The organism is Pseudoroseomonas cervicalis, from assembly GCF_030818485.1.
Taxonomy (GTDB): Bacteria; Pseudomonadota; Alphaproteobacteria; order Acetobacterales; family Acetobacteraceae; genus Pseudoroseomonas; species Pseudoroseomonas cervicalis_A.
Map to the genome: position 1 here is coordinate 2,692,487 of NZ_JAUTAJ010000004.1, position 54,144 is coordinate 2,746,630.

Annotated in this window: 52 protein-coding genes, 1 tRNA gene and 1 pseudogene (2 of these 54 only partly in view); 18 read left to right on the plus strand and 36 right to left on the minus strand. The window is 71.9% G+C overall.

The features are described 5' to 3' along the window. Positions 1–1,012: the 5' portion of a cobalt-precorrin-5B (C(1))-methyltransferase gene (locus QE401_RS16430; protein WP_307140264.1), read on the minus strand. 101 nt of this gene lie to the left of the window's left edge; the window shows 1,012 of its 1,113 coding nt (coding positions 1–1,012); it begins with the start codon at positions 1,010–1,012; its stop codon lies off the left edge, out of view. A 14-nt stretch (positions 1,013–1,026) separates the two neighbouring features. On the opposite strand from QE401_RS16430, the gene cobA reads away from it, so the two are divergent. After that, positions 1,027–1,824, plus strand: a complete 798-nt coding sequence (gene cobA / locus QE401_RS16435; RefSeq protein WP_307139222.1) for a uroporphyrinogen-III C-methyltransferase — start codon at positions 1,027–1,029, stop codon at positions 1,822–1,824. Positions 1,825–1,886: 62 nt separating this feature from the next. Here cobA and QE401_RS16440 read toward each other — a convergent pair whose 3' ends face one another. Continuing rightward, a complete protein-coding gene (locus QE401_RS16440; RefSeq protein WP_307139223.1) occupies positions 1,887–2,471 on the minus strand; it encodes a hypothetical protein in 585 nt (194 codons plus the stop codon). Beyond that, a complete protein-coding gene (locus QE401_RS16445) occupies positions 2,471–2,971 on the minus strand; it encodes a hypothetical protein (RefSeq protein WP_307139224.1) in 501 nt (166 codons plus the stop codon). The genes QE401_RS16440 and QE401_RS16445 overlap by 1 nt, the downstream gene beginning before the upstream one ends. Positions 2,972–3,419: 448 nt before the next feature. On the opposite strand from QE401_RS16445, the gene QE401_RS16450 reads away from it, so the two are divergent. The 3 genes from QE401_RS16450 to QE401_RS16460 are packed head-to-tail and all read left to right on the plus strand — an operon-like array spanning position 3,420 to position 6,543. Then, positions 3,420–4,742: a cobyrinic acid a,c-diamide synthase CobB gene (locus tag QE401_RS16450; protein ID WP_307139225.1), complete on the plus strand. Its 1,323-nt coding sequence runs from the start codon at positions 3,420–3,422 to the stop codon at positions 4,740–4,742. A 2-nt stretch (positions 4,743–4,744) separates the two neighbouring features. Beyond that, complete coding sequence (cobT, locus tag QE401_RS16455; protein ID WP_307140265.1) at positions 4,745–5,782, plus strand: nicotinate-nucleotide--dimethylbenzimidazole phosphoribosyltransferase; 1,038 nt, start codon at positions 4,745–4,747, stop codon at positions 5,780–5,782. Then, complete coding sequence (locus QE401_RS16460) at positions 5,782–6,543, plus strand: adenosylcobinamide-GDP ribazoletransferase (protein ID WP_307139226.1); 762 nt, start codon at positions 5,782–5,784, stop codon at positions 6,541–6,543. Before cobT ends, QE401_RS16460 begins: the two co-directional genes overlap by 1 nt. On the opposite strand, the gene QE401_RS16465 is transcribed toward QE401_RS16460, so the two are convergent. The 3 genes from QE401_RS16465 to QE401_RS16475 all read right to left on the minus strand — a co-directional run bounded on the left by QE401_RS16465 (position 6,494) and on the right by QE401_RS16475 (position 9,179). Beyond that, on the minus strand, positions 6,494–6,970 hold the full coding sequence (locus QE401_RS16465; protein WP_307139227.1) for a GNAT family N-acetyltransferase: 477 nt from the start codon (positions 6,968–6,970) through the stop codon (positions 6,494–6,496). The two genes, QE401_RS16460 and QE401_RS16465, sit on opposite strands and share 50 nt — an antisense overlap. Positions 6,971–7,043: 73 nt before the next feature. Further along, positions 7,044–8,387 (minus strand): glutamate--cysteine ligase, encoded by a 1,344-nt coding sequence (locus QE401_RS16470; protein ID WP_307139228.1) that lies wholly within the window; start codon positions 8,385–8,387, stop codon positions 7,044–7,046. 63 nt (positions 8,388–8,450) lie between these two features. Further along, positions 8,451–9,179: a 16S rRNA (uracil(1498)-N(3))-methyltransferase gene (locus QE401_RS16475; RefSeq protein ID WP_307139229.1), complete on the minus strand. Its 729-nt coding sequence runs from the start codon at positions 9,177–9,179 to the stop codon at positions 8,451–8,453. Here QE401_RS16475 and ubiA point away from each other — a divergent pair. Together ubiA and QE401_RS16485 are read left to right on the plus strand one after the other, a co-directional pair. Then, on the plus strand, positions 9,172–10,107 hold the full coding sequence (gene ubiA / locus QE401_RS16480) for a 4-hydroxybenzoate octaprenyltransferase (protein ID WP_307139230.1): 936 nt from the start codon (positions 9,172–9,174) through the stop codon (positions 10,105–10,107). The genes QE401_RS16475 and ubiA overlap by 8 nt on opposite strands. Next, a complete protein-coding gene (locus tag QE401_RS16485; RefSeq protein ID WP_307139231.1) occupies positions 10,104–10,751 on the plus strand; it encodes a class I SAM-dependent methyltransferase in 648 nt (215 codons plus the stop codon). The genes ubiA and QE401_RS16485 overlap by 4 nt, the downstream gene beginning before the upstream one ends. Positions 10,752–10,870: 119 nt before the next feature. Here the strand turns inward: QE401_RS16485 and QE401_RS16490 are convergent, their stop codons facing one another. The 6 genes from QE401_RS16490 to QE401_RS16515 all read right to left on the minus strand — a co-directional run bounded on the left by QE401_RS16490 (position 10,871) and on the right by QE401_RS16515 (position 19,157). Continuing rightward, positions 10,871–11,656: a hypothetical protein gene (locus QE401_RS16490; RefSeq protein WP_307139232.1), complete on the minus strand. Its 786-nt coding sequence runs from the start codon at positions 11,654–11,656 to the stop codon at positions 10,871–10,873. 163 nt (positions 11,657–11,819) lie between these two features. Beyond that, positions 11,820–12,974, minus strand: coding sequence for an acyl-CoA dehydrogenase family protein (locus QE401_RS16495; RefSeq protein ID WP_307139233.1), 1,155 nt, complete (start codon positions 12,972–12,974; stop codon positions 11,820–11,822). Continuing rightward, the gene (locus QE401_RS16500) at positions 12,959–14,209 is read right to left on the minus strand and encodes an acyl-CoA dehydrogenase family protein (protein WP_307139234.1); all 1,251 of its coding nucleotides are present in this window, start codon (positions 14,207–14,209) and stop codon (positions 12,959–12,961) included. Before QE401_RS16500 ends, QE401_RS16495 begins: the two co-directional genes overlap by 16 nt. A gap of 12 nt (positions 14,210–14,221) precedes the next feature. Further along, the gene (locus QE401_RS16505; RefSeq protein WP_307139235.1) at positions 14,222–15,400 is read right to left on the minus strand and encodes an acetyl-CoA C-acyltransferase; all 1,179 of its coding nucleotides are present in this window, start codon (positions 15,398–15,400) and stop codon (positions 14,222–14,224) included. Further along, positions 15,397–17,058: an AMP-binding protein gene (locus tag QE401_RS16510; protein WP_307139236.1), complete on the minus strand. Its 1,662-nt coding sequence runs from the start codon at positions 17,056–17,058 to the stop codon at positions 15,397–15,399. Before QE401_RS16510 ends, QE401_RS16505 begins: the two co-directional genes overlap by 4 nt. Positions 17,059–17,060: 2 nt before the next feature. Further along, positions 17,061–19,157, minus strand: a complete 2,097-nt coding sequence (locus QE401_RS16515; protein ID WP_307139237.1) for a 3-hydroxyacyl-CoA dehydrogenase NAD-binding domain-containing protein — start codon at positions 19,155–19,157, stop codon at positions 17,061–17,063. Positions 19,158–19,311: 154 nt separating this feature from the next. Here QE401_RS16515 and QE401_RS16520 point away from each other — a divergent pair, with 154 nt between their 5' ends. Continuing rightward, the gene (locus QE401_RS16520; protein WP_307139238.1) at positions 19,312–20,124 is read left to right on the plus strand and encodes an IclR family transcriptional regulator; all 813 of its coding nucleotides are present in this window, start codon (positions 19,312–19,314) and stop codon (positions 20,122–20,124) included. Further along, the gene (locus QE401_RS16525; protein WP_307139239.1) at positions 20,124–20,648 is read left to right on the plus strand and encodes a histidine phosphatase family protein; all 525 of its coding nucleotides are present in this window, start codon (positions 20,124–20,126) and stop codon (positions 20,646–20,648) included. Before QE401_RS16520 ends, QE401_RS16525 begins: the two co-directional genes overlap by 1 nt. 23 nt (positions 20,649–20,671) lie before the next feature. On the opposite strand, the gene QE401_RS16530 is transcribed toward QE401_RS16525, so the two are convergent. After that, a complete protein-coding gene (locus QE401_RS16530) occupies positions 20,672–20,986 on the minus strand; it encodes a hypothetical protein (RefSeq protein WP_307139240.1) in 315 nt (104 codons plus the stop codon). Between the two features lie 319 nt (positions 20,987–21,305). Here QE401_RS16530 and uvrB point away from each other — a divergent pair. Further along, positions 21,306–23,560: pseudogene (gene uvrB / locus QE401_RS16535) on the plus strand (excinuclease ABC subunit UvrB). Between the two features lie 89 nt (positions 23,561–23,649). Here the strand turns inward: uvrB and QE401_RS16540 are convergent. The 3 genes from QE401_RS16540 to QE401_RS16550 form a co-directional block, all read right to left on the minus strand. After that, positions 23,650–25,275: a polysaccharide pyruvyl transferase family protein gene (locus tag QE401_RS16540; protein WP_307139241.1), complete on the minus strand. Its 1,626-nt coding sequence runs from the start codon at positions 25,273–25,275 to the stop codon at positions 23,650–23,652. 109 nt (positions 25,276–25,384) lie between these two features. Then, entirely contained in the window at positions 25,385–26,134 is a 750-nt protein-coding gene (locus tag QE401_RS16545; RefSeq protein ID WP_307139242.1) for a TVP38/TMEM64 family protein, read from the minus strand. Beyond that, positions 26,131–26,928 (minus strand): glycosyltransferase family 2 protein, encoded by a 798-nt coding sequence (locus QE401_RS16550; protein ID WP_307139243.1) that lies wholly within the window; start codon positions 26,926–26,928, stop codon positions 26,131–26,133. Before QE401_RS16550 ends, QE401_RS16545 begins: the two co-directional genes overlap by 4 nt. A gap of 251 nt (positions 26,929–27,179) precedes the next feature. Between QE401_RS16550 and QE401_RS16555 the strand changes: the two genes are divergently transcribed. Genes QE401_RS16555 through QE401_RS16570 form a run of 4 tightly spaced genes read left to right on the plus strand, consistent with a single transcriptional unit; the run spans position 27,180 to position 32,603 of the window. After that, positions 27,180–28,379 (plus strand): COX15/CtaA family protein, encoded by a 1,200-nt coding sequence (locus tag QE401_RS16555; RefSeq protein WP_307139244.1) that lies wholly within the window; start codon positions 27,180–27,182, stop codon positions 28,377–28,379. Further along, positions 28,376–30,727 (plus strand): PAS-domain containing protein, encoded by a 2,352-nt coding sequence (locus QE401_RS16560; protein ID WP_307139245.1) that lies wholly within the window; start codon positions 28,376–28,378, stop codon positions 30,725–30,727. Before QE401_RS16555 ends, QE401_RS16560 begins: the two co-directional genes overlap by 4 nt. Then, the gene (gene tldD / locus QE401_RS16565; protein ID WP_307139246.1) at positions 30,724–32,151 is read left to right on the plus strand and encodes a metalloprotease TldD; all 1,428 of its coding nucleotides are present in this window, start codon (positions 30,724–30,726) and stop codon (positions 32,149–32,151) included. Before QE401_RS16560 ends, tldD begins: the two co-directional genes overlap by 4 nt. Further along, positions 32,148–32,603, plus strand: a complete 456-nt coding sequence (locus QE401_RS16570) for a GNAT family N-acetyltransferase (RefSeq protein WP_307139247.1) — start codon at positions 32,148–32,150, stop codon at positions 32,601–32,603. Before tldD ends, QE401_RS16570 begins: the two co-directional genes overlap by 4 nt. A 121-nt stretch (positions 32,604–32,724) precedes the next feature. Here the strand turns inward: QE401_RS16570 and QE401_RS16575 are convergent, their stop codons facing one another. The 3 genes from QE401_RS16575 to QE401_RS16585 form a co-directional block, all read right to left on the minus strand. Continuing rightward, the gene (locus tag QE401_RS16575; protein WP_307139248.1) at positions 32,725–33,240 is read right to left on the minus strand and encodes a hypothetical protein; all 516 of its coding nucleotides are present in this window, start codon (positions 33,238–33,240) and stop codon (positions 32,725–32,727) included. 93 nt (positions 33,241–33,333) lie between these two features. Further along, on the minus strand, positions 33,334–34,074 hold the full coding sequence (locus QE401_RS16580; protein WP_307139249.1) for a TerC family protein: 741 nt from the start codon (positions 34,072–34,074) through the stop codon (positions 33,334–33,336). Next, positions 34,074–34,979 carry a lipid kinase gene (locus QE401_RS16585; RefSeq protein WP_307139250.1) on the minus strand — a complete coding sequence of 302 codons (906 nt, stop codon included), beginning with the start codon at positions 34,977–34,979 and terminating at the stop codon, positions 34,074–34,076. The genes QE401_RS16580 and QE401_RS16585 overlap by 1 nt, the downstream gene beginning before the upstream one ends. A 195-nt stretch (positions 34,980–35,174) precedes the next feature. Here QE401_RS16585 and QE401_RS16590 point away from each other — a divergent pair, with 195 nt between their 5' ends. Next, a complete protein-coding gene (locus QE401_RS16590) occupies positions 35,175–35,903 on the plus strand; it encodes a phosphatase PAP2 family protein (RefSeq protein ID WP_307139251.1) in 729 nt (242 codons plus the stop codon). Further along, positions 35,893–36,423, plus strand: a complete 531-nt coding sequence (locus QE401_RS16595; RefSeq protein ID WP_307139252.1) for a metallophosphoesterase family protein — start codon at positions 35,893–35,895, stop codon at positions 36,421–36,423. Before QE401_RS16590 ends, QE401_RS16595 begins: the two co-directional genes overlap by 11 nt. Positions 36,424–36,522: 99 nt before the next feature. Here QE401_RS16595 and QE401_RS16600 read toward each other — a convergent pair whose 3' ends face one another. The 3 genes from QE401_RS16600 to QE401_RS16610 all read right to left on the minus strand — a co-directional run bounded on the left by QE401_RS16600 (position 36,523) and on the right by QE401_RS16610 (position 38,614). Further along, positions 36,523–37,440 (minus strand): Hint domain-containing protein, encoded by a 918-nt coding sequence (locus tag QE401_RS16600; protein WP_307139253.1) that lies wholly within the window; start codon positions 37,438–37,440, stop codon positions 36,523–36,525. 181 nt (positions 37,441–37,621) lie between these two features. Beyond that, positions 37,622–37,693, minus strand: a tRNA-Thr gene (locus tag QE401_RS16605). A gap of 198 nt (positions 37,694–37,891) precedes the next feature. Beyond that, a complete protein-coding gene (locus tag QE401_RS16610; protein WP_307139254.1) occupies positions 37,892–38,614 on the minus strand; it encodes a Crp/Fnr family transcriptional regulator in 723 nt (240 codons plus the stop codon). Positions 38,615–39,010: 396 nt separating this feature from the next. Between QE401_RS16610 and QE401_RS16615 the strand changes: the two genes are divergently transcribed. Beyond that, entirely contained in the window at positions 39,011–40,012 is a 1,002-nt protein-coding gene (locus QE401_RS16615) for an HWE histidine kinase domain-containing protein (RefSeq protein WP_307139255.1), read from the plus strand. Positions 40,013–40,154: 142 nt separating this feature from the next. On the opposite strand, the gene QE401_RS16620 is transcribed toward QE401_RS16615, so the two are convergent. Beyond that, positions 40,155–40,493, minus strand: coding sequence for a glycosyl transferase family 39 (locus QE401_RS16620; RefSeq protein ID WP_307139256.1), 339 nt, complete (start codon positions 40,491–40,493; stop codon positions 40,155–40,157). Positions 40,494–40,612: 119 nt separating this feature from the next. Between QE401_RS16620 and QE401_RS16625 the strand changes: the two genes are divergently transcribed. Further along, entirely contained in the window at positions 40,613–41,524 is a 912-nt protein-coding gene (locus tag QE401_RS16625; protein ID WP_307139257.1) for a LysR family transcriptional regulator, read from the plus strand. Between the two features lie 124 nt (positions 41,525–41,648). Here QE401_RS16625 and QE401_RS16630 read toward each other — a convergent pair whose 3' ends face one another. Beyond that, positions 41,649–41,975, minus strand: a complete 327-nt coding sequence (locus QE401_RS16630; RefSeq protein WP_307139258.1) for a glycosyl transferase family 39 — start codon at positions 41,973–41,975, stop codon at positions 41,649–41,651. Between the two features lie 142 nt (positions 41,976–42,117). Beyond that, positions 42,118–42,438 carry a heme-degrading protein HmuQ gene (gene hmuQ, locus QE401_RS16635; protein WP_307139259.1) on the minus strand — a complete coding sequence of 107 codons (321 nt, stop codon included), beginning with the start codon at positions 42,436–42,438 and terminating at the stop codon, positions 42,118–42,120. A 335-nt stretch (positions 42,439–42,773) separates the two neighbouring features. Here hmuQ and QE401_RS16640 point away from each other — a divergent pair, with 335 nt between their 5' ends. Then, positions 42,774–43,547, plus strand: coding sequence for a hypothetical protein (locus QE401_RS16640; protein ID WP_307139260.1), 774 nt, complete (start codon positions 42,774–42,776; stop codon positions 43,545–43,547). Between the two features lie 368 nt (positions 43,548–43,915). Here the strand turns inward: QE401_RS16640 and QE401_RS16645 are convergent, their stop codons facing one another. The 11 genes from QE401_RS16645 to QE401_RS16695 all read right to left on the minus strand — a co-directional run. Further along, the gene (locus QE401_RS16645; protein ID WP_307139261.1) at positions 43,916–45,172 is read right to left on the minus strand and encodes a molybdopterin molybdotransferase MoeA; all 1,257 of its coding nucleotides are present in this window, start codon (positions 45,170–45,172) and stop codon (positions 43,916–43,918) included. Next, positions 45,160–45,660 carry a molybdopterin-guanine dinucleotide biosynthesis protein B gene (gene mobB / locus QE401_RS16650; protein ID WP_307139262.1) on the minus strand — a complete coding sequence of 167 codons (501 nt, stop codon included), beginning with the start codon at positions 45,658–45,660 and terminating at the stop codon, positions 45,160–45,162. Before mobB ends, QE401_RS16645 begins: the two co-directional genes overlap by 13 nt. Before the next feature lie 106 nt (positions 45,661–45,766). After that, positions 45,767–46,999 carry a formate dehydrogenase subunit gamma gene (locus QE401_RS16655; protein ID WP_307139263.1) on the minus strand — a complete coding sequence of 411 codons (1,233 nt, stop codon included), beginning with the start codon at positions 46,997–46,999 and terminating at the stop codon, positions 45,767–45,769. Positions 47,000–47,001: 2 nt separating this feature from the next. After that, positions 47,002–47,598, minus strand: coding sequence for a formate dehydrogenase FDH3 subunit beta (gene fdh3B, locus QE401_RS16660; RefSeq protein WP_271136799.1), 597 nt, complete (start codon positions 47,596–47,598; stop codon positions 47,002–47,004). A 19-nt stretch (positions 47,599–47,617) separates the two neighbouring features. Next, positions 47,618–50,512 (minus strand): formate dehydrogenase subunit alpha, encoded by a 2,895-nt coding sequence (locus QE401_RS16665; protein WP_307139264.1) that lies wholly within the window; start codon positions 50,510–50,512, stop codon positions 47,618–47,620. A 25-nt stretch (positions 50,513–50,537) separates the two neighbouring features. Next, the gene (locus tag QE401_RS16670) at positions 50,538–50,765 is read right to left on the minus strand and encodes a twin-arginine translocation signal domain-containing protein (RefSeq protein WP_307139265.1); all 228 of its coding nucleotides are present in this window, start codon (positions 50,763–50,765) and stop codon (positions 50,538–50,540) included. 103 nt (positions 50,766–50,868) lie between these two features. Beyond that, on the minus strand, positions 50,869–51,474 hold the full coding sequence (locus QE401_RS16675; RefSeq protein WP_307139266.1) for a TorD/DmsD family molecular chaperone: 606 nt from the start codon (positions 51,472–51,474) through the stop codon (positions 50,869–50,871). Between the two features lie 158 nt (positions 51,475–51,632). Next, on the minus strand, positions 51,633–52,391 hold the full coding sequence (locus QE401_RS16680) for a DUF3306 domain-containing protein (RefSeq protein ID WP_307139267.1): 759 nt from the start codon (positions 52,389–52,391) through the stop codon (positions 51,633–51,635). Continuing rightward, on the minus strand, positions 52,388–52,918 hold the full coding sequence (locus QE401_RS16685) for a DUF3305 domain-containing protein (protein ID WP_307139268.1): 531 nt from the start codon (positions 52,916–52,918) through the stop codon (positions 52,388–52,390). The genes QE401_RS16680 and QE401_RS16685 overlap by 4 nt, the downstream gene beginning before the upstream one ends. A 9-nt stretch (positions 52,919–52,927) precedes the next feature. Then, entirely contained in the window at positions 52,928–53,938 is a 1,011-nt protein-coding gene (locus QE401_RS16690) for a DUF6352 family protein (protein ID WP_307139269.1), read from the minus strand. A 147-nt stretch (positions 53,939–54,085) separates the two neighbouring features. Next, positions 54,086–54,144 carry the final stretch of a DUF6505 family protein gene (locus tag QE401_RS16695; protein WP_307139270.1) on the minus strand. 496 nt of this gene lie beyond the right edge of the window, so 59 of the gene's 555 nt are visible here — the last part of the coding sequence; its start codon lies beyond the right edge, outside the window — the gene reads right to left on this strand; the stop codon is at positions 54,086–54,088.

Below are 54,144 nucleotides of genomic sequence, written 5' to 3' on the forward strand. Positions count from 1 at the left end.
GGTCCGCCACCGCCTGGGGCAGCGCCACCCCCTCGGCCTCGGCCAGGCGGAACGCCTCCAGCGCGGTGTTGGCGCCGGCGATGCGCGCTTCCAGCGCCGCGCTCCCACCTGCCTCCCGCGCCAGCGCCGCCAGCGCCGGCAGATCCACCCCGCCGCGGCGCGAATGCAAATCCAGCCGCCCCTGGGCCAGCTTGGTCAGCTTGGCGAGGCCCCCCGCCACCGTCACCCGCGCCACCGGATGGGCGCGCAGGTATTTCAGCATGCCGCCGACGAAATCGCCCATGTCGATCAGCGCCTGCTCCGGCAGGGCGTGCAGCCGGCGCACGGCGTCTTCCGAGGTGCTGCCGGTGGCGCCCGCCACATGGCGCAGCCCCGCCGCCCGCGCCACATCCACCCCGCGATGGATCGAATGGATCCAGGCGGCGCAGGAATAGGGCACCACCACCCCCGTCGTCCCCAGCACCGACAGCCCGCCCAGAATGCCCAGGCGCGGATTCATGGTCTTCTGCGCCAGCGCCTCGCCGCCGGGGATCGAGATCTCGACCTGCGCATCCGCCTCCGCCCCCGCCACCTCGGCCAAAGCGGCGCAGATCATGGCGCGCGGCACCGGGTTGATGGCGGGCTCGCCCGGCGGCAGCGGCAGGCCGGGGAGCGTCACGGTACCCACCCCCTCCCCGGCCGCGAACACCACGCCGGAGCCCGGCGGGAGCAAACGCACCGTGGCGCGGATCAGCGCGCCATGGGTGACATCCGGGTCGTCGCCGGCGTCCTTGACCACCCCCGCACGCGCCGCGCCGTCCAACTGAAAAAAAGATTCGGCCAGGGCGAAGGCCGGGCGCTCGCCGCGCGGCAAGGTGATGGTGACCGGGTCGGGGAAGGCGCCATCGCGCAGCGCGGCATAGGCGGCCTTGGCCGCCGCCGTGGCACAGGCGCCGGTGGTCCAGCCCCGGCGCAGCGGAGGGTCTTCCTGCGGCACGCCGCCAGCTTTATCCCCCACCCCCGCCCCTGTCATCCGGAGCACGCGGCATGACCCGATTAGAGCATCTCGCCGCCCTGCTGGGGGAGGCCCCGCCCGAACTCCGCCCCGGCCAGGTCTGGCTGGTCGGCGCCGGGCCGGGCGACCCGGCGAAGCTGACGCTGGAGGCGCTGGCCGGCCTCGCCCAGGCCGAGCTGCTGGTGCATGACGAGCTGGTGGACCCGCGCATCCTGGCCCTGGCGCCCGAGGGCGCGGAGCGGCGCTTCATGGGCAAGCGCGGTGGCCAGCCCTCGGCGAAGCAGGCCGATATCATCGCGGCGCTGGTGGCCGGCGCGCGGGAGGGGAAGCGCGTGGTGCGGCTGAAGGGCGGCGACCCTTACGTGTTCGGCCGCGGCGCGGAGGAGGCGATGGCGCTGGCCGAGGCCGGCATCCCCTGCCGCGTGGTGCCCGGGCTGACGGCGGGGCTGGCCGGGCTGGCGGCGGCCGGCATCCCGGCCACGCTGCGCGGCGCCGCCCAGGCGGTGACGCTGGCCACCGCCCATGCGCCCGATGGCGCCCCGGATGCGCTGGACTGGGCGGCGCTGGCGCGGCTCGGCCAGCCCCTGGTGCTCTACATGGCGATGCGGCGGCTGGAGGCGATCGCCGAGTCGCTGCTGGCGGCGGGCATGCCGCCCGGCACACCGGCCGCCGTGGTCCGCGCCGCGACGACGCCAGAGCAGCAGGTGCTGGAGACGACACTGGCAGACATGCCCGGCGCGGTGCGGGCGGCGGGGCTCGCCGGCCCGGCGGTGGTGGTGCTGGGCGCGGTGGTGCGCGCCCGCGCCCTGCTGGCCCCCGGCGCGGCGTGAGCGCATGAAAAAGGCCCGGGGGACAGGGTCCCCCGGGCCGGTCCGTGGCGTCGCCGCCAATCTCAGCGATTGGTGTTGCTGCGGCGGGTGTTGGTGTTGCCGCTGCTGCGCGGGCTGGTGTTCGAGGTCGCCGGCGGCGCGGTGACGCGCGGCGTCACCACCGGGGCGGCGGCGGCCGGGGCGGCGGCCGGCGTCGCGGCCGGCGCGGCCACCGCCTGCACCGTCACGTTCAGCTTCACCGAGGTGGAGCCGGGCAGCAGCCGCACCGTGAAGCTGTCGGTGCCCACGAAGCCCGGATCCGGGATGTAGTCGATGCGGGTGTAATCCCCCACGCTCTGCACCCGGGCCCGGCCATTGGCGGGGCGCGCCGTCAGCAGGCCGGCATCGAAGGGCTCCGGCCCCGGCTTGGCGACATTGGCGCCGCACCAGCCGCCATCATTGCCGATGGTCATGGCGATTTCGGTCTGCTGGCCGTCGGTCAGCCGCGGCTGGTCGTTCGGCACGGTGCAGAGCGCGGCCTTGCCCTGCAGGTCCACGGCGTAGACCGGCAGGCGGGAGGCCGTCACGGCCGCCGGACCAGGCGGCTTGGCGCAGGCGGCGAGCAGGGCAGGCAGGGCGAGCACCGCCCAGAGCGTAGCCGAACGCATCAACGGGCCGCCCGGCGGGTCGCGTTGGCGCGCGCCTGGGTGGTCGAGCGCGCCGGCGTCGCGGCGGCGGCCGAGGCGCTGGTCGTGCAATTGCCCAGCGTCGCCGGCAGCAGGTCCTTCGAGGCGGCGTAGGAGGCCAGCTCGGCGGCGGAGGGCAGCGCCATCACCTCGCGGAACAGCCGCGCATTGCGGGCGCAGAAATCGGCGCCGATGCGGTTGGCTTCCTGCGACCGGGCATTCGCCAGGTTGGTGATGAAGGCGTCATTGGCACGCCGGCCGGCGTTGCGGTCGCGGCCGGTGAAGTGCTGGATCACCGCCATGTCGTTGCGGCTGAGGTCGCTCCGGTAACGCTCGATGAAGGCGTTGTAGGCGTCCTCGGTGTCGCAATTGGTGGCGACGACCATCAGCTCCGTCTTCAGCGCCGACAGCTCGAACATCTTCTGCTGCTCTTCGCTGGCGCAGCGGAACGGCGCGGCCATGGCGGCAGAGGAGGCGAACACGGTGCTGAGCGCCAGCAGCCCGGCCAGGCCCTGGCGGCACAGGCGGCGGCCCCCGGCTGGACGTGGCGGCCTGATGCAGTTTCGAAAGCGGGTGGCGCTGGACCATGCCCCTTTCCTCTCCGTTCTTGATGCTGCGCGCGATTGCGGCGGCGGACTGGGACAATTGAAAGGCGAAGCGACGGGGCCGTGGCCACCACCCCCACGCCCTCGCGGGGCGGGGTCGGGGCCGGCCGGCCCAGCGTTCGCATACCGTGACAGGCCAGGGCTGGGCAAGGGCGAGAAACAGGAATCTGGCCGTTTACGCTTACAAGAAATCAACTTGTTACACCGAATAGCTACGGTGCCGTCTGCACTTCACCCCGGGGCGGGGGCCGGCCGCGCCCCACCGCCCTGGCGCGCGGCGCCCCCGGTGCTAAACCCTGGCCGCGAGGCGGCGGGAGAGGCAGGCATGCGGGGGCTGGTGATCGCAGCGCCGCGCTCGGGCGCGGGGAAGAGCACGCTGACCATGGCGCTGCTGGCCGGCTTCCGCCGGCGCGGCCTGGCGGTGGGCGGCGCCAAATCCGGCCCCGACTATATCGACCCCGCCTTCCACGAGGCCGCCTGCGGCCGCCCCAGCCCCAATCTCGACAGCTGGGCGATGCGCCCCGCCCTGCTCGACTCGGTCGCCGCCCGCGCCGCCGCGGGGCTCGACCTGCTGCTGGTCGAATCCGCCATGGGGCTGTTCGACGGCGCGGGCGAGGCGCCGGGCCGCCAGGGCAGCGCCGCCGACCTCGCCGCCCGCTTCGGCCTGCCGGTGCTGCTGCTGCTCGACGTCTCCGGCCAGTCGCAATCGGCCGGCGCGGTGGCGCGTGGCTTCGCCACCCACCATCCCGGGGTGCGGCTGGCGGGGGTGGTGCTGAACCGCGTCGCCAGCCCGCGCCACCGCGCCGGCGCCGCCGGCGCCATCGCCGCCGCCGGCCTGCCGGTCTGGGGCGCGCTGCCGCGCGAGCCCGGCATCGCCCTGCCGGAGCGGCATCTGGGCCTGGTGCAGGCGCGCGAGCAGGGCGACCTGCCGGCCCTGCTGGACCGCCTGGCCGCGCTGGCCGAGGCCGAGCTGGACCTCGACGCCATCGCCGCCGCCGCCGAGCCCCTGCCCGCGCTCGCCGCCGGCGCCGCCCCGCCGCTGCCGCCGCCGGGCCAGCGCATCGCCATCGCGCAGGACGATGCTTTTTCCTTCCTCTACCCGCATGTGGTGGCGGGCTGGCGGCAGGCGGGGGCCGAGCTGCTGCCCTTCTCGCCGCTGGCCGACCAGGCGCCGGACGACTCGGCCGATGCCTGCTGGCTGCCCGGCGGCTATCCCGAATTGCAGGCCGGCCGGCTGGCCGCCGCCACACGCTTCCTGGCCGGGCTGCGCCGCTTCGCCGAAACCCGGCCCGTGCATGGCGAATGCGGCGGCTACATGCTGCTGGGCCAGGGGCTGGAGGATGCCGGCGGCAGGCGCCACGCCATGGCCGGGCTGCTCGGCCACGCCACCAGCTTCGCCCGCCGCCGCATGACGCTCGGCTACCGCGCCGCGCGGCTGCTGGCGGACGGCCCGCTGGGGCGCGCCGGCAGCTTGCTGCGCGGCCATGAATTCCACTACGCGACCGTCACCGAGGCCGGGCAGGACGCCCCCTTCGCCAGCCTGGAGGACGCCGCCGGCCGGCCGATCGGCGAGGGCGGCGGGCGGCGCGGCCTGGTCTCCGGCAGCTTCTTCCACGCCATCGCCACCGAGGAGGAGGCGCGCCCGTGACCCTGCCCGCCCTGCCCCAGGATCTTTCCACGCCCTTCGCCAGCCTGGAAGCGCTGCGCGCCGCGGCGCTGGCCCCGCCGCCCGGCGATGCGGCGGCCGATGCCGCCATCGCCGCCCGCCAGGCCCGCCTGACCAAGCCGCCCGGCAGCCTCGGCCGGCTGGAGGCGCTGGCCGGCTGGCTCGGCCGCTGGCAGGGCCGCGCCATGCCGCGGCTGGAGCGGGTGCAGGTGCTGGTCTTCGCCGGCAATCACGGGGTGGCGTCGCGCGGCGTCTCGCCCTACCCGGCCGCGGTCACGGCGCAGATGGTGGCGAATTTCACCGCCGGCGGCGCCGCCATCAACCAGCTCTGCCGCGCCGCCGGCGCCGATCTGCGCGTGGTGCCGCTGCGGCTGGACCAGCCCACCGCCGATTTCACCGAAGCCCCGGCGCTGACCGGGGCCGAATTCCTCGCCGCCCTGCGCCAGGGCGCCGCCGCGCTGGCGCCGGACACCGACCTGCTGGCGCTGGGCGAGATGGGCATCGCCAACACCACCGCCGGCGCCGCCCTGGCCGCCGCCCTGTTCGGTGGTGGTGGCGACTGGGCCGGGCGCGGCACGGGCATCGATGATGCGGGGCTCGCCCGCAAGCAGGCGGTGATCGAGGCCGGCCTCGCCTGCCATCGCGCGGCGCTCTCAGACCCGCTGGAGGTGGCGCGCCGCCTGGGCGGGCATGAGCTGGCGGCGATGCTGGGCGCGGCGCTCGCCGCCCGGCTGCGCGGCGTGCCGGTGCTGCTGGACGGCTTCACCAGCTGCGCCGCCGTGGCGCCGCTGGCGCGCCTGGCCCCCGGCGGGCTGGACCATGCCGAGGTGGGCCATTGCTCGGCCGAGGCGGGGCACCGCCGGCTGCTGGCGGCTCTGGGCAAGGCGCCGCTGCTCGATCTCGGCATGCGGCTGGGCGAGGCCTCGGGCGCCGCGCTCGCCATCCCGCTGCTGCGGGCGGCGCTGGCCTGCCACAGCGGCATGGCGAGCTTCGAGGAAGCCGGCATCGCCGGCCCCGCCTGATGCTGCGCGCCCGGCTGGAGGAGCTCTGCGCCGCGCTCGGCCTGCTGACGCGCCTGCCGTTGGGCCGCCTGCCCTTCCCCGCCGAGCCCCAGGGTCATGCCCGCGCCGTCTGGGCCTATCCGCTGGTGGGCGGCGCGCTGGGCGCGTTCTGCGGCGCGGTGCAGTGGGCGCTGGTGGCGGCCGGGATGCCGCCGGCGCTGGCCGCGCCCTGGGCCATCGCCGTGCTGCTGCTGGCCTCCGGCGCGCTGCATGAGGACGGGCTGGCCGACACCGCCGACGGCTTCGGCGGCGGCCGCGGCGCGGAGCGCAAGCTGGCCATCATGCGCGACAGCCGCATCGGCAGCTTCGGCGCCCTGGCGCTGATGCTGGCGCTCGCCACGCGCGGCCTGGGCCTGGCCGGGGCGGAACATCCGGTGGCGCTGATGGCCGGCGCCGGCGCGCTGGGCCGCGCGGCGATGCTGCTGCCGCTCGGCCTGCTGCCGCCGGCGCGCACCGATGGGCTGGCGGCGGGGCTGGGCAAGCCGCCACGCGCGGCGCTGCTGGCGGGAACCGCCCTGGGCTTGGTCATCGGAGCCGCGCTGCTGCCGCCCGCAGCCATCCTGGCCGCCCTGGCCATGGGCGGCGGCATGAGCTGGCTGGCGCGGAAACAAATCGGCGGGCACACCGGGGATGTCCTGGGCGCCACCGCCCTGGTGGCCGAGTGCGCGGCGATCAGCCTCGGCCAGGGGGCGCTGCCCCCTGGACCCCCGCCGGGGGGATAGGATCCCCCCGGACCCCGCCTTCGGTGCGGAAACGCAGGACCAGAGCGTGGGGCTGCGGGGTCTCGGTGGCGCCAGAGGGCACGGTGGCGCGCCAGAACGGCAGGGCCGTGGGCAGGGCGGCCACCTCCCACTGGCCGGGCAGGGCAGCAAACAGCCAGCGCGCGGCCCAGCGCCCCAGCCCGGAGCGACGATGCGCGGGCGCCACGTAGAATTCGGCCATGGCGTGGTCGAGCGGCAGGCCGAGGCAGGACCAGCGATTGACCAGGGCGAAGCCCGCCACCGCCCTGCCCTCGCACAGCAGGAAGGGCAGCCGCCCCGCCTCCGCCCAGTAGCTGTCGAGCCAGGGATCATCGGGCGGCTCGCCCATTTCGGTTCTGTACCGCGCCAGCATGTCCTGCAGCAGCGCCCTGTCCGCAGGCGCGGCCACGGATGGCGGGGTCCGGGGGGACCCTGTCCCCCCGGCGGAGGGGTCTGGGGAGGCGGAGCCTCCCCAGAAGCCGTCAGACCGCCGCTTCGGCAAAGATCTTCGACACATCGCCGCCCCAGGCCTCGCGGTAGCGGCGCAGCCAGTGGTCCGCCTGGGTTTCGCCCGAGTCGAGGATGGCGTCGAGCGGGTCGAGATGGCGTTCCTCGCCCAGGCCGCGCGCCTTCAGCCCGTCGCGGGCGATGGCCACGACGTCGCGGCCGAGGTCCCGCAGGGTGCGGCCCTGGAAGTCGGTGGTCAGCCCGCCTTCGGGCGCGGCGATGCGCAGCGCCTGCAGGCTGGCCACCGGCCAGGGGCGGACCAGGGCGGCGGCGGCCTTCTGCGCCGAATCGTCATAGAGCAGCCCGGTCCAGAAGGCCGAGAGCGCGACCATCATCGCCGGGCTGCCGGCATCGGCGCCGCGCATCTCCAGGAAGCGCTTCAGGCGGACATCGGTGAAGACGGTGGTGACGTGGTCGGCCCAGTCGCCCATCGTCGCCTCGATGCCCGGATGGCCGGGCAGGCCGCGCGCCATGAACTGGCGGAAGGTCGAGCCGGTGGCGTCGATCCAGGCGCCGTCGCGCATGATGAAATACATCGGCACGTCGAGCACATGCTGGGCGAAGCGCTCGAAGCCGAAGCCCTCCTCGAAGGCGACGGGGGGGATGCCGGTGCGGTCCGGGTCGGTCTCGGTCCAGACGCGGCCGCGCAAGCTGCGCAGCCCGTTCGGCCGGCCCTCGCGGAAGGGGGAATTGGCGAAGAGGGCGGTGGCCAGCGGCTGCAGGGCGAGGGAGACGCGCAGCTTCTCGACCATGTCGGCCTCGTCGCCGAAATCGAGGTTCACCTGCACGGTGCAGGTGCGCAGCATCATGTCGAGGCCCATGGCGCCGACGCGCGGCATGTATTGCCGCATGATGGCGTAGCGGCCCTTCGGCATCCAGGGCATCGCCTCGCGCGTCGCCAGCGGGTGGAAGCCGAGCGGCGCGAAGCCGAGGCCCAGCGCGCCGGCGACCGCGCGGGTCTCCTCCAGATGCGCCGCCAGCTCGGCTTCGGTGCCGTGCAGATCGGGCAGCGGCGCGCCGGAGAGCTCGAACTGCCCGCCCGGCTCCAGGCTGATCGAGGCGCCGCCCTGCTTCAGCCCGATCGGGTTGCCGCGGTCCAGGATCGGCTCCCAGCCGCGCGCGGCCAGGCCCTCCAGCAGGGCGCGGATGCCGCCCGGCTCATAGGGTGGCGGCAGGAGGTCGGCGTGGCGGAAGCCGAATTTCTCGTGCTCGGTGCCGATACGCCAATCGGCGCGGGGCTTGCTGCCCTGCGCGAACCACTCGGCCAGTTGCCGCACGGAATGGATCGGCGTGAGATCGGCCTCGCCGGGATTCGACATGGTCACCTTCCGTGCGCCCGGGCCCGGGCAGGGCGCCCGGCGTGGCTGGGGGGAGAGTAAAGCTCAGGAGGGAGCGGCCCAGTCCCCCGCCAATGCCTGCAGCACGGCGAGTCCCGCGACCGCTGCCGTCTCCGCCCGCAGGATGCGCGGGCCGAGCGCAGCCGGTGAAACAAAGGGGCGCCGGCGCACCGCGTCAAGCTCCTGGTCCGTGAAACCCCCTTCGGGCCCGACCAGAAGCCCGAGCGGGGGTGCCTTGCCGGCCAGAACCACGCTCAGCGATGGTGCTTTGCCGCGCGCATCCCCCACCAGCAGCGGCGCGCCATCCCAGGCGTCGAGCGCCGCATGCAGGTCGAGCGGCGCGGCGATCTCGGGGATGTCCAGCCGCTCGCACTGCTCCGCCGCCTCGCGCGCGATGCTGGAGAGGCGCTCCAGATTGACCCGGCCGATGACGCAGCGGGCGGTGAAGACGGGGCGGATGCTGCGCACGCCGAGCTCGGTCGCCTTCTCGACGATCCAGTCCATGGCGTCGCGCTTCACCGGGGCCAGCAGCAGGCGGAGATCGGGGCCGGAGCGCTGCGGGCGCAGCCGCGATTCGGGGCGGAACTGCACGCGGTCCTTGCGCAGGGTGGCGATGGAGGCCTGCCATTCCCCGTCGCGGCCGTTGAACAGGTGGACCGGGTCGCCCTCCTTCCGGCGCATCACCTGGCCGAGGTAATGGCCCTGGCCGGGCTCGCCCGGGATCTCGGCCCCCTCGGCCAGATCGGCCGCGACATGCAGGCGTGGGATGGACATGGCACACTCCGGCGAGGCTAATGGGCGCGTGATTCCGCACACCGATATCCGCGCGCTCGGCTGGGTCGCGCAACTCCCCCCCGGCGCACGGCCCTATGCGCTGCTGATGCGGCTGGACCGGCCGATCGGCTCCTGGCTGCTCTTCCTGCCCGGGCTCTGGGCCTTCGCCATGGCCGCACCCAGCTGGGGCACCGGGCTGTGGCTGGCGCTGCTGTTCGCCATCGGCTCGGTGGTGATGCGCGGCGCGGGCTGCGTGGTGAACGACCTCTGGGACCGCGACCTGGACCGGCAGGTGACGCGCACGGCGGGGCGGCCGCTGGCCTCGGGCGCGGTGCGGCCGCGCCAGGCGCTGGCCTTCCTGGCGCTGCTGCTGGCGATCGGCCTAGCCATCCTGCTGCAGCTGAACCCGTTCTGCTGGCTGCTCGGCGTGGTGTCGCTGGTGCCCGTGGCGCTGTATCCGCTGGCCAAGCGGGTCACCGATTTCCCGCAGGCGGTGCTGGGGCTGACCTTCTCCTGGGCGGCGCCGATGGGCTATGCGGCGGCGACCGGCCGGCTGGATGCGCCGGGGCTGCTGCTCTACGCCGCGGCCTTCCTGTGGATCCTCGGCTACGACACGATCTACGCCCATCAGGACCGCGAGGATGACGCGCTGGTCGGCATCCGCAGCACGGCGCGCTTCTTCGCCGAGCGCACGCGGACCGCGCTGATCGTCTTCTATGGCGGCATGCTGGCGCTGCTGCTGGCGGCCGGCGCCATGGCCGGCATGGGCTGGCTGTTCTATCCCGCGCTGCTGCCGGCGGCGCTGCTGCTGCTGCGGCAGATCCGCGCCCTTGACATCCACGACCCCGCCCTTTGCCTGGCGCTGTTCCGCAGCAACCGCGAGGCCGGGCTGCTGGTCGCCCTCGCCTTCCTGGCGGGCCGGCTGTGAGGCCGGACGCCGCCGGCTTCATCACCGCCCATACCGCCCTGGCCCGCCCGGCCCTGGTGCCGGAGGTCGAGCTGTACCTGGCCACCGAGATCACGCCGATCTGGCAGGCCAGCGAGGAGTGGCTGACCGAGAAGAACATCGAGCCGCCCTTCTGGGCCTTCGCCTGGCCGGGCAGCCAGGTGCTGGCGCGCATGATCCTGGATGGCGGGATCGATGTCGCGGGGCGGCGGGTGCTGGATTTCGCCGCCGGCGGCGGGCTCGCCGCCATCGCCGCCGCGCGGGCCGGCGCGGCCCTGGTGGAGGCGGCCGAGATCGACCCGCTGGCCATCGCCGCCATCGCGCTGAATGCCGGCCACAATGGCGTCGCGGTGCAGGCGGCGGTGGGCGATGTGGTGGGCGCGCCACGGCGCTGGGACACGGTGCTGGCCGGCGATGTCTGCTACGAGGCGCCGATGACCGGCCATATCATGCCCTGGCTGCGCCGCCTGGCGGCCGACGGGGCGGAGGTGCTGCTGGCCGATCCCGGCCGCGCCTATCTGCCGAAGCAGGGGCTGCGGGAGATCGGCCGCCACAGCGTGCCGGTGACGCGCGAGCTGGAGGACCGCGAGGAGCGCGTCGTCACCATTTTCCGGGTCGGCGCCTGAAACGACAACATCCGGAAGGGGTCTCCCCCTTCCGGATGCTGTTGCGGCGATGCCGGGCCTGCGCCGCCCGGCGGGCGGCCCAGGGGGCGGCCCAGGGGGCGGCCAGGGGGCGGAAAGACTCAGGCCTGCAGCGCGGCGCGCTCCTCCGGCGTCAGGTCGACCCAGCGCAGCTTCTCGTCCAGCGGGAACAGCATCGGCACCTGGCCCGGGGGCGGCTCGGCCGGGGTGACGGCCAGCACATGCTCGCCATCCAGGAAGAAGGGGCGCGACTTGGCCGGCACCGCCCAGGCATGCGCCTGGCCGGCGGGGTCGGCCACGACCCATTTCACGCCGCCCGCCTCCAGCAGCCGCGCCGGCACCGGGCGCATGCGCTTATGCGCGAACTGGTCGTGGATGCGGCGGCGCAGCGCGGCATTGCTGAACCACTGCTTCACGCCGGCGAAGACACTGGCGACACCGAGCAGCAGCAGCGCCAGGGCGCAGATCACGCGGTTCCACAGCATGCGCATGCCGAGCTCGGTGGAGAGCAGCTCGGGGTTGCCCGGATCGTAGAGCACGCCGCTGCTGTAGTCGCCGCTGTGGACATCGAGGAACAGGTAATGCGCGCGGTTCTCGACCCGCGTCATGCCGTCCGGCCGCGCCGTGATGGTGACATCGCAGGTGACGAGGAACAGCTTGCTGCGGCAGCGGCCATCCTCGATCCGCCCGCTGGCGGCGGGCTGCCCGCTGCTGCGCAGGGCGAAATCCGTGGACAGGCTGGGGCCCAGCCACATCGCCACCAGCACCCAGATGCCGATGCCGATGACAATTCCCAGCACGAGGCCGAGCATGGAGCGCACAGCGGAGACCGGCGGATGGACCGTCAGCGGCCGCTCGGGGAAGGGGATCGAGGATGGGGTCGTCATGGCCCCTCACCTAGTCCCGCCGCCGAAGACGCGAAACGGCCCCGCCCGCGGCTTCACCGGGACGTGTAACGCTCTGTAAATCTCTCACGCGTTCGTGTCAGGCACAGCGGTGTTGCCGAACCGAACCGACCGGGCGCGGCACCGCCACGCCCGGTTCTATGGCTCAGGCCGCGCTGGGCAGGCCGCCGGCCTCGGCCACCAGCCGCACATGCTGGTCGGTCTCGCCGAACTGGCCGATCAGCATGGTCAGCCGCTTGAAATAGTGGCCGGCCTTGTACTCCATGGTCATGGCGATGCCGCCATGCAGCTGGATCGCCTCCTTGCCCACCAGCTCGGCCGAGCGGTTGACCAGCGCCTTGGCCGCCGCGATGGCCGGGCGGCGCACCGCCGGGTCCGGATGCTCGGCCATCATCGCCGCATACATCGCCATGGAGCGCGCCTGCTCCAGCGCCACCAGCATGTCGGCGGCGCGGTGCTGCACCGCCTGGAAGCTGCCGATGGTGGTGCCGAACTGTTTTCTCTGTTTCAGGTAGTCCAGCGTCAGCTCGTGCAGCGCCTCCATGGCGCCGACGGCCTCGGCGCAGAGGGCGGCCAGCGCGATGTCCACCACCCGCTCCATCAGCGCCAGACCCTGGCCCTCCGCGCCCAGCAGGGCCTCGGCCGGCAGGGTGGTGCCCTCCAGCAGGATCTCGGCGGCGCGCAGCCCGTCCTGGGTGGCGTAGCCGCGGCGGCTGATGCCCGGCGCATCGGCCGGCACCACGAACAAAGAGATGCCGTCGCGGTCGCGCCGGCCGCCGGCGCTGCGGGCGGAGACGATCAGATGCGTGGCGCTGTCGCCATGCAGCACCAGGCTCTTGGCGCCATCCAGCACCCAGCCCTCGGCGGTGCGGCGGGCGGTGGTGGCGACGTCGTGCAGGTCGTTGCGCGACTGGCGCTCGATCTGCGCGAAGGCCAGGGTGGCGCTGCCCTCGACCAGCGCCGGGATCAGCGCCTCGCGCTGCGCCTCGCTGCCACCCAGCCGCAGGAAGCCGCCGCCGAGCACGACGCTGGCCAGGTAGGGCTCGAGCGCCAGGCCGCGGCCCAGCGCCTCCATGACGATCATCGTCTCGACGGGGCCGCCGCCGAAGCCGCCCTGCTCCTCGGTGAAAGGCAGGCCGAGCAGGCCGAGCTCGGCATATTGCGACCAGAGCGCCGGGCTGTAGCCCTTCGCATCCTCCTGGTGGTGCTTGCGCTTCTCGAAATCGCCGTAGGAATCGGCGATCAGCCTGTCCACGCTGTCCTTGAGCAGGCGCTGTTCCTCGGTCAGGTCGAAATCCATGGCTGTCTCCTGTGACAGAAGGGTGGGAGGGGGCGGCGCCCCCTCACAGAGCCGAGGAAGGCCTTGGCGATGATGTTGCGCTGGATCTCGTTCGAGCCGCCGTAGATCGAGACCTTGCGGTAGTTGAAGAATTGCGGCGCGACGCCTTCCGCCCAGTCGGGGCCGACCGGCGGCTCGTTGTGCGAGTGCGACGGCATGGCGGCGGCATAGGGGCCGGCGACGGTCAGCATCAGCTCGGTCGCCATCTGCTGCAGCTCGGAACCCTTGATCTTCAGGATCGAGGAATTGGGGTCCGGCTTGTCCGAGGCTCGGTGCTTCTGCGCGGCGACGACGCGCATCTGGGTGATCTCCAGCGCCTTCATCTCGATCTCGGCGATGGCGACGCGGCGGCGGAAATCGGCGTCGTCCCACAGCGTGCCGTCGCCGGAGGGCGTCTCCTGCGCGCGGCTCTTGATCATCGCCAGCCGCTCCTTGGAGAAGCCGATACGGGCGATGTTGCTGCGCTCGTTGGAGAGCAGGAACTTGGCGTAGTCCCAGCCCTTGTTCTCCTCGCCGACCAGGTTCTCGGCCGGCACCTTCACCTCGTCGAAGAAGACCTCGTTCACCTCATGCGCGCCGTCGATGGTGATGATCGGGCGCACGGTGATGCCGGGCGTCTTCATGTCGACCAGCAGGAAGGAGATGCCCTGCTGCTTCTTGGCGGCCGGATCGGTACGAACCAGAAGAAAAATCCAGTCGGCATACTGGCCGAGGGTGGTCCAGGTCTTCTGGCCATTGACCACATAGTGGTCGCCCTCGCGCTTCGCGCTGGTCTTCAGGCTGGCGAGGTCCGAGCCGGCGCCGGGCTCGGAGAAGCCCTGCGCCCACCAGATGTCGAGGCTCGCCGTCTTCGGCAGGAATTTTTCTTTCTGTTCCTGGCTGCCAAAATTGGCGATCACCGGGCCGACCATGGCGACGTTGAAGGAGAGCGGCATCGGCACCGCGTTGGCCAGCACCTCCTCATTGTAGATGTAGCGCTGGACGGGCGACCAATCCTTGCCGCCCCATTCCACCGGCCAGTTCGGCGTGGCCAGCCCTTCCGCATGCAGGATGCGGTGCGACTGCGCGATCTCGTCGCGCGTCAGATGGTGGCCGTCGCTGATCTTCTTGCGAATTTCGGCCGGAATCTTCGAGCGGAAGATCGTCCGCAGCTCGTCGCGGAAGGCGATTTCCTCGGGCGTGTAGCGCAGATCCATGGCGATGCCTCCTCAGACGATCTCGAACAGCCCGGCGGCGCCCATGCCGGTGGCGACGCACATGGTGACGATGGCGCGCTTGGCGCCACGCCGCTTGCCCTCCAGCAGCGCGTGGCCGACCAGCCGCGCGCCGCTCATGCCGAAGGGATGGCCGATGGAGATGGCGCCGCCATTGACGTTCAGCTTCTCCTGCGGGATACCGAGCTGGTCGCGGCAATAGATCGACTGCGAGGCGAAGGCCTCGTTCAGCTCCCACAGATCGATGTCGGCGACCGTCAGGCCCTGGCGCTTGAGCAGGCGCGGCACGGCGAAGACCGGGCCGATGCCCATCTCCTCCGGCTCGCAGGCGGCGCTGGCGAAGCCGCGGAAGATGCCGAGCGGCTTGAGGCCGCGCCGCGCCGCTTCCTCGGCCGACATCACCACGCAGGCGCTGGCGCCGTCGGAGAGCTGGCTGGCATTGCCGGCGGTGATGAATTTTCCCTCGTGGACGGGCTTCAGCTTCGCCAGGCCCTCCAGCGTGGTGTCGGGGCGGTTGCCCTCGTCGCGGTCAAAGATCTTCTTCTGTTTGGTGACCTCGCCGGTCGCCTTGTCGGTGACGGCGTAGGTCACCTCCATCGGCGCGATCTCATTGTCGAACAGCCCGGCCTGCTGCGCGGCGGCGGTGCGCTGCTGGCTGAGCAGCGCGAACTCGTCCTGCGCCTCGCGCGAGATCTTGTAGCGCTCGGCCACCAGATCGGCGGTCTCGATCATGCTGTCATAGAGATGCGGGCGATGCTCGGCGAGCCAAGGGTTGCGCGAGGCGGCGCGGTCCACCTTCGGCACCGTCAGGCTGATCGATTCCAGCCCGCCGGCCACGGCGACATCCACGCCATCCACCATCACGCGGCGCGCCGCGCTGGCGATGGCATCGAGCCCCGAGGCGCAGAAGCGGCTGACCACCATGGCCGCCACCTCCACCGGCAGGCCGGCGCGCAGCAGCCCGGCGCGGGCGATGTTGCCGCCCGTGGCGCCCTCGGGGTAGCCGACGCCCATGGTCACTTCCTCGACCTCGCGCCCCTCCACCCCGGCGCGGGAGAGGGCGTGGGTGATGGCGTGCGCCGCCATCTCCGCGCCATGGGTGATGTTCAGGCTGCCCCGCGCGGCCCGGCCGATCGGCGTACGGGCGGTGGAGACGATGACGGCTTCCCTCATGCGGGCGTTCCCTCGGTGCTGGCGGAGCGGGCCGCCTGTTCTTCTTCCTCGTCGCGCAGCCGCGCGGCGAGCAGCTTGCCGGCGGCGGAGCGTGGCAGGGCGGCGCGCAGTTCCAGCGCCGCCGGCATTTCGTGGCGGCCGATGCGGTCGGCCAGGAAGCTGCGCAGCGCGTCCAGCGTCAGCACCTGGGCCTGGTCGCGCAGCTTGACGAAGGCCTTGGCCGCCTGGCCGCGATAGGCATCGGGCACGCCGATGACGAGGCATTCCTCGACATCCGGATGCTCGTAGATCGCCTGCTCGATCGCCGCCGGATAGACGTTGAAGCCGGAGGAGATGATCATGTTCTTCCGCCGGTCGACCAGGGTGAAATAGCCACCCTCATCCATCCAGCCGAGATCGCCGGTCAGGAACCAGCCATCGCGGAAGGCGGCGGCAGTTTCGGCCTCCTGCTTCCAGTAGCCCTGGAAGACATTCGGCCCGCGCACGGCGATCTCGCCATGCTCGCCCGGCGGCAGCACGCGGCCGGGATCGTCCAGCGCCACCACGCGCATCTCGACGCCGGGCAGCGGCAGTCCGATCAGCCCGGGGCGGCGCGGGCCATGCGCGGTCAGCCGCGCGCCGGCCGGCGCCGTCTCCGTCATGCCCCAGCCGCCGCCGATGCGGCAGCCGATCAGCGCCTCCAGCTTCTGCTGCACCTCGAAGGGCATCGGCGCGCCGCCCGAGGAACACTGCTTCAGCGAGGAGAGGTCGCGCGCCTCGACGCCCGGCAGGTTCAGCAGCGCGATCCACATGGTGGGCACGCCGGGGAAGTTGGTGATGCGGTGCCGCTCGATCTCGTCCACCGCCTGCGCCACCTCGAAGCGCGGATAGAGGTAGAGCGTGTTGCCATCGGCCAGGTGCCGCAGGAACACCGCCGAGAGCATGTAGATATGGAACAGCGGCAGCACGCCCAGCACGCGGTGCTCGCCCGGCGGCAGCGTCTCCTCGTCGCGCCAGGCGCGGTAGATGGAGACGGCGGCGGTCAAATTGCGATGCGTCAGCATCGCGCCCTTGGGCTTGCCGGTGGTGCCGCCGGTGTATTGCAGCAAAGCGATGTCGTCCGGCGACAATTCCGGCCAGGCGGCGGGCGGCGCCGCATCCAGCATCAGCGGCGTGAAATCCGGCGGCGCATCGCCGGCCGGGCCGCCCCAGGCGGCGTCGCCCGCCAGATAGGCGCGGCGCAGCCCGCCCTCCTTCAGCAGCCGCGCGGCATTCGGCAGCAGCGTCGGGAAATCGGTGGTGATCAGGCAGCGCGCGCCACTGTCAGCGATCTTGTGCAGCAGCTCGCGCGGCGCATCCAGCGGCGAGAGATGCACGACACGCCCGCCCGCCAGCAGCACGCCGAAGAAACAGGCCGGGTGCCAGGGCGTGTTCGGCAGGTAGAGCGCCACCGCCTCGCCCGGCTGCAGGCCGTCGGCCAGCAGCCCGGCGGCGACACGCTCCGCCATCTCCCGCAGCAGGGTGAAGGAGATGGCGCGGTCGCGATAGACCAGGGCCGGGCGATCGCCGCCGCGCGCCGCCGCATCCTGCAGCAGCGCGGTCAGCGTGCCCGTCGCGATCGGCGCATCCCAGCGGCATTGCGCGGGGTAGGAATCCTCCCAGGGATGCGGGCGCGCCATGCTCAGGCGGCCTTGGCCGGCTCGGTCTTCAGCGTGGCGAAGCCCTGGCCGGATTCGACGAGACGCGCCAGCAGCGGCGCCGGGCGCAGCGAGGCATCGCCGGTCGCCTCGGCGTAATGCGCCAGGCGCTGCGCGACATGGGCCAGGCCCACCGCATCGGCATGGTGCATCGGGCCGCCGCGCCAGGCAGGCCAGTTGTAGCCATAGAGCCAGACGATATCGATGTCGCCCGGCCGCGCGGCGATGCCTTCCTCCAGGATGCGCGCGCCCTCGTTGATCATCGGGAAGATCAGCCGCTCGGTGATCTCATCCTGGCCGATGGCGCGGCGGGTGATGCCGAGCCTTTCCGAGATGCCCTCGATGATGGCCTGCGCCTCGGGGTCCTCGACGCCGGCGCGGGCGCCCTCGGGGTAGGCGTAGTAGCCCTTGCCGGTCTTCTGGCCGAGGCGCCCGGCCTCGCACAGCGCATCGGCCACCGGCGATTTGGCGCCGGTCGCCTTGCGGATGCGCCAGCCGATATCCAGGCCGGCGAGGTCCGACATGGCGCAGGGCCCCATCCGGAAGCCGAAATCGGTCAGCGCCTTGTCGAGCTGCGCGGGCGTGGCCCCTTCCTGCAGCAGCGCCTCCACCTGGCGGGTGCGCTGCGCCAGCATGCGGTTGCCGACGAAGCCGTGGCAGACGCCGACCACGACCGGCACCTTGGCCAGCTTGCGGCCCACCTCCATGGCGGTGGCCAGCGCGTCCGGCGCCGTCGCCTCGGCCCGCACCACCTCCAGCAGCTTCATCACATTGGCCGGGCTGAAGAAATGCATGCCCAGCACATCGCCGGGCCGGCCGCTCGCCGCGCCCATGGCGTTGATGTCGAGATAGGAGGTGTTGCTGGCCAGCACCGTGCCCGGCGCGGTGATCTGCCCCAGCTTCGCGAAGATTTCCTTCTTCAGTTCCAGTTCTTCGAAGACGGCTTCGACCACCAGGTCGGTGCCGGCCGCGTTCTCCAGCCCGACGGCGCCCTCGATCAGGGAGAGGCGCTTGGCGCGCGCCTCCTCGGCCAGGCTGCCGCGCTTGACCGAGACGGCATAGGTGTCCGCCACCCGCTTCAGCGCGCGCTCCAGCGCCGCCGCATCGGTCTCGATCAGGCGCACGGGGATGCCGGCATTGGCGAAGCTCATGGCGATGCCGGTGCCCATGGTGCCGCCGCCCAGCACGGCGGCGCGGCTGACCGGGCGCGGCTTCACCTCGCGCGGCAGGCCGGGGATGCGCGCCGCCTCACGCTCGGCGAAGAAGACATGGCGCAGCGCCTTGCTGCGCGGATCGTCGCGCAGCGCCACGAAGAATTCGCGCTCCTTCGCCAGGCCCTGCTCCAGCTTCAGCTCGAAGGCGTTGCGCACCGACTGGACGATCGCCGCGACCTGCGGCTCCTCCCTGGCGCGCTTGGCCAGCGCCGTCGCCGCCTGCTCGAATTCCTCGCGCGCGCCGGCGGCGTCGAGCCGGTCGGTGCGGGTGTTCAGCCGTGGCTTGAGCGGCGCGGCGGCCAGCGCCTTCACCTTCGCCTTGGCCGCCGCCAGCAGGTCGCCCTCGACCAGCGCGTCGGCCAGGCCCAGCGCCACGGCCTTCTCGGCCGGCACCGGGTCGCCGGAGGCGATCATCGGCAGGGCGGCGGCGGCGCCGATCAGCCGCGGCGTGCGCTGCGTGCCGCCGGCGCCCGGCAGCAGGCCGAGCTTCACCTCCGGCAGGCCGAGCTGCGCCTTCGGCCCGACCAGCCGGGCGTCGCAGCCCAGCGCCAGCTCCAGCCCGCCGCCGAAGGCGACGCCCTGGATGGCGGCGACCGACGGCTTCGGGCTGGCCTCCAGCGCCGCCACCACCTCGCCCAGCGCCGGCGGGATGGGCGGCTTGCCGAATTCGGTGATGTCGGCACCGGCGATGAAGGCGCGGCCGGCGCCCAGCACCACCAGGCCCGCCACCGCCGGGTCCTCGGCGGCGCGGCGCACCGCCTCCATCACCCCGGCGCGCACCGGCGCGGACAGCGCATTGACCGGCGGGTTGTCGATGGTGGCGACGGCGACGCCGTCCTCGACGCGATAGGACACGGCTTCGGCCATGGCGTTCCCCTTCCCTTGCGGCCGGCGCCCGCGGGCACCGTCTGGCGGCATTAATTCTGCAATGCGGAATTGTATTCCGCAGCTTTGTGCTATTGGGTCGCGCAAACGGCGCCGCCCGTCAAGCGGGGCCGCCGCCGACCCCGAGGACACCGCCATGCCCCGCCGCCGCGCCACCCCGCCCGAGACCGACACGCCCGGCGCCGACCGCCATTTCGTCACCGCCCTGGCGCGCGGGCTGGAGGTGCTGGGCTGCTTCCGCCGCGGCGAGGCGCTGCTGGGCAACCAGGACATCGCCAGCCGCACCGGCCTGCCGAAATCCACCGTCTCCCGCCTGACCCACACGCTGACCGAGCTGGGCTATCTGCATTACGTGCCGGAGCTGGGGCGCTACCGGCTCGGCATGGCGGTGCTGTCGCTGGGCAGCGCCATGCTGACCGGGCTCGATATCCGCCGCCTGGCGCGGCCGCTGCTGCAGGCCCTGGCCACCGAGACGCGCAGCATCGTCGCACTCGGCGCGCGCGACCGGATGCGCATGATCTATCTGGAGCTGGCGCGCGGCGATGCGGCGGTGGCGGTGAATCTGGAGGCCGGCTCGCGCATCTCGCTGGCCACCAGCGCCATGGGCCGCGCTTGGCTGGCCGCCTGCCCGCCCGCCCAGCGGGAGGCGCTGCTGCGCGGCGCGGCGCCCGAGGCCCAGGCCCGGCTGCGCGCCACGCTGGAGCGCGCCCTGGCCGAGCAGGCCGAATATGGCTGCTGCTGCTCCTTCGGCGATTGGCAGGAGGATGTGAACGCCATCGCGCTCGGCTTCGACCCGGGCGGCGGGCTGCCGCCCATGGTGGTCAATTGCGGCGCCCCCTCCTTCCTGGTCAGCCCAGAATATCTGCTGCAGGAGGCGCGGCCGCGGCTGCAGGGGCTGGTGCGCAAGCTCTCCCACTGCATGGACCTGGCCGCGGCGCTGCCCGGCTGATGACGGCCCCGCGCCCAGGCCTGCCGCGCTACGCGCTGCTGCGCCATGCCCCGGCCCGGGTGGCGCCGGGCCTCTGCTATGGAAGGCTGGACCTTGAGCCCGGCCCGGCCGATCTGCCGGCGCTGCGGGCGGCGCTGGCCGGCTTCGCCGATGCGCCGCTGTTCAGCAGCCCCGCCCGCCGCTGCCATGTGCTGGCGGAGGCGCTGGCGCAGGGCCGCCCCATCGGCTTCGACGACCGCCTGCTGGAGCTGGATTTCGGCGCCTGGGAGGGCAGGCCCTGGGACGACATCCCGCGTGCGGCGCTGGATGCATGGGCCGCCGACCCTCTGGGCTTCGCCCCGCCGGGCGGCGAGAGCGGCGCGGCGCTGATCGCGCGGGTGCGGGATTTCGCCGCCGCGCTGCCGCCCCGCGCCCTGGTCATCGGCCATGGCGGGCCGCTGAAGCTGCTGGCCGATCTGCTGGCGGGCCGGCCCCCGGATCTGCTCGGCCCCGCCCCGGCGCTGGGCAGCATCACCCTGCGCTGACGCGCCCCCTCAGGCGGGCGGCGTCAGGCGGCGTGCTGCCGGTGCCGCCCGGTGGCGCGGGCCAGCAGGGCCAGCGCCGCCTCGGGCTCGGCCACGCAGCCGAGCCGGGTGATGTCATCCCCCTCGCTCAGCAGCACGGTGATGCCGGCCGCTTCCCGCTGCACCAGCAGGGCGGCATCGGTGCCCTCCCAGGCGGCGGGGGTGAGCAGCAGCGTCACCGCGCCCTCGGCATCGACATGGGGAAAGACCGACCACGCGCCGTCCATGGCACGCAGACCGGTGGTCAGGGCGGCGATCTCGGCTTCGCTGAGCCGGGCCACCAGGGCAGGTTCGCACATTCTGTGCTCCTTCTCGCAGGACCAACGCGTCCGGGGGGATACGCGGCAGCATGGGGCACAATCGTAAATAACTCTTAAAGGCGGTAAACACTTCACGAATAAGTCAACGATCTTGCCCCAAACCGGGGCGCGGGGCAGCATTGTTCCGGAGATGTTCACGGCCCGGCGCCACCCCCCTGGCGAGTCGGGCCCGGGCATCCCACATCCGCCACACCGCGTTCACTCCGGATCGACGCCGCCGCGCACCGGCTTTTGCCGCAGCCTCGCCGCCGGTGCCTCTCTGCCGAAGCTTTTCCGCTGCCTTGGGGGTTCCCCGCGCATGAACCACATCATCCCCGCCGCCAGCCCCTTCGTGCCGCCGAAGCGCCCCGCCCCGCCGGCGACGCGGCGGCTGCAGGTGGTCTCGCCCTATGAGCCGGCCGGCGACCAGCCCGCCGCCATCGGCCAGCTGACCGACGGGCTGGTGCAGGGCGAGCGTGACCAGGTGCTGCTCGGCGTCACCGGCTCGGGCAAGACCTTCACCATGGCCAAGGTGATCGAGCATGTGCAGCGGCCGACCCTGATCCTGGCGCCCAACAAGACGCTGGCGGCGCAGCTCTACGGGGAGATGAAGTCCTTCTTCCCCGAGAACGCGGTGGAGTATTTCGTCAGCTACTACGACTACTACCAGCCGGAAGCCTATGTCCCGCGCTCCGACACCTATATCGAGAAGGACGCGCAGATCAACGAGCAGATCGACCGCATGCGCCACTCGGCGACGCAGGCGCTGCTCGAGCGCAACGACGTCATCATCGTCGCCTCCGTCTCCTGCATCTACGGCATCGGCTCGGTCGAGCTCTATTCCAACATGGTCATCAAGCTGCAGCTCGGTGGCCGCATGGCGCGCGACCTGCTGCTGAAGGCGCTGGTCGAGCAGCAATATCGCCGCAACGACGCCGCCTTCCAGCGCGGCACCTTCCGGGTGCGCGGCGAGACGGTGGATGTCTGGCCCTCGCATCTCGAGGACCGCGCCTGGCGCATCTCGCTCTTCGGCGACGAGATCGACGGCTTGCGGGAGTTCGACCCGCTGACCGGCGAGATCGCCGGCGAGATGGAAAGCGTCGCCATCTACGCCAACAGCCACTATGTCACGCCGCGCCCGACCCTGCTGCAGGCGATCCGCGACATCCGCGTCGAGCTGAAGCAAAGGCTGGAGGAGCTGAACGCCGAGGGCAAGCTGCTGGAAGCCCAGCGGCTGGAGCAGCGCACCACCTTCGACCTGGAGATGATGGAGACCACCGGCTCCTGCAAAGGCATCGAGAACTATTCGCGCTATCTCTCCGGCCGCGGCCCCGGCCAGCCGCCGCCGACCCTGTTCGAATACCTGCCCGAGAACGCGCTGCTGATCGTCGATGAGAGCCATGTCACCGTGCCGCAGATCGGCGGCATGTATCGCGGCGACTATGCGCGCAAGACCATCCTGTCGGAGTTCGGCTTCCGCCTGCCCTCCTGCATGGACAACCGGCCGCTGAAATTCGAGGAATGGGACGGGTTCCGCCCCGACACGCTGTTCGTCAGCGCGACGCCCGGGGCCTGGGAGATGGAGCGCACCGGCGGCGTCTTCGCCGAGCAGGTGATCCGCCCCACCGGGCTGATCGACCCGGTCTGCGAGATCCGCCCGGTCGAGGGCCAGGTGGACGATCTGCTGGCCGAATGCCGCGCGGTGATGGAGAAGGGCGGCCGCGTGCTGGTCACGACGCTGACCAAGCGCATGGCCGAGGACCTCACCGAATACATGACCGAGGCGGGCATCCGTGTCCGCTACCTGCATTCGGATGTCGACACGCTGGAGCGCATCGAGATCATCCGCGACCTGCGCAAGGGCGTGTTCGACGTGCTGGTCGGCATCAACCTGCTGCGCGAGGGGCTCGACATCCCGGAATGCGCCCTCGTCGCCATCCTGGACGCCGACAAGGAGGGTTTCCTCCGCTCCACCACCTCGCTGATCCAGACCATCGGCCGCGCCGCGCGCAATGCCGAGGGCCGCGTCGTGCTCTATGCGCGCTGGCCGACCGCATGACCGACAGCCTGAAGCGCGCGCTGGAGGAGACCGACCGCCGCCGCGCCAAGCAGCAGGCCTACAATGCCGAGCACGGCATCACGCCGCAGACCATCCGCCGGCAGATCAGCGACGTGCTGCAGAGCGTCTATGAGCAGGACTATGTCACCATCGCCCCCACCGCCGCCGAGGAGGAGGGGCCGGCCGAATTCGTCGGCAAGGATCTGCGCGCCAGCATCGCCGAGCTGGAGCGCAAGATGCGCGCCGCCGCCGCCGATCTGGAGTTCGAGACCGCGGCGCGGCTGCGCGACGAGATCAAGCGGCTGGAGAATCTGGAGCTGGGCCTGGCCGCGCCGGGCGGCGCCGAGGGCGGCTCCGGCCTGCAGCCCAACCTCGCCGGGCGCTCGATGCAGGAGGCGGCGCCGAAGCGCGGCGGCCGCGCCAAGGGCGAGTGGAAGCCGAAGCCGCTCGGCCCCGGCGGCGGCGGCTACGACCCGGAGAAGAAGCGCGGCGGCCGCCGCCGCGCCGGGCCCTGAGGGCGCGCGCCCGGGGCCAGGGGATCAGCCCATGAAAAAAGGGCCGGGGGTTCGCCCCCGGCCCTTTCGGCTTTCGGCCCGCGGAAGGCTCAGGCGGTCAGCCGGGCCGGCGCCTCGGTCTCGGCGCGGGTCAGGCGCAGCGGCGCCAGGCGCAGCACGGCGCCGGCCAGCGGCCCGCCGCGCAGCATCATCACCGTCTCCAGCTCGCCCGTGTCGCGCGGATTGTCGAATTGCAGCTCGATGCTGTGGCGGCTGCCCGGCTGCAGCTCGGCCACCGGCAGGGCGGCGCGGCCCAGCTCCTGGCCCGGCACGCCCTTCATCACCTTCAGCACCAGCGCCTCGGCGCGCGGCGGCACCGGCACGATGGAATTCGGGTCCTGCACCGGGGCGGGCGGCAGCGCTTCCACCAGCAGCTCGGCGCGCAGCGTCCAGCGCCCGGCGGGGATGCGCACATAGGGGCCGAAGAGCAGCGTCGCCGGCGCCTCGGCCAGGGAGAGGCGCAGCGTCTCCCCCACCGGCTGCATCGGGTGCTTGGAGCGCAGCAGCGAGGGGTCGAGGGTGAAGTCGCGCGCCTCGCTGACGAAGAGGTTGCGGAAATAGCGGCCGCTCGGCGCGCCGAGCTTGGGCTCCGCCAGCTCCGGCTCGCCACGCCCGTGCAGCGGCACGCCGAGCGGCGCGAGCCGCCCCAGCTTGCGCTCCACCGCGCCGCGGATCAGCTCGACATAGCGCGGCAGGTAGCGGCCGAAGAAATCGCGCCGCTCCGCCTCGCTCGCCGCCGCTTTGCCCGAGGGGTTCTCCAGCACGGTGCGGAAATCGCTCTCATGCCGCAGCGGCACGACGCGGAAATTGGCGCCGAAATCCTGGCCCAGCAGGGCGCGGCGGTCGAGGCCGAGCAGCGTCACGTCAAGGCCCAGCGTCCAGGCCGGCAGCGCGCCATGGACGCGCAGCGTCACCAGGCTGTCGGCGGTGGAGAGGTAGCGGATGAAGGGATCGGCATCGTCGAAGACGACATGCGGGATGCCGAGCTCGTCGAGCATCTGCACATCCTGCTCGTCATGCGCGACGAAGATGCGGCTGGGATCGGCCTGCCACATGCGGCGGTAGAAGCCGTGCACATCGGCATCCACCCGGTTCCAGAAGCTGGCCGTGCCGTTCAGCACCGAGACCAGCTGCTGCGGCCGGCGGAACATCGGCCGCGGCTCGAACAGCGCCGAGAAGAAGCCCGGGCAGGGCAGCGCCTCATGCGCGATGCCGAGGCCCTGCATCACCGCCGCACCGCCGCGGTCGCGGCAGGTCAGCAGGTCGAAGCCGGCATAGCGGCGGTAATAGGCGGCCGAGGGGCCGGAGGCGACGCGCCCGGCGAAGGCGGCGTCGGCCGCCGCGCGATCCGCCTCGAAGGCGTCGAAATAGAAGGCGCCGGCGCCGAGATTGAGCTTCACCGGCACCGCGCTCTCCGCCACGGCGGCGATGCGGCGGATGCTCTGGCTGATCTCCCCCGTATGGGCGATCTGCGGCGTGCCGCAGATGACGGCGATGTCGGTGTCGGCCGGCAGCGGCTCGTCATCCGACAAATAGCGCACCACCTCCTCATGCGGGCCGATGGCGGCGCGCAGGATGTTGCGCACGCCGCGATAGATCACCCGGTCGCCGACATTGGCCAGATTCTCGCCGACCTTGTCCGGCAGCGTGAGATAGGTGACCTTGATGGCGGGCATGCGAACTCCGGGCGGTGCTGTCTGGCGAGGCTGCCCAGTATAAAGCCCGCATGACGCGGGGGATAGGCTTGCCGCCCGGCGCGCCGCCGGGCGCGCGGACACGAATGGCTCAGCCTTCGTCCATCGCCTGGCCGGCGCGGTGCCGGCGCAGCAGCCACAGCCCGATCAGCGCCGAGCCGACAAACAGCAGCGCCGCCAGCAGCAGCTGCGAGGAACGGTCGACCGCGATGCCGGCACCGGCCAGGGCGAAGATCGCCGTCTGCGGCAGGTAGCCGATGGCCGAGCCGGAGAGGAAGGCCAGGGCCGGGATGCCGGCCAGGCCCGCCAGCAGGTTCAGCGCCAGATTGTTGCCGATCGGCAGCAGGCGCAGCGCCAGGGTGGCGCCGAAGGGGCTGGCCGCCAGGCTGTCGCGCAGCGGCCGCAGCCGGCGGCCGAAGCGCCCGGCCAGCCGCCGCTCCGCCCAGCCGCGCCCGACCATGCGGGCCCAGCCATAGGCGGCGGCGCAGGAGGCGAGCTGCGCCAGCATCGACAGCGCCACGCCCAGCACCGGCCCGAACACATAGCCGCCGAGGAAGGCCACCGCCTGGCGCGGCACGCCGACGGCGGCCGCCAGCGTGCCGATGGCCAGGAAGATCGCCTCGCCGCGGAAGCTGTCATCCATGCCGAAGCGCTGCACCCATGCCTCGGCCTGGCTGCCGCCGGGGGCGGCGCCCAGGCTGCGCAGCAGCCAGCCGGCCAGGCCGAGCCCGGCCGCCAGCAGCAGCATCCGCCCCAGGCTGCCCCAGGGGGAGCGGGCGGGCGGCGCGGGGGGCGCCTCGCCTGCCGCCCCGGCCGGCGCCTGCGGCAGGGTGGGGTTCACCGGGCGACCTCGGCCGCTTCGGGGCGCTTCCAGCGGCGCTGCAGCCACATCACGCCGAGAATGTCGGTGATGCCGACCGCCAGCCGGTCCAGCGTGCCGTAATTGGAGGCGCCGCGCAGCCGCGGCCGGTGGTTCACCGGCTGCGACACAACCCGCCCGCCCTGGCGCAGCACCAGCGCCGGCAGGAAGCGGTGCATGTGGTCGAAGGCCGGCAGGCTGAGGAACAAAGCGCGCGGGAACAGCTTCAGCCCGCAGCCGGTGTCGGGCGTGGCGTCGCCCAGCAGCTTCGCGCGGATCCGGTTGGCCCAGCGCGAGGAGAGGCGCTTGACCTGGGTATCCTTGCGGTTGACGCGCCAGCCCGCGACCAGCAGCGGCGGCAGCGCCGCGCCATCCATCGGGCCGGAGACCTCGCCCTCGGCGAAGGCCCAGAGGGCGGGGATGTCGGCCGGGTCGTTCTGCCCGTCGCCATCCAGCGTCGCGATCCAGGCGCCGCGCGCGGCGCGCACGCCGGAGACGATGGCGGCCGACTGGCCGCAGGAACGCGGATGGCGCAGCACGCGCAAGCCCGGCACGCTGGCCATCAGCCCCTGCAGCGCCTCGGCCGTCGCATCCGTCGAGCCGTCATCGACATAGACGATCTCATGCGGGATGGCGGCCAGCGCGGCGCCGATCTCGGCCACCAGGGGCGCGATGTTCGGCGCCTCGTTGCGCACCGGCACGACCACCGAGAGCAGCGGGGGCGGCGGCAGCGCGGCGGCTGGCGGGGCGGGCAGGGTGTCGGGGCTGGCGGACATGCCGGGACTCTCGGCTGCGGCGGAACGCGGTTGATCCGGCATGGTCGCGCGGGGTAGCAGGCGGCGCCCGGCGCGACAAGGCCCGCCGCCCGCCCCCGCCCGATCGCAGGGCATGGCTGGCCCGCAGGGCATGGCCGGCCGGCCCGCCGCGGCGCGGCGCGCCGCGACGCCCCTGCCCCGCCCCGGCTGCATTGATCCGGCGCAGGATGCCGCCACCTTTGGCAGGTTCCCTATGATACTGTGACAGCGACATGCCCTTCGATCCTCCCCCTGCCCCGCCCGACACCGCCGCCCGCCACGCCGCCCCGCGCGCCGACCGCCACGCCATCGCCTGGTGGCTGCTCACCGTCGCCGGCATGATCTGGGTGATGGTCGCCCTGGGCGGCGCCACGCGGCTCACCGGCTCGGGCCTGTCCATCATGGAATGGGCGCCGCTCTCCGGCGCGCTGCCGCCGCTGTCGGAGGCGGAGTGGCAGCGCCTCTACGATCTCTACCGCACCATCCCGCAATATTCGCTCGTCAATGCCGGCTTCGGCATCGAGGGCTTCAAGCAGATCTTCTGGCTGGAATGGGCGCACCGGCTCTGGGGAAGGCTGATCGGCCTGGCCTTCCTGCTGCCGCTGCTGTGGTTCTGGTGGCGCGGCCGCATCCCGGCCGGGCTGCGCGGCCGGCTGGTGGTGCTGTTCCTGCTGGGCGGCGCCCAGGGCGGCATCGGCTGGTTCATGGTCGCCTCCGGCTTCGATGCCGACCGCACCGCCGTCTCCCCCTACCGCCTGGTGCTGCATCTGGGGCTGGCGCTGGTGCTCTACGGCCTGGTGCTGTGGACCGCGCTCTCCCTGCTGCGGCCGGAGCGCCGCGGGCCGCGCCAGCCGGCCGGGCTGCGCCGGCTGGTGCATGCCACCGCCGGGCTGGTGGTGCTGGCCATGCTGGCGGGCGGCTTCGTCGCCGGGCTGCGCGCCGGGCTGACCTACAACACCTTCCCGCTGATGGACGGGCAATGGGTGCCGCCGGGTTATGCCCAGCTCTCACCCTTCTGGCACAACCTCACCGCCAACATCGCCGCGGTGCAGTTCAACCACCGCCTGCTGGCGACGCTGGCCGGCCTCGCCGCGCTGGGCGCCGCCGCCTGGGGCGCGCGCGCCCTGCCCGCGGGCCCGGCCCGCAACGCGGTGCTGGCGCTGGGCGCGACGGTCGCGCTGCAATACAGCCTCGGCGTCGCCACGCTGCTGATGGTGGTGCCGGTCTGGCTCGGCACGCTGCACCAGACGGTCGCCGTCGGCGTGCTGACCGCGGCGCTGGTGGCGCTGCACGCGCTGCGCCCGCCGCGCACCGCCGCGCCGGTGGCGGCGCCGGGCACGGCCCCCGGGCCGGCCCCTGGGCCGGCCCCTGGGCCGGCCCCTGGACCGGCCCCTGGACCGGCCCCTGGACCGGCCGCGCAGGCGGCGCGGTGAGCGGCGCGGGCGGCGGCCCCGGCGACCCGTCCGGCCCCGGGCCGGGCGGCCCGGCCGGTGCCCCGCCCGGCACCGCGCCCGGCCCTGCGCCCGGCGCCGCGCCGGCCGCGTTGGCGGAGCCCTGGCTGGCCGCGCTCCGCGCCCTGCCCCATCCGGTGCTGGTGGCCGATGCCGCGGCGCGGGTGGCGCTGGCCAATCCGGCGATGCTCGCCATGCTCGAGCTGGCGCCCGGCCTGGCGCTGGAGGGGCGGCCGATGGCGGAGGTGTTCCGCCTGCTCGCCTTCCGCGGCCTGTACGGCCCCGGCGATCCGGAGGAGCTGGCCCACGCCGCCGCCGCGATCGACCGCAGCCTGCCGCAGCGGCGCAGCCTGCGCACCGAGGATGGCCGCTGGTTCGACATCGCCTGCAACCCGCTGCCGGGCGGCGGCTGGGTCAGCCTGGCCACCGAGCAGACCGCGCCGCGCCGGCAGGAGGCCGCGCTGCTGGCCCGGCTGCGCGAGCTGCACGAGGCGCTGCACCGCCTGCCCGCCGGCTTCGGCCTGTACGACCCCGAGCACCGGCTGCGGCTGTTCAACAACACCTATGAGCGGCTGCTGCTGCTGCCGCCCGGCACGCTGCGCGCCGGGCTGGGCCTCGCCGAGGTGGTCGGGCTGATCCAGCGCCACCAGCCGATGGGGCCGGGCGATCTGGAGGTCTTCGCCGCCCGGCTGGGCTTCGACCGCCGCCACCGGCATGAGGGCATGCGCCAGCGCCAGGATGGCCGCACCATCCGCTTCGTCAGCATCCCGATGCCCGAGGGCGGCTTCCTGGTGACGCTCGAGGACGTCACCTCGCTGCGCGAGGCGGAGAACGAGGCGAAGCGCCGCGCCGCCCTGCTGGACGGGGTGCTCTCGGCGCTGCCGCATGGCGTCTGCGTCTATGGGCCGGACCAGCGGCTGCGCCTGGTCAACGCCGCTTATGCGCGGCTGATGCCGGAATCGGCGCCGCGGCCCGGCGACCATCTGCGCGAGCTGTGCCGCCGCGCCATGGACGGCTTCGCCGATGACGAGGCGCTGGAGGCGATTTATCGCCGGCAATTCGAATTCGACCGTCCCGCCTACAAGCGGGTGCGGCATGATGGCACCGCGATCACCGGTCGCACCGCGCCATTGCCGGATGGGGGGCATATCTCCGTGGTCAGCGACATCACCGCCCTGCACCAGGCCGAGGAGGCCGCGCGACAGCGCGCCGCGCTGCTGCAGGCCATGGTGGATTCCATGCGCCAGGGCGTCTGCCTGTTCGACCGCGAGCACCGCGTGGTCGTCGCCAATGCGCTCGCCGCCCGCATGACCGGGCTGGAGCCGGAGGAGATGGCCCCCGGCACGCCGCTGCAGACGCTGCGCCGCCTGCAATATGAGCGCGGCGAATACGGCCATGGCGACCAGGCGCTGCAGTATTACGAGGAGATCAGCCTGGAGCCCGGGCTGAAGCTCGACCATTTCCTGCGCACCCGGCCGAATGGCCAGGTGATCGAGATGAGCACCGACCCGACGCCGGATGGCGGCCATGTGCGGGTCTATGCCGATGTCACCGAGGAGCGCCGGGCGCGGACCGAGCTGGAGCGCGCCCGCGCCACGGCGGAGGACGCCAACGCCGCCAAGAACCGCTTCCTGGCGACGATGAGCCATGAGCTGCGCACGCCGCTGAACGCGGTGATCGGCTTCTCGGAGGCGCTGGCCGCCGATCCCGGCGGGCCGCATGTCGCCGAATTCGCCACCGCCATCCATGATGCCGGCCGGCACCTGCTGGCGCTGATCGACGAGATCCTGGAGGTGGCCAAGGCCGGCGCCGGCACGGTGCGGGTGGAGACCCGCGCCCTCTACCTGCCGAGCGTGCTGGAAGGCGCGGTGCGGCTGATGCGGCAGAGCGCCGAGGCCGCCGGCGTCAGCCTGGTCCTGGCGCCGCTGCCGGCCGGCCTGCCGCGCGCCCGGGCCGAGGAGCGGCGGCTGCGCCAGGTGCTGCTGAACCTGCTGTCCAACGCGGTGAAATTCACCCCCGCCGGCGGCCAGGTGTCGCTGGAGGCCGAGGCGCTGCCCGGCGACGGGGTCGAGATCCGCGTGCGCGACAGCGGCATCGGCATCGAGCCCGACCAGGTCGAGCGCGCCTTCGAGCCCTTCGTGCAGCTGGAAACCAGCCATGCGCGGCGCTATGGCGGCTCCGGCCTCGGCCTCTATCTGGCGCGCGCCCTGGCGCAATCCATGGGCGCGACCCTGACGCTGGAGAGCCGGCGCGGCGAGGGAACCCTGGCGCGGCTGCGCCTGGCCCCCGCCCTGTCCCCTGTCACCCCCTACGCGGAGCCGACGGCATGAGCGCGCTGGAAACCACCGACCGTCTGTTCTACCGCGAGCTGGCCCCGGAGCAGGCCACCGCCCGGCTGCGCGAGGCGCTGTCGGGGGCCGAGGATGGCGAGCTGTTCCTGGAATACACCGAGAGCGAGGCGATCAGCCTCGATGATGGCCGCATCCGCAGCGCCAGCTTCGACGCCAGCCGCGGCTTCGGCCTGCGCGCCGTCGCCGGCGAGGCCGCCGGCTACGCCCATGGCGGCGAGATCACCGAGGCCGCGCTGGCGCGCGCTGCCGCCACGGTGCGCGCCGTCTCGGCCGGGCGCTCCGGCACGCTGCAGGCGGCGCCGCGCGCCACCAATGCGCGGCTCTACGCCCCGGACAACCCGCTCTCGGCGATGGAGTTCCCGGCCAAGACCGCGCTGCTGGCCGAGATCGACGCCTATGCCCGCGCCCGCGACCCGCGGGTGACGCAGGTGATGGCCAGCCTCTCCGGCACCTGGCAGGCGGTGCAGATCCTGCGCGCCGATGGCAGCCGGGTGGCCGATCTCCGCCCGCTGGTGCGGCTGAACGTCACCGTCGTGGTCGAGCAGAATGGCCGGCGGGAGAGCGGCAGCCACGGCATGGGCGGCCGGCACGATTATGCCCGCATCATCGGCGCCGCCAGCTGGCAGGGCGCGGTGGAGGAGGCGCTGCGCCAGGCGCTGCTGAACCTCGACGCCATTCCCGCCCCGGCCGGGGAGATGGAGGTGGTGCTCGGCCCCGGCTGGCCCGGCATCCTGCTGCATGAGGCGATCGGCCACGGGCTGGAGGGGGATTTCAACCGCAAGAAGACCTCGGCCTTCGCCGGCCTGCTGGGCAGCCGCATCGCCGCCCCCGGTGTCACCGTGGTCGATGACGGCACCATCCCCGACCGCCGCGGCAGCCTGACGGTGGATGATGAGGGCACGCCGTCGGGCCGCACCACGCTGATCGAGGACGGCATCCTGGTGGGCTTCCTGCAGGACCGGCAGAACGCCCGGCTGATGAACGTCGCCGCCACCGGCAATGGCCGCCGCCAGAGCCATGCCCATGCGCCGATGCCGCGCATGACCAACACCGTCATGCTGGGCGGCGCGCACCACCCGGAGGAGATCCTGCGCAGCGTGAAGCGCGGCATCCTGGGCGTGAATTTCGGCGGCGGGCAGGTGGACATCACCAGCGGCAAATTCGTCTTCTCGATGTCCGAGGCTTATCTGGTCGAGGATGGCCGGATCGGCGCGCCGGTGAAGGGCGCCATGCTGATCGGCAACGGGCCGGAGGCGCTGACCCGCGTCAGCATGATCGGCAATGACATGGCGCTGGACCCCGGCATCGGCACCTGTGGCAAGCAGGGCCAGGGCGTGCCGGTGGGGGTCGGCCAGCCGACGCTGAAGATGACCGGCCTGACCATCGGCGGCACCGCCGTATGATCCGCCCCGCCCGCCCGGCCGAGGCCGCTGCCCTGGCCGCGCTGGCGGAACGCGCCTACGCGCTCTACGTGCCCATCATCGGCCGCCGCCCGGCGCCGATGGACGATGACTACGCCGCGCGCATCGCCGCCGGCGAGGCCTGGGTGTGGGACGAGCAGGGCGGCATCGCCGGCCTGCTGGTGCTGGAGCGGCACCCGGATCATCTCTGGCTGGACAACATCGCGGTGGCGCCGGAGGCCCAGGGGCGCGGCCTGGGGCGGCGGCTGATCCGCTTCGCGGTGGAGCAGGCGCAGCGCATCGGCCTGCCGGAGCTGCGGCTGCTGACCAATGCGGCGATGGCGGGAAACCTGGCGCTCTATCCGCGGCTCGGCTTCACCGAGGTGGAGCGGAGGCATGACGAGGGCTTCGACCGGGTGTTCTTCCAGGCAAGACTGGAAGATATCAAAGCCTAAAATCTTCTTTTTCTGAATAAAAAGAAGCTTTCTTTCAGTTTGGCGCCCCGCATCAGGCCATAAGCGGGACGCCATCTGAAAGAAGTTTTTTGGTTCTTTTTTCCAAAAAAGAACCCTTTTCTTAGCTGTCCTTCTTCCCCTGATGATCCCGCACCTGCTGCGACACGCTGCCCACCTGGCGCGGGTCGATGGTGCCCTGCACCGCCTGGCTTTCCACCGGGTTCATGCCCAGCCGCGCGGTGCGGCGGCTGGGGTGACGGTGGACCCGCGCGGCGCGCTTCAGCGCCAAAGCGCGGCGGGCATTCTCGCCCTGGCTCTCCGGCTCCGGCGCCACGTTCTGGCGCGACAGCTCCTTGTTCACCCGCTTCAGCGCCGAGGCGAAGACCTGCTTCTTGCGGGTCAACCCGTCGGGCGCGACCTCCGGGTTGGCGCCGCGCGGCTCGGCCTTGCCGCGCTGGGCGCGGCGGCGCTCCCGCGCCACATCGCGGGCCTTGCCGCGATAATCGCGCAGCAGCCGCGCCAGCTCGACCAGCGCGGGCCGCTCCAGCCCGCACAGCGCCGGATAATGGCTGCGCGACACCGCCTCGAATTCCGGAGCGGTCAGCAGGCGGCGCTCGGTGGCGATGGGCTGGCTCATGCGTGTCTCCTCTTTCCGTGACCGGCAAAGATGACAACGCGTTCATCTTCGGCAGGGTTGCCCGGCAGGGGAGACCCCGCCGGGCGGCCGGCCTCAGGCGCCGCCAGCGCGCCGCCTGGCGCGGCGGGAGAGGAGGTTCAGCGCCTCCACCAGGGTGGAGAAGGCCATGGCGGCGTAGACATAGCCCTTCGGCACATGCGCGCCGAAGCCCTCGGCGATCAGCGTCATGCCGATCATCATCAGGAAGCCCAGCGCCAGCATGACGACGGTGGGGTTGGCCTTGATGAAATTCGCCAGCGGATCGGCGGCCAGCAGCATCACGGTCACCGCGGCGAGGACGGCGATCACCATGATCGGCACATGCTCGGTCATGCCGACGGCGGTGATGATGCTGTCGATCGAGAAGACCAGGTCGAGGATCAGGATCTGCACGATGGCGCTGGAGAAGGTCAGCCCGGCCTTGCCGGCGAACATGTCGCCCTCGGCCGGCGGGTCCACATTGTGGTGGATCTCCTTCGTCGCCTTCCAGACCAGGAACAGGCCGCCGGCGATCAGGATCAGGTCACGCCAGGAGAAGGCATGGCCGAACACCGTGAAGACCGGCGCGGTCAGCTTCACGATGATGGCCACGGTGCCGAGCAGCGCCAGCCGCAGCACGAGCGCGAGCCCGATGCCGATGCGCCGGGCGCGCGCCTGGTGCTCGACCGGCAGCTTGTTGGTGATGATCGAGATGAAGATCAGATTGTCGATGCCGAGCACCACCTCCATGGCGACGAGGGTGGCGAGCGCGACCCAGGCGGCCGGGTCGGCGGCCAGGGCGAGGAGCTGATCCATCAGGGTCGGTGACCTTGGGTGGGAGGGACGAAAACCCGGACCGCCGCCGGCAGCAGCCGGAAGCGGGCCGGGGTGTGGGTGTTGATCTCCCCATCGGTGTTCACCGGCATGCGGCGCCGCGTCACCACCGCGCAGGCGGTGGTGGGGAAGGCGCGCACATCGCGCCACTGCCCCTGCGTGCCGCGCCGCAGCGCCGGCAGCAGCGCCAGCAGCCGCCACCAATGGTCGATCTCCAGGCTGTAGACGTCGAGCTTGCCGTCATCCGGGCGCGCGGTGCTCTCCACGGTCATGCCGCCACCATAATGGCGGCCATTGCCGACCGAGACCTGAATTGTCCGTATGCGCTCGGTCACGCCGTCATGTTCGAGCCAGGCGGTGAAGGGGCGCGCCTGGCGCAGCAGGCGGAAGGCCGCCAGCGCGTAGCCCAGCCTGCCCCAACGCTTCTTCTCGTCGCGCCCCAGGCGGCGCGCCAGCTCGGCGCTGAAGCCGATGCTGGCGACGTTGAAATAGGGCAGGCCATTGACCTCGCCGAGGTCGATCCTCCGCGTCTCGCCACCGGCGATGATGCGCGCCGCCTCCACCGGGTCGGGCGGGATGGCCAGGCTGCGCGCCAGGTCGTTGGCGGTGCCGAGCGGCAGGATGCCGAAGGGCAGGCCGGTCTGCATCAGCGCCGGGGCGGCGGCGTTCAGCGTGCCATCCCCGCCGCCCAGGATGACGGCGGAGAAGCCCTCCGGCGCGCGGCGGGCGATCACCGCCGCGGCGCGCTCCTCCGGCGTGCAGCGATGCTCCTCCAGCCGCCAGCCGGCCTGGCGCAGCACATCCAGCGCCGCGTCGATGGCGGCACCGCCATTGCGCGCCTGGCGGTTGACGATGACGAGCGCATAAGGCGCCGCGGCCCCGGCCATGCCTGATCCTTTCTGCCGGGACGCCGGGCCGTGCCACGGCCCCGCCCCCGGTCGTTCCGGCGCAGAACGCGCCAGGGGCCGCGCGGGATGCGCGGTTGCAACCCTGCGCGCGCAGGGGCGTCCTGTGCTGGACGGCCAGGGTTCCGCCCCAGGGTCCCGCCCCAGGGTCCCCCCTGGCCGCCGAAGGAGGATGCCATGGATTGGCGCGACAGGCTGCGCGGTTTCAGCTGGGCCCAGTTCGTCATGCTGGCGGCGCTGCTGGGCTGCGCCGGCTCGCTGCTCGGCTTCGCCGCCCTGGTGGACCAGACCTTCAAGGGCGACACCCACGCCTTCGACGAGGCGGTGCTGCTGGCGCTGCGCAACCCGGCCGATGCCGCCGACCCGATCGGGCCCTTCTGGCTCGAGATCATGATGCGCGACTTCACCAGCCTGGGCAGCCATGCGGTGCTGCTGCTGATCGGGCTGCTGGCGCTGGGCTATATCCTGCTGCTGCGCAAGCCGCTCTCGGCCCTGCTGCTGGCGCTGTCCTTCGGCGGCGCCATGGCGCTGAACGGGCTGCTGAAGCAGGGTTTCGACCGGCCGCGGCCGGAGCTGGTGTCGCATCTGGTCGAGGTGCACACGGCCAGCTTCCCCTCCGGCCACGCCATGCTCTCCGCCGCCTGCTACCTGACGCTGGGCACGCTGCTGGCCGGTGTCACGCCGCGGCGGCGGCTGAAGCTCTATATCATGGGGGCGGCGATGCTGCTGACCCTGCTGGTGGGCGGCAGCCGCGTCTATCTCGGCGTGCACTGGCCGACCGATGTGCTGGCCGGCTGGTGCCTGGGCGCCGCCTGGGCGATGGGCTGCTGGATGGCGCTGCGGCTGTGGCTGTCGCTGCGGGCCCGCCGCGCCGCCGGCGCGGAGCCGCCGCCCCATGCCGGCTGAGGCGCCGCGCCTCTTCTTCACCGCCGACACGCATTTCGGCCATGGCGGAGCGCGCGGCCTGTATCGCCGCCCCTTCGCCTCGGTGGCGGAGATGGATGCGGCGATGCTGGAGCGCTGGAACGCCACGGTCGCGCCGCAGGACGAGGTCTGGCATCTGGGCGATGTCGCGCTCGGCCCGAAGCCCGCGGCCCTGGCGGCGCTGCTGGGCCGGCTGCACGGGCGCAAGCACCTGGTCACCGGCAACAATGACGGCCCCGCCACCCGCGCCTGGCCCGGCTGGGCCAGCGTGCGGGACTATGCCGAGATCGTGGTGGAGGGCCGCAGCCTGGTGCTGTGCCACTACCCCTTCCGCAGCTGGCGCGACATGGGCAGGGGCGGGATCAACCTGCACGGCCACAGCCATGGGCGGCTGAAGCCGCTGGCGCGGCAATGCGATGTCGGCGTGGATGCCTGGGATTTCCGGCCGGTGACGCTGGCGGAGATCCTGGGCCGCCGGGCCGGCGGCCGCAGCCTGGGCTGACCCGCCCCCGGGCGGCGGGCAGGCTCTGGCAGCCTGCTGCCATGCCGCGGCTCTGCGCCCGGAAAAGCGCCCCGCCATCCCCTGGCGGGGCGTGCGGCCTCACGCGGCTTCGGCGGCCGGCAGGAGCGCCACGGCGCGCCCGGCCAGGCGGGTCCTGATCGCGGCCGGAAGCTGCCGGGCTGACTTCACCCGGGGCCTGTCCATCTCGCCGATGGGCGTCCCGGCTTCGCCGTACAGCGCGACATAGTCGGCGTGGTTGTCGAAGCGGGCGCGGCTGACATTGTCGACGAAGGTCTCGGCCGGCACGCCCTCGGCCAGGATCAGCGCGTGATCCTCGAGCTCGATGTGGAAATAGGTGAAGCACGGCGCCGGCCGGGCCACGCGGCAGATGGTGGTGCCATTGACCAGCGCATTGGCCTGGACCAGCAGGCCATCCATCGCCAGGGCGTGGTCGGGCGAGACGAACAGGTCGCGCTCCGGCACATTCTCGCCCAGCGCGCCGGCCTGGATCCGGATGGGGAAGTTGCGGACCGGATCGGCGAAGACGGTGGTGATGCTCTGGCAGCCGAGCCAGCGGATCGGGCGCGCCTCGCCGGTGGCGGTCGACACCATGTCGCCGATGGCTAGCGCCTCGATCGGCCGCGGGCCGGCCGGCGTGGCAATGGCGGTGCCGGCCAGGAAGCAGACGGTCATCGCCGCGGGGGTGACGGTGATGACGGTCCAGGAGGGCAGGCTGCCATCATCGGTCAGCAGGAACGCATAGGGATCGATCATGCCGAGCGAGTCCGACCCGGTGAGGCCCACCCAGCCGCCGCCATAGGTGCCCGCATATTCCAGGGCGTAGCCGCTCAGGTCGCCGGACTGGAAGGTGACCGTCTCGCCGGGGCTGAAACTGGTGTCCGCGCTGCCGTCGCTACCCTCGCCAGGCATTTCCCTGGCGTCACCGAACGTGAAGTATTCGCCCGTCGAACGGTCGAGGTAAACCTCGTAGTAATAGAGGGATGTATAGGACGCCATGGCTGTCTTCCTGTCTGCCGCGGCGTCCGCCCATCGCGATACAGCCACGCCTGCCAGGCAGCGGTATCACGACGGGATCATTTCGACAAACGACCCATTTCCAGGGCGCTTTCATCCGGGCCGCCGGGCGGCCCGGCCAGGCTCTCCGTCGCGCCTGTCGCTGAACGCCCTGCCGGGAATATGCCGGGTGAGGGGATCGAACCCCCGACCTTCGGTTTACAAAACCGCTGCACTACCGCTGTGCTAACCCGGCCCAGGCCCTGATCCGCAGAGCGGACCAACCCTCGCGGCGCCCTGCCCCCGCCCCGCTGTGCCGGCCTTTGTGCCGGCCGGCGGGATCGGAGCCGGGCGCGCCGCCCGGCCACACGGACCGGACCTGTCGGAGATGCCGTGCAGCCGCGAAAAAGTCCAGAGCCTGCCACAGGCGCGGCGGCGCGGCCCGGCCGGCGCCTCAGCCCCCGGCCTGTGCCTCCACCCGCTCGCAATAGCGCCGCACCGCGCCATAGCATTCGCAGGCCACCGCCTCGAGCCCGGCGCGGTCGGTGATGGTCATCTGGCCGCGCTCATAGCGGATCAGCCCGGCCTGCTGGAACAGCCGCGCCGCCACGGTGACGCCGGGGCGGTGGACGCACAGCATCATCGCCAGGAATTCCTGCGTCATCGGGAAATCGTCGCTGCCGGCCCGGTCATGCGCCATCAGCAGCCAGCGCGCCAGGCGCTGGTCCAGCGCGTGATGCCCGTTGCAGGCGGCGGTCTGCGTCACCTGCTGGTGGAAGGTCAGCATGGCGCGCAGCAGCGCCGGGCGCAGCGTCGGGCTGTCCTCCAGCGCCGCGCCCAGATCCGCGGCGCCCAGCAGCATCGGCCCCGGCGCCTGCACCATGGATTCCACCGCGCTGATGTCGCTGCCGAGCAGCAGCGGCAGCCCCACCATGCCCTCGAACCCGACCATGCCGACCTCGGCCGATTTGCCATCGGCCAGCAGCACCACCATCGAGGCCCAGCCGCCTTCAGGAAAATGCACCGCGGTGATCGGCGCCTCGGGCTGCAGCAGCAAATGCCGCAGCTTGTACTCCACCGGCTCCAGCTTCGGCCAAAGCCGCGCCAGGTCGGCGGGCGGCAGGCTGGCCAGCAGGCGGTTGCGCGGCGGCGGGGGGGAGGCGGGGGCCGAGGCCATGGCGGCGGATCCTGGACGGAGAACCGGCGAAAGCCCTGTCCTCTTCCAGCCACCCGCGCCGGGAAACCCTGCGGGTGATACGCCCGAGATGGGGCCGCCGCGCCGCCACGGCAAGCCTGGCCGTGGACGGCGCAACCCCGCCGGGACCGGCAGGGCAGGCCTGGGCTGTGCCGGCCCCCTGCGCGGGCGGCCATCACATGCGCGTGCGGGGGCCGCCCGGCCGCTTCGTTTCCACAAGGCTGTGTATGGCAGCGGACAGAACGGCCCGCATTGTTGCTGGCAAAAAAACGCCTGCTTTCGGTGCAGCGAGGAACGCGACCAGTGACTCTATCAGGGGAGGGGGCGGGCCAGCCCGGCGGTGGCCGGGCCGGGTCCGCGGCCAGGCGCCCGCTTCGCGTGCAGGAGACGGAACAGCAGGCCCTCCGCGCCGCCGCCGCGCGGTTGCGGCAGGTGCTGGATGGCGCGACGCATTACGCCATCATCACCCTCGACCTCGAAGGCCGGGTGACCGGCTGGAACCAGGGCGCCCGCGCCATCCTGGGCTATGAGGAGGCGGAGATCCTGGGCCGCTCGGGCGAGCTGTTCTTCACCGCCGAGGATCGCGCCGCCGGGGTCTTCCTGCGCGAATTGTGCCGCGCCATGGAGGAGGGCCGCGCGGTCAATGAGCGTTGGCATCTGCGGCGCGACGGCAGCCGCTTCTGGGCCAGCGGGCTGATGATGCGGCTTGATGCCGGCGGCCGGCCGGACGGCTTCCTGAACCTGCTGCGCGACCACACCGAGGCGCATGCCGAGGCGGAGCGCCGCGCCTTGCTGGTGGCCGAGGCCGGGCACCGCATCAAGAACCTGCTGGCGGCGGTGCAGGCGGTGGCGGCGCAGACGCTGCGCCAGGCCGGGGTCCCCATGGTGGTGCAGCGGGCGCTGGAGCAGCGGCTGCTGGCGCTGGCCGATGCGCAGACCCTGCTGGTCGGCGAGGGCGGCGACGGCGCGCCGCTGGCGGCGCTCGTGCAGCGCGCCCTCGCCCCCTATGACGGGCCGGGCCGGGTGGCGATGGACGGCCCGCCGCTGCGCCTGCCGGCGCCGCTGGTGCAGATGCTGCACCTGGCCCTGCACGAGCTGGCGACCAACGCCGCGAAACATGGCGCGCTGTCGGTGCCGGCGGGCAGTGTCGAGGTCGCCTGGCATCTGCAGCAGGCGGCGGATGGCGCGCGGCATCTGGCCATCCTGTGGCGCGAGCGCGGCGGCCCGCCGCTGCAGCGCCCCTGGCGGCGCGGCTTCGGCTCGCAGCTGCTGGAGCGCGAGCTGGCGCCGCGGCTGGAGGGCACGGTCACGCTGGACTACCGGCCGGAGGGGCTGGAATGCCGCATCCGCCTGCCCTTCCGCGCCGCCCCCGGCGGCTGAGCGGCCGCCCGCCGCGCCCGGCCCCAGCCCCGCATGACAAGGGCCCCGCCGGAAACCGGCGGGGCCCTGTGCGGGACTCAGGGAGAGGAGGCCAGGGCGGAGCCGGCGGGGGGCGCCGGGATCAGGCTTCCGCCCTCAGCGATCAGCCACCCACCGGGCCGGTGCCGAAGCCGCCGAAGGCATTGGCCGAATTGCCGACCGCGTTCGGCAGGTGGCCCATCTCATGCGCCAGGGTGGTGGGCACCCGGGCCGCCAGCGGGCTGCCATCGGCCTCGGCCGAATTGCCGACCGAATCCGGGATGCCGGCCATCTCGCGCGGCTGGGTCACCTGCATGGAATAGGCGCCGGGGCTGCTGGTGGCGCCATTGTTGGCATTCTCGGCCAGGTCGCGCGCCTGGGCGCCACCGGGCAGGGCGAAGGCCAGGCCGGCGGCCAGCGCCAGCGCGGAGAGGGACAGGGAAGCAGCCTTGGTCTGGGCCATGATACGGTTCTTTCGTAAGGTGGTGCGGCGCCGGGCGCCGCGTTGAGCGTGCAGATGGGCGCTAAACCCATCAGGGGTAAGCTGGGTTTTGCGATAATGAGTATCGGCGCAGGTGATGGATGAACGACCCTCTGACCCTGGATCAGCTGCGGGTGCTGGTGACGGTGGCCGATGCCGGCGGCTTCTCGGCCGCGGCGCGCCGGCTTGGCCGCGCCCAGTCGGCGGTCAGCCAGAGCATCCAGGCGCTGGAGGGACATCTGCGGCTGAAGCTGTTCGACCGCCGCACCAAGCTGCCGCGCCTGACCGAGCCCGGCCGCGCCATGCTGGAGGAGGCGCGCCGCCTGCTGAAATCGGCCGAGCTGCTGCGCGCCCGCGCCGACAGCATCGCCGGCGGGCTGGAGCCGGAACTGACCATCGCCGTCAACCCGCTGCTGCCCCTGCCCCCGGCGCTGACCGCGCTGCGCGCGCTGGGCAGCGAATTCCCGCAGCTGCCCGTCACCCTGCTGACCGAGGGCATCGACGCGCCGGAGCGGCATCTGCGCGACGGCACGGTGCAGATGGCCATCTACCCGATGGAGCGGCCGGGGGTGACCGACCTCGAGGCCACGCTGCTGATGGAGGTGAGGCTGGTGCCGGTGGTGGCGCAGGGCCATCCGCTCTCCGAACTGCCCTCGCCGCTGCCGCGCGCGACGCTGGCCGAGCATGTGCAGCTGGTGCTGACCGATGGCTCGCCGCGCGGCGATGCCGAGCGCGGCGTGCTGAGCCCGCGCACCTGGCGTTTCGCCGATCTCAACACGCGGCTGCATTTCCTGCTGGCCGGCTTCGGCTGGTGCAACATGCCCGAGCATATGGTGGCGCGGCTGATCGCCGAGGGCCGGCTCTGCCGGCTGCGGCTGGAGGAGCAGGAGGGCTTCACCCTGCCGCTGCACCTGGTGCATGAGCGCGGCCGGCCGCCGGGCCTGGCCGGGCGCTGGCTGACGGCGCGGCTGCGCCAGGCGCTGGAGGAATGGTCGCCGCCCAGCGCCGGCTGAGCCGGGGGGCGCGCCCCGGAGGCGGGGCGGAGGGCAGGCTGCGAAAAGGCCGGCGGATCGCTCCGCCGGCCTGTTTCATGTCCGATCCGGGGCGGCGTGGGCCGCCCGGGAAGCGAGCCGGGCGTTAGCCGCCCACCGAGCCCGTGCCGAAGCCGCCAAAGGCGTTGGCCGAGTTGCCGACCGGGTTCGCCAGGTGGCGGCCCTCATGCGCCAGGGTGGTGCGCACCGGCGTCGCCAGCGGGTTGCCATCGGCCTGGGCGTTGTTGCCCACCGCCTCCGGCAGGCCCATGCCCTCGCGCGGCTGCGTCACCTGCATGGCATAGGCGGCCGGGCTGCTGGTGGCGCCGTTATTGGCGTTCTCCGCCAGGTCGCGGGCGGCGGCGATGCCGGGCAGAGCCATGGCCAGGCCGGCGGCGAGGGTCAGGGCGCGGAAGGCGTTCAGCTTGGTCATGGTCGTTCTCCTGTGTCTCGGTGGCGGGGGTGTCCCGCCGTCGAAGACACAGATAGGCGCTTGACCCATCTTTTCGAAGCTTGGATTTCGAATGGCTATCATCAGCCAGGATGATGAAACCCCGCCGCGCCCCGCCCCCTTCTCAGCCGGGCAGGCCGATGGTCTGGATCACCTCGAACCCCTCGAATTGCGGCGGGCCGAGATAGAGCGGCTTGCTCGACCCGGCGCCGCGATGCGCCGCGCGGAACGCCTCGGACTGGGTCCAGGCCTCGAAATCCGCCTTGCTGCGCCAGATGGTGTGGGAGGCGTAGAGCGTGTGATCCTCCCGCGCCGGGCCGCGCAGCAGATGGAACTCGACGAAGCCGGGCACCGTGTGCAGATGCGAATCCCGGCTCTTCCACACCTGCTCGAACTCCGCCTCGGCCCCTTGCGCGACCTGGAAGCGGTTCATGGCGATGAACATGGGCATCTCCCTGCTGGATGCCCAGAGGATAGGGTGCCGGCGGGTTTTTGCGAGGGATTCTCAACAGCGGGGCAGCAGGACCGGCCCTTGACCTTATCGGTCCTCCAGCTCAAGGCGCTGGTCAAGGAAGGAATTTTCGTACCAGGGAGACAGCTTCCGAGGATGTCCCTGGGAAAAGACGGTAGCAAACAGCTGCCGCCGCTGAAGCTGGTGGCTGTCTTGTCCTGGCTTGCGGCAACGGCGCGCCGATAATTGGCGAGGCAATTCCATACTACTCTAAGCGGCGAATAGAGGATACGATTTCCTTGCCCTCCTGATAGATGACATCAAGATGGATGGTGACTGGTGTGTCTTGGAAGGATTTAGAAAAGGTGGGATGCAACAGTGCAACTGAGGCAGCAATTAGCAGCTTAGCGAACACCCTGCGCTTGTATGCTGAAGCTAACCTGCGTTTTGGTGAACTGATCTGGATCGATCATGAGGAGGCCATCAATAATCTGGACCGCGCCTTCGAAGCGAAACTAGAGGCATTTCATACCCTATACGATGTTTCAAAGTCAATATTCCCCTATTTTGATCACGGCGATACATCGCTACTGATTGCCGTACGCAACGCGATTCATCATCGCAATCATCCACTTTTCCGCAGCCTCTATTCGCGGATTTTCCTTGACGGGCCATCGCGCTGGCTTGGTGCTTCTTTTCTTCTAGCAGCGCATCCGACACTTCACGGGGCGTCCATTCGCATGAACCATTTCATCAAATTGGACGACCTCGACATGCGGCTTGATCCGAAGCTCGCATCTCCATATCTGGACAATTTTCTAAGCGCGGACAGAGCGGAGCAGAGATTTACGCTGATTGAGCGTCAGCTTGGACTTACAGCAATCCGCCGAATGGGCGCGATCGAGCGCTATCCCAAAGACCAAATTTACCTGGATATGGTCCCGATTTTCACCTCTGCCATATGCCGGGTTTTTAAAGCGATGAAGGCGGCTGACGTGGCATTCAAGGGATACGATGCACGCACCTATGAGAAGCTCTTTACCTCAGAGATCGTGGTTGACCTCAGCAGTCCTACGTTCACCTCGTCGCGGATTGGGGGCTAATCATAGATCATCTAACAGGCTTTCGCTCGCCACCTTTCATTTACAAGACATTCGTCTGTGGCTGTCTCGCGGGGGCAGCCACAGATTCCTCCCCGCTATAACGCTGGCTTGGTTGAAGTCATTGCTGAGCTAAGGACCCTCTACGCAGAAAACCGTCGCATTATTGAAGACGTCTTGATATTATCGGTTGCCTTCAAATAAAAGGCACACTTCTCTTCCTGCACGTGCTTCGCCATATTAGCGCATCAGGTCTTGAGGCGCTTGCTGACTTCTCAGTCCGAGCGGCAGCCCCACCCCATCAAGACATCTGTGTAGTGTATTTGTGCCTCTACTATCCAAGTGCGCCAGCTTAGGCGTCCGGCATGTCCCTAGAACAGCCCGGCGAAGGGCAGGATGGTGATGCGCTCGCCCGGCGCCACCCCGGTCGAATCCTCCGGCAGCTCGGCGAAGGCGTCGCTGCCGGTCAGCGAGGAGAGCAGCCCCGCCCCCTCCCGCGGATATTTGGCGGCCAGCGGCAGCCCGCCCTCCCCCGCCGGCGCCAGCCGCACCCGCACATATTCCCGCCGCCCCGCCTTCTTGCGATAGGCGAAGCCCGCCTCCGCCACGAAGCGCGGCAGCGGCGCCGGCGAGGCGCCGCAGAGCTGCAGCACCAGCGGCCGCGCCAGATGCAGGAAGGTGACGAAGCTGGCCACCGGATTGCCCGGCAGCCCCAGCACCGGCGTGCCGCCAATGACGCCGAGCGCCGCCGGCCGCCCCGGCTTCAGCGCCAGCCGCCAGAACACCAGGCTGCCCGCCGCCTGGATGGCGGCGCGCACATGGTCCTCCTCCCCGGCCGAGACGCCGCCCGAACTCAGCAGCATGTCGTGCTCGGCCGCCGCCGCGCGCAGCGCCGCATCGGTGACACCGGCACGGTCGGGCAGGATGCCGAGATCCACCGCCTCCACCGGCAGGGCGCCCAGCAGCGCCAGCAGCGAGAAGCGGTTGCTGTCATAGGTCTGCGCCGGCCCGAGCTTCGTGCCCGGCGCCGCCAGCTCATCCCCCGTGCTGAACACGCCGATGCGCGGCCGCCGCCGCACACTCAGCGCGGCCTGGCCCAGGGCGGCGGCCAGGCCGATGGCCGGCGCGTCCAGCACCCGCCCCGCCGGCAGGGCCAGCGCGCCCTCCGCCACATCCTCCCCCGCCGGGCGGCAATTGGCGCCATGCTTCAGGCCGGGGGGGAGCAGCAGGACAGCATCATCCAGCCGCGCATCCTCCTGCATCATCACCGTATCCGCACCGGGCGGCATCGGCGCGCCGGTCAGGATGCGGCAGGCGGTGCCGGGGGGCAGCGGCGCGGACGCCGCCTGGCCGGCCGCCAGCCGGAAGGCCAGGCGCAGCCTTGTCTCGCCGGCCGGGTCGAGATCGGCATGGCGGAAGGCATAGCCATCCACCGCGCTGTTGAAGAAGGGCGGCAGGGGCTGCGGGGCGCGCAGATCCTCGGCCAGGATGCGGCCGCGCGCGGCGGCGAGCGCCACCCTCTCCGACCCCGGCAGGGGCGGCACCCGCTCGGCGATCAGCGCCGCCGCGGCCTCCACCGAGAGCAGCGCGCCGCCAAAGGCGAAGCAATCATCGCTCAGCTGGGCCATGGCGCCGCATGCTCCAGCACCAGGGCGCCGATGCCCGGGATGTCGTCGAGGCCGGCCCGCGGCAATCCGCCGGGCGGCGGCGCATCGGCGGCCACGGCGCGGATCGCCGCATCCTCCGGATGCAGCCAGGGCTTGCCATTGGCGGCGCGGAACACCTCCAGCTTCGGATGCGTGTCGCGCTTGAAGCCCTCGACGATCACCAGATCGACGGGGGAGAGATGGGTCAGCAAGTCCGACAGCGTCGGTTCGGGGGCGCCGCGCAGCTCGGTCATCAGCGCCCAGCGATTCGCCGAGGACACCAGCACCTGATGCGCGCCCGCCTGCCGGTGCGCATGGCTGTCCTTGCCGGGCTGGTCCACATCGAAGCGATGATGCGCGTGCTTCAGGGTGGAGACGCGCAAACCCTGCGCAATCAGCCAGGGCAGCAGGCGGGTCAGCAGGGTTGTCTTGCCGGCACCGCTCCAGCCGGCCAATCCGATCACGCGCATCGGGGCACCTTATCGGGCGGAGGCGATAAAAAAAGGCCGGGGGAATGAATTCCCCCGGACCCCCATCTTTTTTCCATCAGGCCGGCCGCCGCTGGCGGCCGGCAACTCAGTCGGCGCCGGCGGGGCTGGTGCCGGGCGGATGCGCCAGGCGGTGCGCCTTCTCCAGCTCCTGGTCGACCCACAGGCCATGATGCTCGCGCGCCCAGTTGTAGTCGACCTGGCCGCTGCCCATCGCGTCGAAGGCGCCCTCCATGCCGATGGTGCCGATATAGATATGCGCCAGCATGGCGGCGACCATCACCAGCGCCAGCGCGCCATGCACCATGTGGCTGAGCTGCTGCCCGGCAATGTCGGTGACGGTGAAGGGGAAGACCAGCACATAGCCGCTGGCCGCGACCAGGCCGCCGCCCAGCACGGTCAGCCAGAACACGCCCTTCTGCCCGGCATTGAAGCGGCCCGCCTGCGGGTGCTTGTTGCCGATCAGCCCGCCGCCCTGCAGCACCCATTGCAGGTCCAGCCGGTTCGGGATGTTGTCCTTCGCCCAGAACAGCAGCAGCAGCACCAGGCCCAGCGTGAAGGGGAAGGCCAGGAAGTTGTGCGCCACCTTGCCCCACATCGACACGGCGGTGAACGCCTCCGGCCCGATCAGCGGCAGCAGCAGGTGCCGGCCGAAGGTCAGGTTCAGCCCGGACAGGCCCAGCACGATGAAGGTGCTGGCGGTCATCCAATGCGCCATGCGCTCGACGAAGGTGAAGCGCAGCATGGTGCGGCCGGACCAGCCATGCTGCAGCCGCATCTTGCCGCGCACCAGGTAGAACAGCGCCAGCACCGCCACCATGCCGAGGATGGCGACGGCGCCGATCCAGGCCAGGGTGCGGTTGTGGAAGTCGCGCCAGGCCCGGCCCTCGGGCTGGATCAGGTTGGCGGCCTTGGTGTCGGGAATGCTGACGCGGCCGGTGATGCGGCCGCCGGTCAGCGCCCGCTGCAGCTCCATCTCCTCGGCCGAGAGCTGGTTGCGGTCACCGAAGGGGGTCGGCGCCGGGATCGGCTGCACCGGGGCCGGCGCGGCGCTGGGCTGCGGCGCGGCCGGGCTGCCGGTGGGCGTGCCGGGCTCGGTGCTGTTCGGCATGGCGCGCTGCCGGTTCTCCCCGGCATTCTGCGTCTCCGGCACCGGGGCCTGCACCTCGGGCGCGCCGCGCGCCGGGCCGGCGCCATTGGCCTGGCCCTGCTGGCCCGGCGCCTCGGGCGTGGCCTGCTGCGCCGGGCTCTGCGCGAAAGCCCCAATCGGTGCCCCCAGCAGCGGCAGCGCCGCGGCGGCGGCGAACAGGATGGACCGCATGCTCACGCCTCCACCGTCTCGCGATAGGCGGTGCGCCAGCCCCAGGCGCCCGAGCCATAGCCGCGCTTCTGCACCCGCTCCCGGTAGATGCTGGCGATGATGTCGCCATCGCCGGCCAGCAGCGCCTTGGTCGAGCACATCTCGGCGCAGAGCGGCAGCTTGCCCTCGGCGATGCGGTTGGCGCCGTATTGCGCGTATTCCGCCGCCGTGTTGTCGGCCTGCGGGCCGCCGGCGCAGTAGGTGCACTTGTCCATCTTGCCGCGCCCGCCGAAATTGCCGACGCGCGGATATTGCGGCGCGCCGAAGGGGCAGGCGTAGAAGCAGTAGCCGCAGCCGATGCACAGATCCTTGTCGTGCAGCACGATGGCATCCGCCGTCGTGTAGAAGCACGAGACCGGGCAGACCGCGGCGCAGGGCGCGTCGGTGCAGTGCATGCAGGCCATGGAGATCGAGCGCTCCCCCGGCTTGCCGTCATTGATGGTGACGACGCGCCGGCGGTTGATGCCCCAGGGCACCTCATGCTCGTTCTTGCAGGCGGTGACGCAGGCGTTGCACTCGATGCAACGGTCGCTGTCACAGAGGAACTTCATACGGGCCATTGGTCTGGTTCCTCCCTGCTCAGGCCGCGCGGATCTGGCACAGCGTGACCTTGGTTTCCTGCATGAAGGTCACCGGGTCATAGCCGTAGGTGGTCAGCGTGTTGACGCTCTCGCCCAGCACGATCGGGTCGGTGCCGGCGGGATAATGCTTGCGGCGATCCTCGCCCATGTACCAGCCGCCGAAATGGAACGGCATGAAGGCGACGCCGCGGCCGACACGGTCGGTCACCAGCGCCTTCATGCGCGCCTTGGCGGAGTTCTCCGGCCCGTCCACCCAGACATACTGGCCGTCCTTGATGCCGCGATCGGCCGCGTCCGCCGTGTTGATCTCGACGAACATGTCCTGCTGCAGCTCGGCCAGCCAGCGGTTGGAGCGCGTCTCCTCGCCGCCGCCCTCATACTCGACCAGGCGGCCGGAGGTCAGCACGATCGGGAAGTCGCGCGCGACGGTGTTGCTGCGCGCCTGCACGCTCTTGCCCAGATGCGGCAGGCGGAAGCCGCGCCGGTCGTCCAGCGTCGGGTACTGCGCCAGCAGGTCGGTGCGCGGGGTGTAGATCGGCTCGCGATGCACCGGCACCGGGTCGGGCAGGTTCCAGGCATTCGCCCGCGCCTTGCCGTTCCCATAGGGGATGCAGCCATGGTTCAGCGCCACGCGGATGATGCCGAAGGAGAGGTCGGTCGCCCAGCTCACCCGGTCGACATTCTCGCCGCCGACGCGGGCGATGATCTCCTTCTCGCGGTCGGTCAGCTCGTCATACCAGCCGAGCCGCTTCAGCACCGCGACGGTGAATTCCGGATAGCCGTCCTGGATCTCGGAATCCTTGGAGTAGCTGCCCTCGGCCAGCAGGGTCTTGCCCTCGCGCTCCACGCCCCAGCGGGCGCGGAAGGTGCCGCCGCCTTCCTTCACATGCAGGTTGGTGTTGTAGAGGATATGCGTGCCCGGATGCTTCATCTCCGGCGTGCCCCAGCAGGGCCAGGGCAGGCCGTAATACTCGCCGGCGACCGGGGTGCCGGGCTTGCCGCGCAGCGTCACCAGGTCGAAATCCGCCTGGTGCTGCATGTGCAGCTTCAGCCGCTCCGGCGACTGGCCGGAATAGCCGGTGGAGATGGCGCCGCGATTGAATTCGCGGGTGATGCTCTCGGCGACCGGCGTCTTGCCGCGCACCTCGATCGTCTTGAACATCTCCTGCGCGAAGCCGAGCTTCTCCGCCAGGCGGTACATCAGCTCGTAATCGTTCTTCGATTCGAAGATCGGGTTGACGACCTGCTCGCCCCACTGGATGGAGCGGTTCGAGGCCGAGCGGCTGCCCGTCGCCTCGAACTGCGTGCACATCGGCAGCAGATAGGTGTTGTCGCGGCGGTTCGACATGCTGGCGAAGCTGGTCGGGTGCGGGTCGGCCACCACCAGCAGGTCCAGCTTCTCGAGGCCCTTCACCGCCTCCGGCATGCGGGTGACGGTGTTGCCGCCATGGCCCACCACCACCATCGCCTTCAGCGTGTCGGGCTGCTGCACCTGGTCCTTGGGCAGCAGCACGGCGTCGAACCAGCGCGTGGTCGGGATGCCCGGCGTCTCCATCAGCGCCTTGCTGGCGAAGCGGCCCATCATCCAGTTGTAGTCGACATCCCAGACCCGGCACCAATGGCGCCAGGCCGCCTCGTCCAGCCCGTAATAGGCCGGCAGGGTGGTGACATCGAGGCCGAAATCGGTCGCGCCCTGCACGTTGCAATGGCCGCGGAAGATGTTGGCGCCGGTGCCCGGCTTGCCGACATTGCCGGTGGCCAGCAGCAGGATTGAATAGGCGCGCACATTGGCGGTGCCGACCGTCTTCTGCGTCGCGCCCATGCACCAGATCAGCGTCGAGGGCTTCTGGGTGGCGAAGATCTGCGCCACCTTCTTCAGCTGCTCGCCCGGCACGCCGGTGACGCGCTCGACCTCGGCCGGGTTCCACTTGGCGACCTCGCGGCGGACATCATCCATGCCGTAGACGCGCTGGTTGATGAACTCCTTGTCCTCCCAGCCATTCTCGAAGATGTGCCAGAGCAGACCCCAGATGATGGGGATGTCGGTGCCCGGGCGGATGCGCACATATTCGGTGGCGTGGGCGGCGGTGCGGGTGAAGCGCGGATCGATGACGATCAGGTTCGCGCGGTTGATCTCCTTGCCCGACAGCACATGCTGCAGCGAGACCGGATGCGCCTCCGCCGGGTTGCCGCCCATGATGATCATGGAGCGGGCATTGCGGATGTCGTTGTAGCTGTTGGTCTGCGCGCCATAGCCCCAGGTGTTGGCGACACCCGCGACGGTGGTCGAGTGGCAGATGCGCGCCTGATGGTCCACCGTGTTGGTGCCCCAGAAGGCGGCGAACTTGCGGAACAGATAGGCGCCCTCGTTCGAGAATTTGGCGCTGCCCAGCCAGAACACCGAATCGGGGCCGGATTTCTGGCGGATATCGAGCAGCTTGTCGCCGATCTCGCTGATCGCCTGCTCCCAGGACAGGCGCTGCCACTGCCCGTTGACCATCTTCAGCGGGTATTTCAGGCGGCGGTCGCCATGCACCAGCTCGCGCACGCTGGCGCCCTTGGCGCAATGCGTGCCGCGGTTGATCGGGCTGTCCCAGGACGGCTCCTGGCCGACCCAGACGCCGTTCTGCACCTCGGCGGTGACGGTGCAGCCGACCGAGCAATGGGTGCAGATGTTCTTGATGCGCTGGATGGGCTGGCTGAAATCGGTGGGGCCGGCGGCGGCCGGGCGCGCCGCGGTCAGGCCAAGCCCGCCCATCGCGGCCAGGCCGGCGCCCGAGAGGCCCGCCTGGCGCAGGAAGGCGCGGCGGTCCAGCCCGCCGGAGGAGAGACCCTGATAGGCGGAGGACAGCCGCTGGCGGGCGGCCTTCCCGTCGCTGCGCTTGATCAGCATGGGGCGTTCCTTCCCTGGCGGCGTGTCAGTAGCGGTTGGTGCGGTAGAAGGCCTTGACGTGGTCGGTCTCGCGATAGCGCGCCGCCACCTTCTCGGCCTCGGTCTCCTTGCGCGGCCGCGGCTGCCCGGCCCCCTGGGCCGCGTTCTGGGCCACCGCCGGCGCGGCGGCCGCCGCGGCGGCGCCGCCCGCCAGGCCCAGCGCCTTCAGGAAGCCGCGCCGCTCCGACACCTTGCCATCATCCCGGTTGCTCATCGCCGCGTCCTTCTTCCTTGTTCTTTCAGCCAGTCATCATTGGAAATCGGTCTTCGCCGGACATCCCGCGCCACCCCGCCGCCCGGCGCGGCGGGAGGGCGCCTCAGGCCGGCAGCCCGGCCGCCACCGCCTCGACCTCGACGGCGGCACGGCCCAGCGCGCCCACGGCGCGGTAGAACTGCGCCGCCTGCGCCGCCTCCAGATCGGCAAAGCAGCGCCCCGCCCAGGGCTGCATGTGGCGGGCGAAGAAGGGCGCGGCCTCTTCCGGCGCCGCCGGGAAGACACCGGCGATCAGCCCGGCCATGGTCTCGCAGAGGAAGCCCAGATGGTCCTCGGGCTCGGCGACACCCGGCGCGCGCTCGACGCCGAGCCGGCCCAGCGCGTCGCGCAGCTCGGCCAGCGGCCGCTCATGCAGGAAGCCGGTCAGGTAGTAGGAGGCGAAGGGCAGCAGCTCGCCGCGGCCGACGCCGATGAAGAGGTCGTGGTATTCGCGCTCCACCGCCTCCAGCCGCGCCTCGCGCGCCGCCTGGCTCAGCCCGGCATAGGCGCGGCCGAGCAGCGTGTCCGTCTGGCCCTGCAGCCCGCGCAGATTGGCCAGCAAGGCCCCGTCCGGCGGCGCCACCAGCAGCCGCCCCAGCAGGGCGAAGAGGCGGGCGCGCTCCAGCTCCAGAAGGTCAAGCTCGGGGGCCGGCGGAACCGGATTGGCCATGCTGTGTTGCGTCCCTGCCCGGTTACGGGTCCAGCGTTTTGGGGGCGTCTGAACACCCCTGCCGGCAGAGGTGCCCTAATACTGCATTCTGCCCCAATCGCCCTGTTGTGAGCAAGCATCCGGTGGCAGATCCTGGTAATTGCGAAGTATTCGCATTTTCAACTGGGCAGGGCGCCACCATGCCGCCGGCGCGGCGACGCTTCCGCCGCGGGCGGCTCGGGCGCGGCCGCCGGCAGGGGCTGCGGCGCCGCCGGCGACAGGCCGGCCGGGGCGGGCAGCGGCAGCGCCGTGCCGCTCAGCCGCAGCGGCGAGGGCGGTGGCGCCGCCGGTTCGCCCGCCGCCTCGGCCAGGGCGGTGGCCGGCTCCGCCGCAGCGCCGGGCCGGGCTTCGCCGGCGATGGCCTCGCCGGACGCGGCATCGCCGGGCGGAGCATCGCCGGGCGCGGCCTGCGCCACCGCGTCGCCCTCGCCCTCGTCCTTACCCTCACCCTCTGGGGCGGGTTCCCGCGCCTCCGGCTCCGGCGTGCCGATCGCCTGGGCCAGCAGCCGCTTCACATCGCCGCCGAGCTCCAGCGCGAAACCGGGCACCCCGTCGGGCGCGTTGAAATCCCAGGCATAATCGGCGGGGCCGACGAAGTCGCGAATGCCCACATCCAGCGACCACATGCGCCGCAGCGCCGCCTGGCGCAGTGCCCAGGGCACCTGCGGCCGCAGGAAGGCGGTGAAGTCGCTCTCCGCCGTCAGGCTGTCCAGCGAGGGCAGGCTGGCCAGGTCGAATGCCGGCGCCTCCGGCGGGGTGGCGGCGGCCGGGGGGACGGCCTCTGGCGCGGCGGGGGCGCCGGCCGGGGCTTCGGGCTCCGGCGCCTCCACCCCGCGCTTGCGGCGCGACCAGCGGCTGAGGAAACCCTCCCCGCTCATGCGCCCCCCTCGCCCGGCCTGTCCCCGGGGGCGCGGCGCGCCAGCGCCTCCGGATCGGCCTGGTCGCGGCGGCGCTTCCAGAAGCCGCGCTCGCGGTGGTGCTGCGCCACGAAGGCCTCCAGCGGAGCGCGCAGGAAGTCCGGCATGGGCAGGCTTTCCAGCGTGTCCTGGCCGACATCGGCGTAGAGATGCGCCTCGCCGGGGTCGAGGGTGACGGCGTGCAGCGCCATGCCGGGCTCGCCGGGCGCCGGGCGCAGCACCACCCAGATCCGCGGCTCGGGCGATTCCAGATTGTGCTTGTAGTTGGCGGTGTCGGTCGGGTGGAGCGCGATGGTGGCGCGGCCGGCCAGGAACAGGGCGCGCCCTTCCTCCTGCCGCAGCAGGGTCCAGGGGGCGACCTCCGGCGCGTCCTGCAGCACCTCGGCCACGCGCCAGGACCAGTCGGCCCAGGGGCTCGGGGAGGGCCGGCGCTCGACGATCACCGCCACCTCGCGGTGCAGGCTGTCCGGCGTGTCGGTCAGCGGCATCGGGCCCTCCTACTGCGCCGCGGCGGCCGCGATCAGCGGCAGGCCGGTGGCCAGGTTCTGCGGCTTCATGCGCAGCATCTGGGCGCCGTTCATCGCCAGCGCCAGATAGACCGGCTTGCCGGCGACACGCGGCAGCACCCGCGTCTGCTCGCGGAATTCCAGCACGCCCAGCCAGAGGATGCGCGCCAGCCGCTCCTGCGCCACCGCCCTTCCGTGCCAGAGGTCGTTGGCGATCGCCGTCGCCTCGCTGTCCAGCCCGACATGCCAGGTCCAGGCGGCATCCTCGATCACCGGCACCGGGCGGATCGCCACCTCCTCCCCCAGCACATGGCGGATGAAGCGCTCCAGCGCGCGGGCCATGCCGAACTGGCCGGGCCGGCCCTCGGCGATGTCGAGCGCATAGTCATGCGCGTCCGAGCGCGCCGCATAGGGGGCGAGGTCGGCCTCCCCCAGCACGTCCAGCTCCACCTCGCGCGGGGGCGAGCCGGCCTCGGTCAGCAGCCGGCCAAGGGCGCCGAAATCGCCATCGGCGGCGCGGGCCTCCACCACCTCCTCATCGGCCAGCAGCAGGGCGCCGTGATGGATGGCGGCGCGCTGCGGGCGGAAGAGGCATTCGGCGGCGCGCCAGACAAAGGCGTCCGCCTCCCCCTCCAGCGCCGCGCGGGTGATGAGCTGCGTCAGCATCTGCAGGAACAGGGGCGGCACGCCGCGCACATCCTCGCGGTAGAGGGCCAGCCAGGCGGCCTCTAGCGTCGGATGGGCCATCACCCGGTCGCGGAAGGCCAGGAAGACCTGCCAATTCTCCGCCGCGTCCGGATCCGCCAGCTCGGGCACGGTGACGGCCCGCAGAGGGTCGGCCAGCAGGGCGGCGTGCAGTTCGCGCTCGGCGGCGCAGGCTTCCTCGGGCGGCACCAGTTCCGGCCGCGCCAGGAAGGCGCGCCACAGATCCGGCGTGGCGACCAGCCGCCCCGCCTCGTCCCGATCACAGAGCTGATGCCCCGACGCCACCCACACATCCATCGTCTTTTCTTCCAGCTTCCGGTCTTTTTTTTCAGCTGCCGGTCATGGCCGGGACGGGAGGCGCTGCACGTGAAGCCTCCCTCTCCGGCCCGGTGGAGCGGCCCGCCTTGCAACAGGACGGCGGCAGCCTGACAGAAAAAGGGGAATTCATTCCCCCAGGCCTTTTCCGATTTTGCTGAGATCGATTTCTTCCACGGTCTCGTCTT

What these genes read in the sequence shown, in the direction of transcription:
- cobA (WP_307139222.1), top strand. Translation starts at nt 1,027, where the DNA reads ATGACCCGATTAGAGCATCTCGCCGCCCTGCTGGGGGAGGCCCCGCCC.
- QE401_RS16440 (WP_307139223.1), bottom strand. Translation starts at nt 2,471, where the DNA reads ATGCGTTCGGCTACGCTCTGGGCGGTGCTCGCCCTGCCTGCCCTGCTC.
- QE401_RS16450 (WP_307139225.1), top strand. Translation starts at nt 3,420, where the DNA reads ATGCGGGGGCTGGTGATCGCAGCGCCGCGCTCGGGCGCGGGGAAGAGC.
- QE401_RS16460 (WP_307139226.1), top strand. Translation starts at nt 5,782, where the DNA reads ATGCTGCGCGCCCGGCTGGAGGAGCTCTGCGCCGCGCTCGGCCTGCTG.
- QE401_RS16470 (WP_307139228.1), bottom strand. Translation starts at nt 8,387, where the DNA reads ATGTCGAATCCCGGCGAGGCCGATCTCACGCCGATCCATTCCGTGCGG.
- ubiA (WP_307139230.1), top strand. Translation starts at nt 9,172, where the DNA reads ATGGACATGGCACACTCCGGCGAGGCTAATGGGCGCGTGATTCCGCAC.
- QE401_RS16475 (WP_307139229.1), bottom strand. Translation starts at nt 9,179, where the DNA reads ATGTCCATCCCACGCCTGCATGTCGCGGCCGATCTGGCCGAGGGGGCC.
- QE401_RS16490 (WP_307139232.1), bottom strand. Translation starts at nt 11,656, where the DNA reads ATGACGACCCCATCCTCGATCCCCTTCCCCGAGCGGCCGCTGACGGTC.
- QE401_RS16495 (WP_307139233.1), bottom strand. Translation starts at nt 12,974, where the DNA reads ATGGATTTCGACCTGACCGAGGAACAGCGCCTGCTCAAGGACAGCGTG.
- QE401_RS16500 (WP_307139234.1), bottom strand. Translation starts at nt 14,209, where the DNA reads ATGGATCTGCGCTACACGCCCGAGGAAATCGCCTTCCGCGACGAGCTG.
- QE401_RS16505 (WP_307139235.1), bottom strand. Translation starts at nt 15,400, where the DNA reads ATGAGGGAAGCCGTCATCGTCTCCACCGCCCGTACGCCGATCGGCCGG.
- QE401_RS16510 (WP_307139236.1), bottom strand. Translation starts at nt 17,058, where the DNA reads ATGGCGCGCCCGCATCCCTGGGAGGATTCCTACCCCGCGCAATGCCGC.
- QE401_RS16515 (WP_307139237.1), bottom strand. Translation starts at nt 19,157, where the DNA reads ATGGCCGAAGCCGTGTCCTATCGCGTCGAGGACGGCGTCGCCGTCGCC.
- QE401_RS16520 (WP_307139238.1), top strand. Translation starts at nt 19,312, where the DNA reads ATGCCCCGCCGCCGCGCCACCCCGCCCGAGACCGACACGCCCGGCGCC.
- QE401_RS16525 (WP_307139239.1), top strand. Translation starts at nt 20,124, where the DNA reads ATGACGGCCCCGCGCCCAGGCCTGCCGCGCTACGCGCTGCTGCGCCAT.
- QE401_RS16530 (WP_307139240.1), bottom strand. Translation starts at nt 20,986, where the DNA reads ATGTGCGAACCTGCCCTGGTGGCCCGGCTCAGCGAAGCCGAGATCGCC.
- QE401_RS16540 (WP_307139241.1), bottom strand. Translation starts at nt 25,275, where the DNA reads ATGCCCGCCATCAAGGTCACCTATCTCACGCTGCCGGACAAGGTCGGC.
- QE401_RS16550 (WP_307139243.1), bottom strand. Translation starts at nt 26,928, where the DNA reads ATGTCCGCCAGCCCCGACACCCTGCCCGCCCCGCCAGCCGCCGCGCTG.
- QE401_RS16555 (WP_307139244.1), top strand. Translation starts at nt 27,180, where the DNA reads ATGCCCTTCGATCCTCCCCCTGCCCCGCCCGACACCGCCGCCCGCCAC.
- tldD (WP_307139246.1), top strand. Translation starts at nt 30,724, where the DNA reads ATGAGCGCGCTGGAAACCACCGACCGTCTGTTCTACCGCGAGCTGGCC.
- QE401_RS16570 (WP_307139247.1), top strand. Translation starts at nt 32,148, where the DNA reads ATGATCCGCCCCGCCCGCCCGGCCGAGGCCGCTGCCCTGGCCGCGCTG.
- QE401_RS16575 (WP_307139248.1), bottom strand. Translation starts at nt 33,240, where the DNA reads ATGAGCCAGCCCATCGCCACCGAGCGCCGCCTGCTGACCGCTCCGGAA.
- QE401_RS16580 (WP_307139249.1), bottom strand. Translation starts at nt 34,074, where the DNA reads ATGGATCAGCTCCTCGCCCTGGCCGCCGACCCGGCCGCCTGGGTCGCG.
- QE401_RS16585 (WP_307139250.1), bottom strand. Translation starts at nt 34,979, where the DNA reads ATGGCCGGGGCCGCGGCGCCTTATGCGCTCGTCATCGTCAACCGCCAG.
- QE401_RS16590 (WP_307139251.1), top strand. Translation starts at nt 35,175, where the DNA reads ATGGATTGGCGCGACAGGCTGCGCGGTTTCAGCTGGGCCCAGTTCGTC.
- QE401_RS16595 (WP_307139252.1), top strand. Translation starts at nt 35,893, where the DNA reads ATGCCGGCTGAGGCGCCGCGCCTCTTCTTCACCGCCGACACGCATTTC.
- QE401_RS16600 (WP_307139253.1), bottom strand. Translation starts at nt 37,440, where the DNA reads ATGGCGTCCTATACATCCCTCTATTACTACGAGGTTTACCTCGACCGT.
- QE401_RS16610 (WP_307139254.1), bottom strand. Translation starts at nt 38,614, where the DNA reads ATGGCCTCGGCCCCCGCCTCCCCCCCGCCGCCGCGCAACCGCCTGCTG.
- QE401_RS16620 (WP_307139256.1), bottom strand. Translation starts at nt 40,493, where the DNA reads ATGGCCCAGACCAAGGCTGCTTCCCTGTCCCTCTCCGCGCTGGCGCTG.
- QE401_RS16625 (WP_307139257.1), top strand. Translation starts at nt 40,613, where the DNA reads ATGAACGACCCTCTGACCCTGGATCAGCTGCGGGTGCTGGTGACGGTG.
- QE401_RS16630 (WP_307139258.1), bottom strand. Translation starts at nt 41,975, where the DNA reads ATGACCAAGCTGAACGCCTTCCGCGCCCTGACCCTCGCCGCCGGCCTG.
- hmuQ (WP_307139259.1), bottom strand. Translation starts at nt 42,438, where the DNA reads ATGTTCATCGCCATGAACCGCTTCCAGGTCGCGCAAGGGGCCGAGGCG.
- QE401_RS16640 (WP_307139260.1), top strand. Translation starts at nt 42,774, where the DNA reads ATGGTGACTGGTGTGTCTTGGAAGGATTTAGAAAAGGTGGGATGCAAC.
- QE401_RS16645 (WP_307139261.1), bottom strand. Translation starts at nt 45,172, where the DNA reads ATGGCCCAGCTGAGCGATGATTGCTTCGCCTTTGGCGGCGCGCTGCTC.
- mobB (WP_307139262.1), bottom strand. Translation starts at nt 45,660, where the DNA reads ATGCGCGTGATCGGATTGGCCGGCTGGAGCGGTGCCGGCAAGACAACC.
- QE401_RS16655 (WP_307139263.1), bottom strand. Translation starts at nt 46,999, where the DNA reads ATGCGGTCCATCCTGTTCGCCGCCGCCGCGGCGCTGCCGCTGCTGGGG.
- fdh3B (WP_271136799.1), bottom strand. Translation starts at nt 47,598, where the DNA reads ATGGCCCGTATGAAGTTCCTCTGTGACAGCGACCGTTGCATCGAGTGC.
- QE401_RS16665 (WP_307139264.1), bottom strand. Translation starts at nt 50,512, where the DNA reads ATGCTGATCAAGCGCAGCGACGGGAAGGCCGCCCGCCAGCGGCTGTCC.
- QE401_RS16670 (WP_307139265.1), bottom strand. Translation starts at nt 50,765, where the DNA reads ATGAGCAACCGGGATGATGGCAAGGTGTCGGAGCGGCGCGGCTTCCTG.
- QE401_RS16675 (WP_307139266.1), bottom strand. Translation starts at nt 51,474, where the DNA reads ATGGCCAATCCGGTTCCGCCGGCCCCCGAGCTTGACCTTCTGGAGCTG.
- QE401_RS16680 (WP_307139267.1), bottom strand. Translation starts at nt 52,391, where the DNA reads ATGAGCGGGGAGGGTTTCCTCAGCCGCTGGTCGCGCCGCAAGCGCGGG.
- QE401_RS16685 (WP_307139268.1), bottom strand. Translation starts at nt 52,918, where the DNA reads ATGCCGCTGACCGACACGCCGGACAGCCTGCACCGCGAGGTGGCGGTG.
- QE401_RS16690 (WP_307139269.1), bottom strand. Translation starts at nt 53,938, where the DNA reads ATGGATGTGTGGGTGGCGTCGGGGCATCAGCTCTGTGATCGGGACGAG.